At 64.6% G+C, this 57671-nt stretch carries 50 protein-coding genes, 1 pseudogene and 1 riboswitch (1 of these 52 only partly in view); of the genes and pseudogenes, 20 read left to right on the top strand and 31 right to left on the bottom strand.

Translation table 11 applies throughout. From position 1 onward, the window contains the following. Positions 1-46: 46 nt before the first annotated feature. From ACOQFP_RS26385 to ACOQFP_RS26350, 8 genes are all read right to left on the bottom strand, one after another. On the bottom strand, positions 47-715 hold the full coding sequence (locus ACOQFP_RS26385) for an urease accessory protein UreD (RefSeq protein ID WP_421585988.1): 669 nt from the start codon (positions 713-715) through the stop codon (positions 47-49). Positions 716-721: 6 nt separating this feature from the next. Further along, the gene (gene ureG / locus ACOQFP_RS26380; protein ID WP_206487686.1) at positions 722-1426 is read right to left on the bottom strand and encodes an urease accessory protein UreG; all 705 of its coding nucleotides are present in this window, start codon (positions 1424-1426) and stop codon (positions 722-724) included. A gap of 53 nt (positions 1427-1479) precedes the next feature. Next, entirely contained in the window at positions 1480-2166 is a 687-nt protein-coding gene (locus ACOQFP_RS26375; protein WP_421585987.1) for an urease accessory protein UreF, read from the bottom strand. Continuing rightward, positions 2166-3887, bottom strand: coding sequence for an urease subunit alpha (locus tag ACOQFP_RS26370; RefSeq protein ID WP_206487689.1), 1722 nt, complete (start codon positions 3885-3887; stop codon positions 2166-2168). Before ACOQFP_RS26370 ends, ACOQFP_RS26375 begins: the two co-directional genes overlap by 1 nt. Continuing rightward, positions 3887-4519: an urease subunit gamma gene (locus ACOQFP_RS26365; protein WP_206487691.1), complete on the bottom strand. Its 633-nt coding sequence runs from the start codon at positions 4517-4519 to the stop codon at positions 3887-3889. Before ACOQFP_RS26365 ends, ACOQFP_RS26370 begins: the two co-directional genes overlap by 1 nt. 85 nt (positions 4520-4604) lie before the next feature. Beyond that, positions 4605-5885, bottom strand: coding sequence for a DUF6986 family protein (locus ACOQFP_RS26360; protein ID WP_206487693.1), 1281 nt, complete (start codon positions 5883-5885; stop codon positions 4605-4607). Between the two features lie 5 nt (positions 5886-5890). Next, entirely contained in the window at positions 5891-6352 is a 462-nt protein-coding gene (locus tag ACOQFP_RS26355) for a PaaI family thioesterase (RefSeq protein WP_206487695.1), read from the bottom strand. A gap of 191 nt (positions 6353-6543) precedes the next feature. Further along, on the bottom strand, positions 6544-7242 hold the full coding sequence (locus tag ACOQFP_RS26350) for a hypothetical protein (RefSeq protein WP_241256366.1): 699 nt from the start codon (positions 7240-7242) through the stop codon (positions 6544-6546). 274 nt (positions 7243-7516) lie between these two features. Between ACOQFP_RS26350 and ACOQFP_RS26345 the strand changes: the two genes are divergently transcribed. Genes ACOQFP_RS26345 through ACOQFP_RS26335 form a run of 3 tightly spaced genes read left to right on the top strand, consistent with a single transcriptional unit; the run spans position 7517 to position 10952 of the window. Beyond that, positions 7517-8992 carry an iron chelate uptake ABC transporter family permease subunit gene (locus ACOQFP_RS26345; protein WP_421585986.1) on the top strand — a complete coding sequence of 492 codons (1476 nt, stop codon included), beginning with the start codon at positions 7517-7519 and terminating at the stop codon, positions 8990-8992. Continuing rightward, the gene (locus ACOQFP_RS26340) at positions 8989-10086 is read left to right on the top strand and encodes a FecCD family ABC transporter permease (protein WP_421585985.1); all 1098 of its coding nucleotides are present in this window, start codon (positions 8989-8991) and stop codon (positions 10084-10086) included. The genes ACOQFP_RS26345 and ACOQFP_RS26340 overlap by 4 nt, the downstream gene beginning before the upstream one ends. After that, positions 10083-10952, top strand: coding sequence for an ABC transporter ATP-binding protein (locus ACOQFP_RS26335; protein WP_206487699.1), 870 nt, complete (start codon positions 10083-10085; stop codon positions 10950-10952). Before ACOQFP_RS26340 ends, ACOQFP_RS26335 begins: the two co-directional genes overlap by 4 nt. 9 nt (positions 10953-10961) lie before the next feature. Here the strand turns inward: ACOQFP_RS26335 and ACOQFP_RS26330 are convergent, their stop codons facing one another. Together ACOQFP_RS26330 and ACOQFP_RS26325 are read right to left on the bottom strand one after the other, a co-directional pair. After that, the gene (locus ACOQFP_RS26330) at positions 10962-13484 is read right to left on the bottom strand and encodes a bifunctional lysylphosphatidylglycerol flippase/synthetase MprF (protein WP_241256367.1); all 2523 of its coding nucleotides are present in this window, start codon (positions 13482-13484) and stop codon (positions 10962-10964) included. A 119-nt stretch (positions 13485-13603) separates the two neighbouring features. Continuing rightward, positions 13604-14905 (bottom strand): alpha/beta hydrolase, encoded by a 1302-nt coding sequence (locus tag ACOQFP_RS26325; protein ID WP_206487703.1) that lies wholly within the window; start codon positions 14903-14905, stop codon positions 13604-13606. 200 nt (positions 14906-15105) lie between these two features. Here ACOQFP_RS26325 and ACOQFP_RS26320 point away from each other — a divergent pair, with 200 nt between their 5' ends. The 4 genes from ACOQFP_RS26320 to gndA all read left to right on the top strand — a co-directional run bounded on the left by ACOQFP_RS26320 (position 15106) and on the right by gndA (position 20105). Then, entirely contained in the window at positions 15106-15534 is a 429-nt protein-coding gene (locus ACOQFP_RS26320; RefSeq protein ID WP_421585984.1) for a BlaI/MecI/CopY family transcriptional regulator, read from the top strand. An 11-nt stretch (positions 15535-15545) separates the two neighbouring features. Further along, positions 15546-16502: a M56 family metallopeptidase gene (locus tag ACOQFP_RS26315; protein ID WP_206487707.1), complete on the top strand. Its 957-nt coding sequence runs from the start codon at positions 15546-15548 to the stop codon at positions 16500-16502. Between the two features lie 274 nt (positions 16503-16776). Then, positions 16777-18468, top strand: coding sequence for a DEAD/DEAH box helicase (locus ACOQFP_RS26310; RefSeq protein ID WP_421585983.1), 1692 nt, complete (start codon positions 16777-16779; stop codon positions 18466-18468). Between the two features lie 185 nt (positions 18469-18653). Further along, entirely contained in the window at positions 18654-20105 is a 1452-nt protein-coding gene (gene gndA / locus ACOQFP_RS26305; RefSeq protein WP_206487709.1) for an NADP-dependent phosphogluconate dehydrogenase, read from the top strand. Between the two features lie 70 nt (positions 20106-20175). Here gndA and ACOQFP_RS26300 read toward each other — a convergent pair whose 3' ends face one another. Beyond that, complete coding sequence (locus ACOQFP_RS26300) at positions 20176-20637, bottom strand: DUF4262 domain-containing protein (protein ID WP_421585982.1); 462 nt, start codon at positions 20635-20637, stop codon at positions 20176-20178. A 153-nt stretch (positions 20638-20790) separates the two neighbouring features. On the opposite strand from ACOQFP_RS26300, the gene ACOQFP_RS26295 reads away from it, so the two are divergent. The 3 genes from ACOQFP_RS26295 to ACOQFP_RS26285 are packed head-to-tail and all read left to right on the top strand — an operon-like array spanning position 20791 to position 24454. Then, a complete protein-coding gene (locus tag ACOQFP_RS26295; protein ID WP_421585981.1) occupies positions 20791-22110 on the top strand; it encodes a DEAD/DEAH box helicase in 1320 nt (439 codons plus the stop codon). Next, positions 22107-23006, top strand: a complete 900-nt coding sequence (locus ACOQFP_RS26290; RefSeq protein WP_421585980.1) for a DMT family transporter — start codon at positions 22107-22109, stop codon at positions 23004-23006. Before ACOQFP_RS26295 ends, ACOQFP_RS26290 begins: the two co-directional genes overlap by 4 nt. A gap of 11 nt (positions 23007-23017) precedes the next feature. Next, entirely contained in the window at positions 23018-24454 is a 1437-nt protein-coding gene (locus ACOQFP_RS26285; protein ID WP_206487715.1) for a GuaB1 family IMP dehydrogenase-related protein, read from the top strand. 137 nt (positions 24455-24591) lie between these two features. Here the strand turns inward: ACOQFP_RS26285 and ACOQFP_RS26280 are convergent, their stop codons facing one another. Further along, entirely contained in the window at positions 24592-24798 is a 207-nt protein-coding gene (locus tag ACOQFP_RS26280; RefSeq protein WP_421585979.1) for a hypothetical protein, read from the bottom strand. Between ACOQFP_RS26280 and ACOQFP_RS26275 the strand changes: the two genes are divergently transcribed. The 6 genes from ACOQFP_RS26275 to ACOQFP_RS26250 all read left to right on the top strand — a co-directional run bounded on the left by ACOQFP_RS26275 (position 24791) and on the right by ACOQFP_RS26250 (position 33337). Further along, positions 24791-26170 (top strand): hemolysin family protein, encoded by a 1380-nt coding sequence (locus tag ACOQFP_RS26275; protein WP_206487719.1) that lies wholly within the window; start codon positions 24791-24793, stop codon positions 26168-26170. The two genes, ACOQFP_RS26280 and ACOQFP_RS26275, sit on opposite strands and share 8 nt — an antisense overlap. Continuing rightward, positions 26163-27305, top strand: a complete 1143-nt coding sequence (locus ACOQFP_RS26270; RefSeq protein WP_421585978.1) for a hemolysin family protein — start codon at positions 26163-26165, stop codon at positions 27303-27305. The genes ACOQFP_RS26275 and ACOQFP_RS26270 overlap by 8 nt, the downstream gene beginning before the upstream one ends. Further along, positions 27306-28220: a 3-methyladenine DNA glycosylase gene (locus tag ACOQFP_RS26265; protein WP_421585977.1), complete on the top strand. Its 915-nt coding sequence runs from the start codon at positions 27306-27308 to the stop codon at positions 28218-28220. It abuts the gene before it with no gap. 64 nt (positions 28221-28284) lie between these two features. Then, positions 28285-30459, top strand: a complete 2175-nt coding sequence (locus tag ACOQFP_RS26260; protein WP_206487725.1) for a malate synthase G — start codon at positions 28285-28287, stop codon at positions 30457-30459. Between the two features lie 16 nt (positions 30460-30475). After that, positions 30476-32194 (top strand): substrate-binding domain-containing protein, encoded by a 1719-nt coding sequence (locus ACOQFP_RS26255; RefSeq protein WP_421585976.1) that lies wholly within the window; start codon positions 30476-30478, stop codon positions 32192-32194. Between the two features lie 3 nt (positions 32195-32197). After that, positions 32198-33337: a metallophosphoesterase gene (locus tag ACOQFP_RS26250; protein ID WP_421585975.1), complete on the top strand. Its 1140-nt coding sequence runs from the start codon at positions 32198-32200 to the stop codon at positions 33335-33337. Between the two features lie 63 nt (positions 33338-33400). Here the strand turns inward: ACOQFP_RS26250 and gcvP are convergent, their stop codons facing one another. The 12 genes from gcvP to idi all read right to left on the bottom strand — a co-directional run bounded on the left by gcvP (position 33401) and on the right by idi (position 43949). Beyond that, positions 33401-36253, bottom strand: a complete 2853-nt coding sequence (gcvP, locus tag ACOQFP_RS26245; protein ID WP_421585974.1) for an aminomethyl-transferring glycine dehydrogenase — start codon at positions 36251-36253, stop codon at positions 33401-33403. Positions 36254-36447: 194 nt separating this feature from the next. Continuing rightward, positions 36448-36545, bottom strand: a riboswitch (glycine riboswitch). A gap of 12 nt (positions 36546-36557) precedes the next feature. After that, positions 36558-37238 carry a MerR family transcriptional regulator gene (locus ACOQFP_RS26240; protein ID WP_206487733.1) on the bottom strand — a complete coding sequence of 227 codons (681 nt, stop codon included), beginning with the start codon at positions 37236-37238 and terminating at the stop codon, positions 36558-36560. Positions 37239-37511: 273 nt separating this feature from the next. Beyond that, positions 37512-37985, bottom strand: a complete 474-nt coding sequence (locus tag ACOQFP_RS26235; protein ID WP_008716091.1) for a bifunctional nuclease family protein — start codon at positions 37983-37985, stop codon at positions 37512-37514. Positions 37986-38082: 97 nt separating this feature from the next. Beyond that, positions 38083-38820, bottom strand: a complete 738-nt coding sequence (locus ACOQFP_RS26230; RefSeq protein ID WP_206487735.1) for a MerR family transcriptional regulator — start codon at positions 38818-38820, stop codon at positions 38083-38085. Beyond that, positions 38817-39314: an oxoglutarate dehydrogenase inhibitor Odhl gene (odhI, locus tag ACOQFP_RS26225; protein WP_206487737.1), complete on the bottom strand. Its 498-nt coding sequence runs from the start codon at positions 39312-39314 to the stop codon at positions 38817-38819. Before odhI ends, ACOQFP_RS26230 begins: the two co-directional genes overlap by 4 nt. 207 nt (positions 39315-39521) lie before the next feature. Next, the gene (gene gcvH, locus ACOQFP_RS26220) at positions 39522-39926 is read right to left on the bottom strand and encodes a glycine cleavage system protein GcvH (RefSeq protein ID WP_206487739.1); all 405 of its coding nucleotides are present in this window, start codon (positions 39924-39926) and stop codon (positions 39522-39524) included. A gap of 40 nt (positions 39927-39966) precedes the next feature. Beyond that, positions 39967-40716: a DUF881 domain-containing protein gene (locus ACOQFP_RS26215; RefSeq protein WP_421585973.1), complete on the bottom strand. Its 750-nt coding sequence runs from the start codon at positions 40714-40716 to the stop codon at positions 39967-39969. A 3-nt stretch (positions 40717-40719) separates the two neighbouring features. Further along, positions 40720-41148, bottom strand: a complete 429-nt coding sequence (locus ACOQFP_RS26210; RefSeq protein ID WP_421585972.1) for a small basic family protein — start codon at positions 41146-41148, stop codon at positions 40720-40722. After that, positions 41145-41948, bottom strand: a complete 804-nt coding sequence (locus ACOQFP_RS26205; RefSeq protein ID WP_421585971.1) for a DUF881 domain-containing protein — start codon at positions 41946-41948, stop codon at positions 41145-41147. Before ACOQFP_RS26205 ends, ACOQFP_RS26210 begins: the two co-directional genes overlap by 4 nt. A gap of 56 nt (positions 41949-42004) precedes the next feature. Then, positions 42005-42607, bottom strand: a complete 603-nt coding sequence (locus ACOQFP_RS26200; RefSeq protein WP_206487747.1) for a CDP-alcohol phosphatidyltransferase family protein — start codon at positions 42605-42607, stop codon at positions 42005-42007. A 70-nt stretch (positions 42608-42677) separates the two neighbouring features. Beyond that, complete coding sequence (locus tag ACOQFP_RS26195) at positions 42678-43313, bottom strand: NUDIX hydrolase (protein ID WP_206487749.1); 636 nt, start codon at positions 43311-43313, stop codon at positions 42678-42680. Between the two features lie 27 nt (positions 43314-43340). Further along, a complete protein-coding gene (idi, locus tag ACOQFP_RS26190; RefSeq protein ID WP_421585970.1) occupies positions 43341-43949 on the bottom strand; it encodes an isopentenyl-diphosphate Delta-isomerase in 609 nt (202 codons plus the stop codon). 182 nt (positions 43950-44131) lie between these two features. Here idi and ACOQFP_RS26185 point away from each other — a divergent pair. Then, positions 44132-44314, top strand: a pseudogene (locus ACOQFP_RS26185) (BatC protein); the annotation flags it as partial. Continuing rightward, a complete protein-coding gene (locus ACOQFP_RS26180; RefSeq protein ID WP_421585969.1) occupies positions 44314-45576 on the top strand; it encodes a cupin domain-containing protein in 1263 nt (420 codons plus the stop codon). The pseudogene ACOQFP_RS26185 and the gene ACOQFP_RS26180, both read left to right, overlap by 1 nt. A 6-nt stretch (positions 45577-45582) precedes the next feature. Here ACOQFP_RS26180 and ACOQFP_RS26175 read toward each other — a convergent pair whose 3' ends face one another. Together ACOQFP_RS26175 and ACOQFP_RS26170 are read right to left on the bottom strand one after the other, a co-directional pair. Beyond that, entirely contained in the window at positions 45583-46344 is a 762-nt protein-coding gene (locus tag ACOQFP_RS26175; RefSeq protein ID WP_206487756.1) for an SDR family NAD(P)-dependent oxidoreductase, read from the bottom strand. 27 nt (positions 46345-46371) lie between these two features. Beyond that, entirely contained in the window at positions 46372-48168 is a 1797-nt protein-coding gene (locus ACOQFP_RS26170; protein WP_206487758.1) for an acyl-CoA dehydrogenase, read from the bottom strand. A gap of 276 nt (positions 48169-48444) precedes the next feature. Here ACOQFP_RS26170 and car point away from each other — a divergent pair, with 276 nt between their 5' ends. Continuing rightward, positions 48445-51972, top strand: coding sequence for a carboxylic acid reductase (car, locus tag ACOQFP_RS26165; RefSeq protein ID WP_421585968.1), 3528 nt, complete (start codon positions 48445-48447; stop codon positions 51970-51972). A gap of 58 nt (positions 51973-52030) precedes the next feature. On the opposite strand, the gene ACOQFP_RS26160 is transcribed toward car, so the two are convergent. From ACOQFP_RS26160 to ACOQFP_RS26145, 4 genes are read right to left on the bottom strand one after another with little or no spacing between them, the layout of a single operon-like run. Next, positions 52031-53614, bottom strand: a complete 1584-nt coding sequence (locus ACOQFP_RS26160; RefSeq protein WP_206487760.1) for a regulator — start codon at positions 53612-53614, stop codon at positions 52031-52033. 9 nt (positions 53615-53623) lie between these two features. Continuing rightward, the gene (locus ACOQFP_RS26155) at positions 53624-54337 is read right to left on the bottom strand and encodes a cysteine hydrolase family protein (RefSeq protein WP_421585967.1); all 714 of its coding nucleotides are present in this window, start codon (positions 54335-54337) and stop codon (positions 53624-53626) included. Further along, positions 54334-56166, bottom strand: a complete 1833-nt coding sequence (atzF, locus tag ACOQFP_RS26150; protein WP_421585966.1) for an allophanate hydrolase — start codon at positions 56164-56166, stop codon at positions 54334-54336. Before atzF ends, ACOQFP_RS26155 begins: the two co-directional genes overlap by 4 nt. 57 nt (positions 56167-56223) lie before the next feature. Beyond that, positions 56224-56898: a GntR family transcriptional regulator gene (locus ACOQFP_RS26145; RefSeq protein WP_206487766.1), complete on the bottom strand. Its 675-nt coding sequence runs from the start codon at positions 56896-56898 to the stop codon at positions 56224-56226. 103 nt (positions 56899-57001) lie between these two features. On the opposite strand from ACOQFP_RS26145, the gene ACOQFP_RS26140 reads away from it, so the two are divergent. Further along, the gene (locus ACOQFP_RS26140) at positions 57002-57298 is read left to right on the top strand and encodes a DUF503 domain-containing protein (RefSeq protein WP_206487768.1); all 297 of its coding nucleotides are present in this window, start codon (positions 57002-57004) and stop codon (positions 57296-57298) included. Between the two features lie 22 nt (positions 57299-57320). Here ACOQFP_RS26140 and ACOQFP_RS26135 read toward each other — a convergent pair whose 3' ends face one another. Next, positions 57321-57671 carry the 3' portion of a dihydrofolate reductase family protein gene (locus ACOQFP_RS26135; protein WP_206487770.1) on the bottom strand. It continues 213 nt past the right edge of the window, so only the last 351 of its 564 coding nucleotides appear in the window; its start codon lies off the right edge, out of view; it ends in the stop codon at positions 57321-57323.

Genomic DNA, 57671 nt, shown 5'->3' with positions numbered 1-57671 from the left:
GTACGCAAAAGGCGCACGACGAAGCGCAGCGAGTCGACTGGCGTTCTCACCCACCTGATCCGGCGGGCACCAGACGACGTCCCACCGATGTACTCAGCGACCCGCCTCCGGCCAGGGCCAATCGCATCGACCCGTCGGATAGATCCACCTCGGACGGCCGACTATCGGGATACTGCAACGTGCTCGACATCGACAGTGGTGCCGACAACATGTCGTGAGCAACCGATCCCTCACCCAGTTCCACTCGATGGCGCAGCAACGGGCTGCCTCCCACGTCACATCGCATCGAACTGCTCCAGCTTCCCGACGCCTCCTCGAACCGTCCGATCTGCGTCCTCTCACGCAACCACAGTGCCGAATCCTCGTGCACTACCACTGTATTGACCACCGAATGCGAGGCGTCGGAAACGACGACCATCGGCTCGGGGTCGAAGACCAGGGACGCGCCTTCCCCGACCTCGAAATACCATTGCGCCGACGAATGACGATTCAGCGCGCCGGGCATCGCCAACGATGCCGCCACGCTGCGCACCTCCAGACGCGCTCCCGCGGCCACGGAAATTCTGACCACGATGGTGTCACCGCCCAGTGGAGTTGCGGCGGTGCCGATCAGGTGGACGGTATCCGGTCCCGTCTGTCGGCCGGCGAGCCCGCCCACCGAGGTGATGCGTGGGCTGCGATCGCGGCTCGCATCGATGCAGAGCTCGGTGTGCATCGACGCTCAGTGCGTATGGGTATGCGCGTCGGCGTCGGCAACGAGCGCGAGCTGCTTACGCACCCACGCGAGAACCGTACTCGCCGTCGGATCGTCGGTGAGCGAGATCAGCGCAGTCGGCCGGTCCTCACGCACCTGAGCGGCATCGCGCTCCATGACGCCGAGATCGGCACCCACATACGGTGCCAGGTCCGTCTTGTTGACGACGAGCAGATCGGAGAACGTGACGCCGGGGCCACCCTTGCGCGGAACTTTGTCTCCGCCTGCGACATCGACGACGAATATCTGCACATCGATCAGACCGGACGAGAACGTGGCGGTGAGGTTGTCTCCGCCCGACTCGACGAGAATCAGATCCAACGGTGGGTTGTTCTCGATCAGGTCGTCGATGGCATCCAAGTTGGCTGTGATGTCGTCGCGAATCGCGGTGTGCGGACATCCGCCGGTCTGCACCGCAGTGATGCGCTCGTCCGGCAGCACAGCGTGTCGCCGCAGGAAGTCCGCATCCTCGGTGGTGTAGATGTCGTTGGTGAGAACCGCCAGCGACAGCTCGTCTCGCAACTGGCGACACAGTGCTGCCACCAGAGCGGTCTTACCGGAACCAACGGGCCCGCCGATTCCCACCCGCAGCGCCTCGCCTGGCACCCGCGCGCGCTTGGGCCGATCCAGCCCGTGGTCGTGGGGCTCACCGTCGATCAGGTGCGGGGGCATGACATCTCCTAGTCGGTCGAGAACAGTCGATCACAGAACAGAGGATCGGTATTTCAGGATACGAACAGCGGACGCTCACGAACGGAGTGGGCTTCGGCGAACATGTCCAGCAGCGGGTCCGACAATTCCATCAACTCGGGCAGGGAGCGACACACGGCGGCGGTGACGTCATCGCAGAGACCACCCAAGCGGATGGTGCATGCAGCGACCTCGGCCGGGTCGAGCGCCAACAGACGTTGCGCCGCGATCGCCGAGCCCGTCATGGTGATGTAGACCTGAACGGCCGCGATGTCTCCGACCGACAGGCCAGCGGCCAGCCCGACGTGCCCGGCAGCGACGGCCAAGTGCGGCTTCCGGCCGATCGACGTCCAATCATGCCCAGGCCACGTCGATTTGGCCAGACGGAGCAGCCCGCGGCCCTGCGAACGGGAGGCGGCTCTGGCAGCCGGGGACGGAGTTCGTGCGTCGCATTCGGCGTTGGCCTCGGCCGCGCAGAGCGAACCGCCGACGAGCGCTGCTGCCACCGACGCCGTCATGGCTCCGGAGGTCCGAATACGGCGTCGCAGGAACGACTCGAGGGTCGCGATATCGCGAACGAAACCCGAAGCGATCGCTTCCTCCACCCCGCCGGAATGCACGTGCCCGCCGGTAGGAAGACGTGAATCGGCAAGTGAGAGAACCGTTGTCACCTGGAGACGGGCAGACGAGGTGTCCGCGGCCGGAAGTGGAACAGCCGCCATCAGAAGAGAAAGTATCGCTGCGCCATCGGCAATTCGGTCGCCGGCTGCTCTTTCCACACGTCGCCGTCGATGCGCACGGTGAACGTATCCGGATCCACTTCTATGCTGGGCAGAGCGTCGTTGAGGGCCATATCGGCCTTCCTGATTCCGCGCACGTTCTTGACCGGAACCAACCGTCGATCGCAGTTCAAACGCCCCGCAAGCCCGTCCTCGATGGCCTGAGGGGCCACGAAGTGCAGCGATGTCGCTGCCGCCGCTTTGGGTGAGGCGCCGAACATCGGGCGCGGAAGTTCCGGTTGCGGAGTCGGAATGGAGGCGTTGGCATCGCCCATCGCTGCCCACGCGATCATGCCTCCCTTGATGACCATGTGGGGTCGGACGCCGAAGAAGGCCGGGTCCCACAACACCAGATCGGCAAGCTTGCCCGGCTCGATCGAGCCGATCTCGTCATCCAAACCGTGAGCAACCGCGGGGCAGATCGTGTACTTGGCGACGTAGCGCATGACGCGGTTGTTGTCTGCGCCATCGTCTCCGGCCAGGAAGCCACGACGAGCCTTCATCACGTGCGCCGTCTGCCAGGTGCGCAGTACGACCTCGCCGATACGCCCCATTGCCTGCGAATCGCTGCCGATCATCGAGATCGCGCCCATATCGTGCAAGAGATCCTCGGCTGCGATCGTCGACGGCCGGATGCGACTCTCGGCGAAGGCCAGATCCTCCGGGATCGAAGGACTGAGGTGATGGCACACCATGAGCATGTCGAGATGCTCGTCCAGAGTGTTGACGGTGTGCGGACGCGTCGGGTTGGTCGAACTGGGCAGCACGTGCCCCTGGGCCGCGACGGTGATGATGTCGGGTGCGTGCCCGCCGCCTGCCCCCTCGGTGTGATAGGCGTGAATTCCGCGGCCCTTGATGGCACCGAGGGTGGTCTCGACGAATCCGGCCTCGTTCAGGGTGTCCGAATGCAACGCGGCTTGCACCCCGGCGTCCTCGCACACTCGCAGACACGCATCGATGGCGGCAGGGGTGGAACCCCAGTCCTCGTGCAGCTTGAAACCCGATGCGCCCGCTCGCAGTTGCTCCCACATTGCTGCGGGATTGACCGTGTTGCCCTTTCCGAGCAGCACGATGTTCATCGGCCAGTCGTCGAGAGACTCGAGCATCCTGGACAGGTGCCATGCACCCGGGGTGACGGTGGTGGCCTTACTGCCTTCGGCGGGGCCGGTGCCGCCTGCGATCACGGTGGTGATGCCGCCACCGAGCGCTTCCTCCTTGATCTGCGGACAGATCAAGTGGACGTGACAGTCGATGCCACCAGCGGTGACGATCTTCCCGTTGCCCGCGATGATCTCGGTCGACGGGCCGATGACCAGATCCGGGTGCACGCCGGTCATGGTGTCCGGGTTGCCTGCCTTGCCCAGCGCAACGATTCGGCCGTCGCGAATTCCGATATCGGCCTTGATGATCCCCCAGTAGTCGACAACGACGACCCCGGTGATCACCGTGTCCGGAGCACCGTCCGCTCGGGACGCCCGCGATTGCCCCATCGATTCACGAATCACCTTGCCGCCGCCGAACACCGCTTCTTCGCCTGCGTTTCCCGGTCCACCACTACGGTCCTCGGTGACCTCGATCAGAAGATCGGTGTCTGCCAGGCGAATTCGATCACCGGTAGTGGGTCCGAACAACTGGGCGTATCGACTGCGACTCATCCGTGCCATCAGCTGTCCAACTTTCCGGGAGGCGTCATGCTCAATCCGTGGACCTCGCGCGTGCCGCCGAGAGGCACGAGCCGAACCACCTGTTCTATGCCGGGCTCGAATCGCACGGCCGTTCCCGCCGGAATATCGAGGCGATGGCCGTGCGCGCGCTCGCGATCGAATTGCAGGGCATCGTTGGACTGCGGAAAATGCACGTGAGATCCCACCTGGACCGGCCTGTCCCCGGCGTTCACGACGGTGACGCTGATCGATTCCGAACCCTCGTTGATCTCGATATCGCCTGCGACGGTGATGATCTCCCCCGGAATCAGGTGGCCGTCATCCCGCTTCGGTGAAATCGGCTCGTGCACGGTGATCAGCTTGGTGCCGTCGGGAAAAGTCGCTTCGACCATCACCTCGGGAAGTAGCTCGGCAACGCCGTCGAGGACGTCATCGGCGCTCAAGACCTCGCGACCGGAGGCCATCAGGTCAGCAACAGATCTCCCGTCGCGGGCTCCCTCGAGGAGGTGGTCGGTGATGACGGCGATCGCCTCGGGATGATTGAGCCGGAGGCCGCGAGCCTGGCGACGCCGCGCGAGTTCGGCGGCATAGCTGACGAGCAGTCGATCCTGCTCGTGGGGAGACAACCGCATTGGAGGACTCCGTCCCGATCGGTGATGGTGCTCGGCAATTCTGACACGGCGACGACAGCGTGGCAGCGGAGCGCGCCGCCGCGCCTCATCCGAGAGGCACCGTGACCGATCGATCGAGCAATCCGCGCAGAACAGTTCGATCGACAGCGGAGGCCACCTCTTGCAGCTCAGCGATGCCGAATGCGCCCGAGTCCAGTCCTCGAACCAGAACACCTGCCAGCGCCTGAGCCGTGGCGGGCTCGTCCATCACCGCACCGCCCTGCCGCTCGAGGTAGCTACCCAGCCGAGCCGCCGCGACGGGCATCGCGCGGCGGAAGAATCCGAAGGTGGCCAACCATCGCGTCACCAGGTGTCCGGGGTGCATGTCCCAGCCCTGATAGAAGCCGCGTTCGAGCGACCTCGTCACCAGATCTGCATGCCGCCGCGCAGAAGCCGCCACCTGCTCGGCGTCGCCGGTCGGCACCACCTGGGTAGAGCCGTCGCACACCCATACTCCGGTCTGCGCAGCGGCGACCAGCATGACGTTCTTGGCGTGGTCCGCCACGGGATGAGCCAGCGACTGCTGCGCCGAGGTGATCCCGCATGCAGCGCTGTAGTCGTAGGTTCCGTAATGCAGGGACGTGCAGCGGCCGTCGGCTTCGGTGATCGCCCGCGCGAGCGTCGTCGTCCCGTCGGCCCCGATCACGGCTTGGGGGCTTTCGATCTGCAACTCGAATCGCAGTGCATGGTCGGCGAGGCCGTGGGCCCGCTCGAGTTCCTCGCACAGGGCGACCACCGCGGCCACCTGCGAGGCGGCGCGCAGCTTGGGGACGGTGAAGACGAAACCGTCGGGCACTCCCCCTGCACCGTCCAGAACGAGCTCGAGCGTTCGAATACCGCGTCGACGCTCGTGTGCTGCCAACCCCTTGGCGCGAATGCCGAGCCAGGTCGGGCCGGCGGAGTCCCGCGCCAACGCCGACAGCGCTTCGCCCGCTGCGATCGCGTGGCGGTCCTCTACTGCGTCCGAACGCCACCCGTAGCCGTCCTCGAAATCGAACCGAAGGTCCTGGACGGGAGCACTGATCAGTCGCTCACGCACCAGCGGAAGAACGTTCGAGGTGTCGAGTTCGGCGAATGCTTCGGGGTGTGCATCCAGAATCGCCGTCGCGGCAGCGCCCCATTCGGCCGGCACATCCGATGATGCCTCCGAGGCCGAGACGTAGACGGTGTGCGAGGGCTGCCCGCCGATCCGGTCACCCGGGTAGTGCCGCGCGAGATCTTCGTCGATCGGAGCGAAGAGCGACTCGAGTCGATCGAGTGCGTCGGGGGTCAGCGCCGTGCCCCTGGATCCGAAAGCAGATTCGGCGCTGTCGCTGTGTCCGGTCATAGGCATCACTGTCCCAGATGAGCGGTGTTTTCGATATTTGCCAGCCGGACCTTCCCCTGGGCAACCAGGCGTCCGCTGTCGTCGGTGATATCGACCTGCCACAGCTGCTGCGTGCGTCCACGGTGAATCGGATGTCCCAGTGCGGTCAGGGTTCCCGAGCGCGTGGCGCGGAGAAAATCGGTGCTGTTGTTGACTCCGACGACGTGACCACGAGATCCGAACCAGGCCGATCCGGCGATGCTGGCCACCGATTCCACCACTGCACACAGCACGCCGCCGTGCATGATTCCGGCCGGTTGATGCAGTTGCGGGGTCACGTCCCACTCGGCGCGAACGACGTCTGCGGTCACTTCCTTGTACGTCAGTCCGACCACACCATCGAAGCCACGGCCGCAGAGTTCGGTCAGTTGCTCCGGGGTGAGGGTCTCGAAGGAAGTCGCTTCGGTGGTTCCGCTCGAATCGGTCATGTGCTCCGCTTCCGGGTCGCGTGTGTCGAGGATTCTCGTCGACCGTCGTCGACTCATCACCAGGAATACACGACTGTCGACCCGAGAAAATCGGTGGGCCTGTCGTTCGAGACGAACGACAGGCCCACCGCGGCAAGGACCGGGAGTCACTGCAGCCCTCAGGACTCCGGCTCGGTCCGGTTGTCAGAAACTTAGCATAGGCATGCCTTACTGCCAAGGAATGGTGCTCGAGAAACTCGCAGCCGCTGCCGGTCCGACCCGACACGCGACCGCACCGGCAACCCGACAGCAACCATGGCGTCGAGCAACAACTGACCCCGACGAGCGCTGTCGGACGCGTTCGCACCCGCAAGGATCGGTACATACGTGGAGGCACCGAGAATCGCATCGCCGACCAGCGCCCAGAACAGTCGATCATCGAGCGGAGCGTGCTCCGACATCGCCGTCAACACCAGCTCCAAGGACGTGATGCACCGGTGCGCCGTCCATACCAGCAGCGCCTCTTCACATGGCAGGGTGACGGAACCTGACGCACCCGAGGCGGGATCCTGCGGTAACACTCTCAGAATCGGCGATGCGACGCCGGCCCAGTCGATTCCGCCGTCGCTGTCCATATGTATCCACAGATTCTCGACACCCGGATCCCAGGCACGGGCTTGCACGGCGAGCAGCGCGGTAACTCGCCCGACGACGGCGTGAATCAGGGCAGTCGCCACCTGAACTGCTGCAGCCTCCGGCACACGGAGATCCTCGAGCGACCGGCGGTACATCTGCTCGAAGCGTCCCGATGTCGGTCCGGAACCCAACTGCCACCAACGCCGTTTGCTCTCGTTGGCCATGGCGGCCACGGCGTACATCCGCGGGTATTCGGGATTGAGCGCTCTCAGCATGGCGCACGAGTCGTCGAGCACTGCCGTTCCGCCGACTCGGCCCGAGAATCGATACACATCCGGCCAACCTGTGGATCTCGAAGTTACCGCTGACACCTGAACGCTCCTTCTTTCAGAGACCGGGCGAACCAGTCGTGCTGTCCGTCGATAGTAGGTTAGCCTAACCAGAGTATCAGTCACTCAGGTACCGCTACCCTTACCTCGCCGCACATCCGAGGAAAGGGTTCCGTAACCTAAGACCCGCCCTTCGATACAGCGAGGAGTCACCACCACAGTGACCACACGTCCGCTACTCGGCCGCCACGACGCTCGCCGACCCGACGGAGAACGGTGCGGGGTCGAGAACGTTCCCGTTGCGCCGCCGCAGCGGAGTTCGCGTATGGCCGCTGCGGCCATCGACGCCCTGATCGTTCTGATTCCGCTCTTCATCGGTTGGTCGATCGTCGACGCTCTCGGTGACGACAACGGCGGCGGCCAGGCAGACCGATTCGTGTTCGGAACGATTGCCGTGCTCGTCTCGTCGGCACTGTTCGTCTGGAATCGGGGATACCGCGACGGCAACGAGGGGCAGAGCACCGGTCGACGCTGGCTCGGGCTGACACTGCGAGACAGTCACACCCGTGGACCCGTCGGCGCGCGCCGCGCCCTGTGCCGTCATGTCGGGATCGGCACTGCATCAGCCGAGGTAGTTCGGGTAAAGCGGGCTGCCGCTGAGGGATTCGAGCCGATCCCCCAAGACGGCTCGGTCGCAGCCATTCGACGGCGAAGGTTGCTCGGCCTGGCCGTGTTGGTCGTCGCACTCGTGGCCGGCGTCCTCGCCAGCGTCGCCATCGGCGCGCGGCCGATGACCTTCGCCGAGATCGCCCACGCCCTCATCGACTCGACGGGCACCGACACCGACATCATCGTCCGCACATTGCGTGTACCTCGTACGGTCCTCGCGCTCGTCGTCGGTATCGCACTGGGCATCGCAGGTGCCCTGATCCAAGGACACACTCGAAACCCGCTGGCCGACGCCAGTTTGCTCGGGCTCAACTCCGGAGCAGCGTTCTTCGTCGTGATGGCTATCTACCTGTTCCGATTCACCTCACCGAGCCAATACCTGTGGTTCGCGTTCGCCGGTTCGGCGGCAGCGAGCATCGTCGTGTTCGGCCTGTCGTCGATCGGCTCAGGCAGATCCAGCCCGATCAATCTGGCGTTGGCGGGCGCGGGCGTCGCATTCTTCCTGTCGGCGATGACCAACGCTGTCGTGCTCCTCGATCAGACGAGCCTCGACGGCTACCGCTTCTGGGTGGTCGGATCCGTCGCTGGTCGTGGACTCGACGTGCTGTGGCAGGTACTTCCCTTCCTGGTGATCGGGGTCCTCATCGCGCTCGCGAGTACCCCCGGATTGAACGTCATGAGCCTGGGCGAGGACGTCGCCCGCTCGCTCGGGACCAATATCGCACTCACCCGCACCGTCGGCATTATCGCGATCACGCTGCTGACCGGTGCCGCGACCGCCGCGTGCGGGCCCATTGCCTTCGTCGGCCTCGTCGTTCCGCATATCGCCCGCGCGGTGACCGGGCCCGACTACCGCTGGCTCGTTCCCTATGCAGGCCTCATGGGTGGTGTGATGCTGATGGTCGCCGACGTCATCGGCCGCGTCGTCGTGCGCCCTGGCGAGTTGCAGGTCGGCATTGTTCTCGCCCTCGTCGGTGCGCCGTTCTTCATTGCGCTCGTACGCCGGAGAAAGCTGGCGAGCCTGTGACCGCCGGCCTCGGATCCCCCACACCGTCGACATCGAGACCCGGTGCCGTCCCCGCACGGCCGGCAGTGCGCGTGGGCCGCGTGTCCCTCGTCCGGCGTCCACTCATGGTCGTCACCACCGTGTTGTTGGCCGCCGCACTGGTTCTCATCATGTGCGTGAACATCGGCCGCGGCGATTTTCCGCTCTCTATCGCGCAGGTGCTCGACGTACTTCTCGGCGGCGGCTCGAGGATCGAGCGGTTCATCGTGATGGACCTACGCCTCCCGCGATCGCTGACCGGTCTGCTCGTGGGTGCGGCGCTCGGCATCTCCGGTGCGATCACGCAGTCGATCTCGCGCAACTCGCTGGCCAGCCCTGACATCCTGGGCATCACCGCCGGTTCCAGTGCAGCAGCTGTCGCGTTGATCGTCCTCGGCGGCGGCATCGGCGGAATGCTCGCCACCGTGGGGCTTCCCATTGCGGCGCTGATCGGCGGCGTCCTCACCGCGATCGCGATCTACACCTTGGCGTGGCGCAAAGGCGTGGACGGGTTCCGCCTCATTCTGGTGGGCATCGCTGTCAACGCCATGCTCACCGCAGTGATCGGCTGGTTGCTGGTCAGTGCCGACATCAACGATGTCTCGCGGGCGCAGGTCTGGCTCAACGGCTCGCTCAACGGCGCCAACTGGTCCACGGTCTGGCCAGTCGCGATCGCCGTCGTTCTCGTCGGCGGCGGCACCGTCGTCGCGACGTTCACGCTGGGCGCGCTACGCCTGGGTGACGACAACGCACGATCACTCGGCGTACGCCTCCAACACAGCCAGGCAATGATGCTCTTGGCTGCCGTCGGCCTCGCCGCCATCGCCACCGCCGCTGCAGGTCCCATCGGATTCGTTGCGCTCGCAGCGCCACAGATCGCACTTCGAATCCTGCGAACGCCCGGTCCGCCGATCATCGGGTCGGCGCTGACCGGCGGTGTGTTGGTGGTGTCGAGCGATCTGATCGCTCGCACGATTCTGCCGGTGGAGCTACCGGTGGGCATCGTCACCTCGGCGCTCGGTGGACCGTTCCTTCTGTACCTTCTCGTGCGCAGTAATCGAAAGGCCTCCGTATGACAATCAGCCATGCCTCTCGCTTGGTCGCAGACGATCTCACCCTCGGGTACGGCGATCGAACGATCGTCGAAAACCTCGATCTGGCGATTCACACCGGGTTGATCACCACCGTCATCGGCCCGAACGGCTGCGGGAAGTCCACCCTGCTGCGTTCTCTCGGACGCTTGCTCAAGCCCAAAGCCGGAGGTGTGCTGCTCGACGGCCGTGCGATTTCGTCGATGAAGACGAAAGAGGTTGCCAAAACCCTCGGCATGCTGCCGCAGGCACCGACGGCTCCGGAGGGATTGACCGTCGCGGACCTGGTCTCTCGTGGTCGTCATCCGCATCAGTCGTGGATCCGACAGTGGAGCTCGGACGACGAGTCGGAGGTGGCGAACGCACTCGAACTCACCGGCGTGGGTGACCTCGCCGACCGCCCCGTCGACGAGCTCTCCGGTGGCCAAAGGCAACGCGCGTGGATCTCGATGGCGTTGGCGCAGGGCACCGACATCCTGCTTCTGGACGAGCCGACCACCTACCTCGACCTGGCCCATTCCGTGGAAGTGCTCGATCTCGTCGATCGACTGCATGCCGAACTGGGCCGCACGATCGTCATGGTGCTGCACGATCTCAACCTCGCACTGCGGTACAGCGACCAGTTGATCGTCATGAAGGACGGACGCATCGTCACGTCCGGTCGCCCTCAGGACGTCATTTCCCAGGAACTGCTGCTCGACGTCTTCGGCCTCGAAGCCGCCGTGATCGAGGATCCGATGTCGGATCGTCCCCTCGTCGTCCCGATCGGTACCCGGCACGTCTACGGATCGGTGGGCGGTCCGGTGAAGTCCGAAAAGCATGGCGCGGCACCGGATTCTCGGGCTGTGTGACCCGATCCTTCACCTCTCGATCATGGTGCGGACAAGTTTGAACCCCTGGCCGATGGAGACATCGGGCAGGTAGGCCCTACCGATCGCGTTTCCGATACTGGGTAATGCGGCCGGGTCCGCGAAGGTCATGTGCATCGATTCGTATCGAGGCTGGAACTTGGATTTGAACGCCAGCAGCGAACGGAACCCGTAGACCGGTTCCAGAGTGCGTCCGAGCACGTCGAGCAAGCGGTCGAGTAGACCGGACAACGTCGACTGCTCGGCACTGGACACATGCTCGGGCTGCTTCTCGTCGACTTTGGCCAAGGGCGCGCCCGAGAGACTGAGGAACCGGGCACCCTCCTGCTCGAGAAGCAGGGCGGCCGAGGCGATCAGGAATTCCATGGTCGGTCGGAAACCCTCCGAGCGCCGACGCATGAAGTCGAGCGTCCACCCGACGATGACACCCTCCTCGTAGACGGGCATCCACGAGGTCACACCGTGCACGGTTCGATGCTCGTCGACGGCGATCAGACACCGCACGTTCTCGTCGTCCACCTCTTCGAGCCCGCCGAGAGTGAAGCCCATCTCCGGCATTCCCTTGTCGGCAACCCACTCCTCGGAGATCGCCGTTATCTGATCGGTGATAGCGAGAGGAGCTGTCGGGAACCGGATCCACTCGGCCACGACGCCCGCCTTCTTGGCACGGTTGAGTGCCGTTCGGACATCCTGGAATCGCTTGCCGGTGAAGGCAATTTGTTCCAAGTCCAGGACCGTCTCCTCGCCGACCTGAATGCCGCCCCAGCCGAGCGAGTCGGTGATCCGGCGAACATCGGGGGTGACGGAGTAGAAGCACGGGACCCAGCCGTTTTTCGATGCGAACTCCGCAAAATCGACGACGTTGTCTCGCAACGACTCTCGCGGACCGACCGGATCTCCGGTGGTGAGCGCAACGCCGGAGATGACACGGTAGGCGACGTAACTTCGCCCGTCCGGACCGAACCAGTACTTGTTTCCGCGCCATGTCGTCATCCACGACAGAGCCGATCCACTGCTCGCCATCAACAGCCCTCGTGCCCGTTCGGTGGCATCTGTCTCGGTTCCGTACACCGGGGTGAGGAAGGTGCCTGCGGCGAGCACGCAGACCAACACCCAGAACGCCACTCCGGTCCACTCGAACAACAAGGTGGTGGGGACGCTCTGCGGCAGCAGGGCGGGCTCGAGCCACTGCAGATAGACCGGCGGCACCAAGCGCTGCGGAAAGTCGGTCAGTAGTCCGCCGAACGAGGGTGAATCGGCGAAACCGCCTCGCGCCAGGTACCCACCGATCGAGTAAACCAGCGCCAGTGCAGCGCCGACGCCGACCACCGAGGCCGCCCACCGCCTGTAAGTACCGGCCGGAGCCGACACATCGAAGAATCGACGGGTGACGATCAGGACCACCAAGACGATCAGGGGCAGTAGAAACGGCGCGATGGTGCGGTATGCGGTCGGTGATTCCAGTCCGTAGAACATCGACTCGTCGTCACCGGACTCCAAGAACCGAATCCCGAAGTTGGCCAACGAGAGTCCGAGCAGAACCACCTGAGAGACGACCGCCATCGCCCACGCAAACCGTCTCCCCCGGCGCAGTCCGTCGCTGACCACAAGCAAAAACAGGGACGGCATGATGCTCAAGATGGTGGGGCCCACTCCCCCCAGCCTCAGATCGAGCAGGCCGCGGCGACATTCCGCCGGATCGGTCGTCGCATCGGCACAGATTTCACGCACCTCCGCGGCCGTGTACGGAACTCCACGCACCACATCTCGAAGTACCGCGAACGGACCGACTGCATTGGGGCTCAATGCCGCCAGTACCGGCCCGAGGGCACTCGCGGCGACGATCAACGCAACCAAGACGCGTCCTTCTCGTTGGGTGCCCGCCAGTCGCGGTCCGCGGGCCGAACGGCCGACGATCCACGGGCCCGCCACCAGACCGATGACGGCGGCAGCAAGCCGGATCACATCCTGCAAGTGGCCACCGAAGAGGGCCAACGTCACGAGCAGGGCCAGAATTCCGACGCGAAGCCGCCTGCGCCACAACGTATCCATGCGCGAAGTGGCCACCAACACCACGCCGAAGATCCAGGTCGTCGGACCGACAGCCGTCCCGACGTGCAACCGGAAGCCCCAGTCGGCGTCGAACGTCTTGGCCAGGGCCGCCAGACCGAGACCGAGCAGCGAACCGGCCACCTGAGTGACGAACGCAGCGACGGCGAAACGAGCCGACCCGATCCGACGTTCGATGGGCGCGGCGGCGAGGAGAACCGCAATCGTCGCCACGACACACCCGGCGATGTTCGGGGCCACCAATCCCGAGGTCAGTGGGGTCCACAGGTGCCAGCGCTCGAATGGCATGATCCCGACCGCGAAGTACCTGTCCAGCTGGCCGCGGTCATCGATGACGGCAGCGGCGATGCCGGTGGCCCACACGACGGCGAGCAAGACGAAACCGACCGGGGCTCCGACGGCTCCGAAGAGAACAAGTGACCAGACGCGCCGCAACTGCCGCATCACTGCAGATGCAAGCGCCGCGAGGGACGTCCTCCGCTTCGACATCCACGTCGGCCCCACCGAATCGTGTGTCTCGGCGCCAGACGTCGCTGCCGTCGACTGCTCGGGATCGGTCGCGCTCACGAAATCAACCCTGTTCTCGTTGCCAGCCAAGGAAGTTCACGTCGTAAGCCTTCCGCCCAGACCTCGAAGCTGTGGCCGCCCGGTACCTCCACGTACTGCACATCCATTCCGGCGGCCTTCGCCGCGTCGTACATCTCTTGCTGTCCCGGTTTGAAGTCCTTGTCATCGGTACCCACGACGAAAATACCGGCCGAGTCCGGGTACCGACGCGATTTCAGCAGGTCGAGCGGGTTGACAGCAGTGAACGCTGCAGCGTCTCCGCCGAAAGCCTGCTGCACAGTGCGATTTCGATCGCCGAGGGTCGGCTCGCGCTGGCCGGACAGGTCGAGGAACGTGGGGTACACGTCGGGATGATTGGTCGCCATCTGAATCGAGCAGGTTCCGCCGTAGGACAATCCGCCGATGGCCCAGTGCGCACGATTTTCATCGATTTGCAGTGCACTGTCGATCCAGTCGGGAACGTCGCGGGACAGATAGGTGTCGACGTTGCCGAGGGGCGAATCGACACAGAGCGGATTGGCTATCGACGATCCCGTGCCGTCGGCAACGACCACCACCGGTGCCAGACCGGCGTGCTCACGTGCGAAATTATCCATGGTCAGCGCCAGCCTTCCGCCGTTGAGCCAGTCCTCGGGCGCACCCGGCTGACCAGCGAGCAATACCAGAACCGGCAGCAGTGGGCGAGGATCTGCGAAGTAGGCGGGCGGCAGATAGATCTCTGCGTCTCGGGCGGAGAAACCGGACACGGTACCCGGAATCGCCGCCGAGGTGATCTTCCCTGCCGCCGGCAGATCGGCAGGTGCGGTCCAGACCGAGTCGAGCGGTGTTCCCGTGACGGTCTGCGCGACAGCGGCCGGCACATCCGAGAACGGAATCCGAGCAGCCGACTCCACGCCCAGTGCATTTCCCACAGTGGGATACGCGTCGAATTCGAGGTTCACGTGCAAGGCGGCCGCAGCCACCACCGCGAGCGCAGCGAGCACCGATACGAGCTTGCCCAGCACCCTCCGTGCCGCGAGCAGACGGGGAACCAGCGCGAACAGCGATGCCAGACCTACCCCGATCCATACGTAGATGGAAGTAGCGATCGGATCAGGAAACGGTCGCCATACCTTTTCGACGACGACGTAGCCGATTCCGGTGACGACTATCGCGGTCGTCACCGCGATCGGCAATGCCCGTGCGGTGTAGCTTCTCGATCTCGACACGAGCAGCCACACACCGCCGAGAGCGCCGAGCACGGAGACGATCACCGGAACCGGGCCGTCGATCAACGACAAAGAATCGAACCAGTCCACGCGATGACTCCACTCACTTCTCGAAAGTCGGGCCGCGGGGCGGCACGATCACGAGTGAAGGATATTCGCCTCGAGCCTTCTGCGGTCGCGACCCGCCTATTCGAGCCGATGGGAGCTATGACGGAACACACACCGCCCGAACTCCGGGTACTACTGCCAGTAGTACGCATGTGCGTCGGACTAGCCGTAGACTCGGTGAAATGGCTGGTCTTGGTGAACTAGAGCGCGCAGTGATGGACCATCTGTGGGAATCCTCGGATCCGCAGACCGTTCGGCAGGTCCACGAGGCGCTGGCGAAACATCGCGAACTCGCCTACACGACGGTGATGACGGTGCTGCAGCGATTGGCGAAGAAGAAGTTGGTCGTTCAGCAGCGTGATGATCGAGCGCACCGCTACGCTCCGCTGCATGGACGCGACGAGTTGGTCGCCAGCCTCATGGTCGACGCGTTGTCACAGGCTCCGGCATCGGGCGGGCGGGCGGCGGCCCTGGTCCATTTCGTCGGGCAGGTGGGGGCAGACGAAGCCGCCGCACTGCGTGAGGCACTTGCCGCTCTCGAAGTGGCACAATCGAGCGGAGAATCGCCTTCGGCCGAAGAAGGCCGTCCAACGGATCGACGCACGCCGTAGTAAGTGAGGACATGAACTCGACGACTGCGCTGGCCTTCGCGGTGCTCGCGCTTGTTTTGGCGGGGCCGATCCCAGCGGTGCTCGCTCGCGCCCGCTGGCCTTACCGGTCTCCGCGTGCAGCGCTCGTGCTGTGGCAGGCAATCGCACTCGCCGCTGTGCTGTCGGCGTTCAGTTCCGGCCTCGCGATCGGCGGCCTGCTCCTTGTTCCCGGTGCAGACGGTCGCCCGACAACGGCACCCACCGACGAGATCGACGCACTCGGTCTTCCCCTCTGGATCTTCTACGTCGCCGTCTTGGCGATCACGCTCGGAATCGGCGCCAAGCTGATGTTCTCCGTCGTCCAGGTAGCCGTGAGAACCCGACGCCGACGTTCCCGTCACCGCATGCTGGTCGATCTGCTCGACCGAAACAGTTCGATCGAGAATGCCTTTCGCGGTCTTCGCGATGCAGACATCCGTGTGCTCGACGCGGCCGAGCCGATCGCGTACTGCCTCCCTGGCCTGCGCCAGAGAGTAGTACTGAGCCGAGGAACGCTCGCGGAGCTGTCCGAGGCAGAGGTCACGGCAATACTCAGCCACGAACGTTCGCACCTGCGTGCCCGTCACGACCTGGTTCTCGAGGCATTCACCGCGGTCAACGAAGCCTTCCCCAGAATCGTGCGAAGCAAATCGGCACTCGGCAGCGTGCAACTGCTCGTCGAACTCCTCGCCGACGACTCGGCCGTGAAGGTCACCGGACCCACTCCACTGGCCAGGGCATTGGTCACGTGCGCGGGGTCGACCGCACCGAGGGGTGCGATGGCGGCAGGCGGTCCGCACACGTTGATTCGGGTGCAGCGATTGAGCGGGCCCGGCAGCGATATCCGTATTGCTGCGGTTGCCTACGGGACCGCCGTGGTGATTCTGGTTCTGCCGACGATCTATGTGGCAATGCCCTGGCTGGAAGAACTGAGCAAACTCGTCGGGTGAGTCGGTGTTCGAGCGGGGTCGCGCAGGTCACACCGAATGAGTGTGAACAATGTGCGGCGAGTCCCGTACAGTGGACCTCGGTCGCCATCGCGACTTAGCAATCGAAATGGCACAAACAGCCCCACTTTATGCAGTTCCCTGCGTATCGATGGCCAGGTGACAGTGCCCTGGCTCGTATCAATGTGTTCTGGCTGTTTTTCCGTGTTTCCCGATTTTCGGGTGCTCTCAGCTTCGGGCTTATTGGCGTGCCCGTAATCCGGAGAGGCTTTACTGCGTGACCCACGCTGTTTCCAACACACCCGTTTCCAACACACCGATTTCCACCGCGTCCGACGCCGCGGTCACCGCGGCACCCGTCGCGGCACCGGCGTTCACCTTCGCCGATCTCGGACTGCCCGAGGCCGTTGTCGCCGCCCTGGCACGCAACTCGATCACCGTGCCCTCCCCCATTCAGGAGAAAGCGCTGCCCGACGCCATTGCGGGCAAGAACGTTCTCGGTCGTGCACAGACAGGTTCGGGCAAGACCCTCGCCTTCGGCCTGCCGATTCTGCAGCGTCTGTCGCTGCACACCGATCGACCGGCCGCCAAGCGCCCTCGTTCGCTCGTGCTGGTTCCTACGCGCGAGCTCGCTTTTCAGGTAGTCGAATCTCTCGCGCCCTACGCCAACGCGCAGGGTCTACGAGTCATGCCTGCTGTCGGCGGCACCCCGTTCAACAAGCAGGTCGAACAGCTACGCCGCGGCGTCGATGTCCTCGTCGCCACCCCGGGCCGCCTCGCCGATCATCTGCGCCAGGGCACATGCATCCTCGACGCTATCGAGATCACCGCACTCGACGAGGCCGACCAGATGGCAGACATGGGCTTCCTTCCCGAGGTTCGGGCCGTTCTCGCCGATACTCCTGCGGACGGTCAGCGCATGCTGTTCTCGGCCACCCTCGACCGTGAGGTTCAGTCGCTGGTGCGCCAGTTCCTGCCCGATCACGTCGAGCACTCCACCCAGGACGGCAAGGCCAGCGTCCGAACGATGGACCACTACGTTCTGATGGTCGATCGGGGTCAGAAGGACCTGGTTCTCTCCGAGATCGGTGCACGCGAAGGTGGCCGCACCATCATGTTCGCTCGGACGAAGCTGGGCTGCGACGGCATCACCGATCGCCTGCGGGCGCTCGGCATCGCCGCGGAGTCGTTGCACGGTGGAAAGGCCCAGAACCAGCGCACCCGTGTGCTCGAGCGCTTCAAGAACGGGCGCACGCCCGTCCTCGTCGCCACCGACGTCGCCGCGCGCGGCATCCACGTCGACGGTATCGATCTGGTCGTGCACGTCGATCCGCCTGCCGATCACAAGGATTACCTGCACCGTGCAGGACGGACCGCACGGGCGGGCGAGAAGGGCACAGTCGTCGCGATCGTGCTCCCCAACCAGCGCCGCCAGGTGCTACGCCTGACCGGAATGGCAGGCGTCAAGGCCACGGCCGTCAACGTCTCGCCGGGTTCGACCGAGCTCAACAGCATCACCGGCGCAAAGAAGCCGACCGGCGAGCCGCTGCGCGCCGAGTCCGCGCCCCGTGACCGAAACAGCCGCCCCCGCAGCGGCGGATACCAGGGGTCCAACCCGCGCAGCAGCGGCGGGTACCAGGGTGACCGCCCGCGTACCGGCTACCAGGGATCCAACCCGCGCACCAGCGGTGGATACCAGGGTGACCGCCCGCGTACCGGCTACCAGGGATCCAATCCGCGCACCAGCGGCGGCTACCAGGGATCCAACCCCCGTAGCGAAGGCGGATACCAGGGCGATCGCCCACGTCGCAGCGACTCGAGTGCATACCGCGGCTCGGACAGCCGGGGTTCCGACAACCGCCGCCCGGCATCTACGTCCCGCCAGGAGGAACACCGGTCGGGAGGCTTCCGCAGCCGCACCGAGCGTCGCTCCTACGACGGATTCGACGGTCCGGCTCGCAGCCACTGATCGGTCCCTCGGCGGCCACTGATCGGTTCACCATCGAGCGATCGTGAACCGATCGGCGTACATCCACGACACGAGGTGTCGCATTCTTCGCGAATGCGACACCTCGTGTCTTTGTGCGCGGGCAGGTTTCACATCTGCTCGGGGGTTGGCTCGCGCTCGATCGCTCGGCAAGGAAAGCTGTCTGTATGACCTCAGCAGCAGAACCGACAGAACTGGCTCAGATCGGAGTCACCGGACTCGCCGTCATGGGCTCCAACATCGCACGTAACTTCGCCCATCACGGACACACCGTCGCATTGCACAACCGCAGCATCGCGAAGACCGATGCGCTGATCGACGAGCACGGCACCGAAGGCACGTTCATCCGCACCGAAACCATCGAGGAATTCGTGGCAGCGCTCGCGAAGCCGCGCCGGGTTCTCATCATGGTCAAGGCAGGAGATCCGACCGACGCCGTCATCGAGGAGCTCGCCGACGCGATGGAAGAGGGCGATATCATCATCGACGGTGGTAACGCGCTCTACACCGACACCATCCGCCGAGAGGCTGCGATGAAGGAGCGCGGTCTGCTCTTCGTCGGGGCCGGTATCTCGGGCGGCGAGGAAGGCGCGCTCAACGGCCCTTCCATCATGCCCGGAGGTCCGGCCGAGTCCTACAAGGCGCTCGGCCCGCTGCTGGAATCCATTGCAGCGCAGGTGGACGGCACCCCCTGCTGTACTCACATCGGACCGGACGGCTCCGGTCACTTCGTCAAGATGGTGCACAACGGCATCGAATACGCCGATATGCAGCTCATCGGTGAGGCGTACAACCTCTTCCGCGACGCACTCGGCTACAACCCGGCGCAGATTGCCGACGTGTTCAGCGAGTGGAACAACGGCGATCTGGAGAGCTATCTGGTCGAGATCACCGCCGAGGTGCTCCGCCAGGTCGACGCCAAGACGGGTCAGCCTCTGGTGGACGTGATCGTCGACGCCGCCGAGCAGAAGGGCACCGGACGCTGGACGGTCAAGGCTGCTCTCGACCTCGGAGTTCCCGTCACGGGTATCGCCGAGGCTGTTTTTGCTCGGGCTCTGTCGGGCTCGCGGTCCCAGCGTAAGGCCGCCGTAGGCCTTGCCTCTGGAACTCTGGCCGACAAGCCCACCGACGCAGAGCAGTTCACACACGACATCAGCCGGGCCCTGTACGCGTCCAAGATCGTCGCTTATGCACAGGGTTTCGATCAGATCGCTGCGGGCAGCGCCGAGTACGACTGGAATCTGCATCCCGGCGACCTCGCCACGATCTGGCGCGGTGGTTGCATCATCCGGGCGCGGTTCCTCAACCGGATCAAGGACGCCTACGACGACGACGCCGAACTCCCCAGCTTGATCCTGGCACCGTACTTCCGCGACGCGATCGAGGATGCCATCGACAGCTGGCGTCGGGTCGTGATCACCGCGGCCTCACTGGGCATTCCGGTACCGGCGTTCGCCTCCTCGCTGTCGTACTACGACGCGCTGCGGGCCGAGCGGTTGCCCGCTGCGTTGACGCAGGGCCAGCGTGACTTCTTCGGAGCGCACACGTACGAGCGCACGGATTCCGACGGCAAATTCCACACTCTGTGGAGTGGCGATCGCTCCGAGGTCCAGGCCTGACAAGGCTCGCACTCACGCGGTGGCGCTGACCTCGTCGTCCAGCGCCACCGCAGTGCATGGCGATGCTCTGTCAGTGTGGAATCGGGCCGAAGATCGGCTGCACCACGATCGAGGGGATGCCCTCCCATGGCAACGACCCGTCGAGGTCTCGCCAGACCGTCTGCACGGCACCGAATCGACCGTTTCCGTACACGTCGGAGGCGGCATGGAGAATGTCGGCGCAGTCCGGTACATCGATGGTGAACAACTCGAATCCTGCTGCCGAGCAACCCATCCCGGCCTCGATCTCGAGCATTCCGGAGGCCACGAAGCTACCGAGCGAATTCAGGATGCGCGAGGACTCCTGCGGCCCGCGGCCCGTCACAACGATCTCCGGACTACCCAGATCGGTGAGTCCTACCGTGTAGCAGAAGGCCGGGTGAATTCCATACCGGTCGACCTCCGATTCGACATACTGCAGTGCCCACCCGAATTCGTCGATCGAGCGCTTCAGATCCTGGACGTACTCGTCGGCACTGCGCCCCTGACACATTTTGCACATAGCTCCCCCAACTCGGCATGCAACCGCCCCCTCGGCGATCACGGTCGTGGAACTCACTTCGAACATGCGTTCCAACGGCAGTATTGCGGCGGGTACCGACAAGAAGGGTCCGGGCGTCTTCGACGCAGCGGTAAGGTCACAGCCATGCCGGGTCATTCCGCTCCATCGTTCGCAGACCTCGGCCTGCCGGTAGTTCTCGTGCACGCACTGGACAAGGCGGGTGTACGGACACCGTTTCCGATCCAGATCGCTGCCTTGCCGGATGCGCTCGCCGGCCGCGACATCCTCGGGCGCGCACCGACCGGCTCCGGGAAGACGCTCGCATTCGGACTGCCTCTGCTCGTGCGGCTGGCCGGGCGCCGAAGCGAACCGGGCGCACCGCGCGGGCTCGTGCTGGCTCCGACTCGGGAACTCGCGCTTCAGATCCACGAGGTACTGGACCTACACGGTGCCGTCTTCGGTCTTCGCACGGTCGCGGTCGTGGGAGGAGTGCCACTCGAGCGCAATGTCCGCGACATTCAGCGCGGTATCGACATCGTGGTCGCCACCCCCGGCCGACTCCGAGATCTGCTCGAGCGGCGGTCGATCACGTTGCGCCAGGTCGAGATGACCGTGATCGACGAAGCGGATCGGATGGTGGACATGGGATTTCTGCCCCAGGTCGAAGCCCTGCTCGCCGCGACACCCGCCGACGGCCAGCGGTTGCTGTTCTCGGCCACCCTCGATCAAGACACCGACCGACTGGTCGAGAAGTTCCTGACCGACCCCGCCGAACATTCACTTGCCGAATCGGTGAGTGAGCCCGACATCGTGCACTACGTGTTTCGCGTCGACGCTGCCCGCAAGACCGAAATAGCTGCCGCCGTTGCCAACAGAGACGGTCGCACGCTGCTGTTCGTCCGCACGACTCACGCGGTCGATCGACTCGCCGACGAATGCCGCCGGCTAGGCGTTCCGATATCGTCGTTGCACGGCAACAAGACTCAGGCACACCGCACGCGTGCACTGGCCGAATTCGCTGACGGTAGCTCGCCCGCCCTGATCGCGACAGACGTCGCTGCGCGTGGCGTTCACGTCGATGACGTCACGCTGGTCGTGCACGTCGATCCACCTCTCGATTCCAAGGATTACCAGCATCGAGCAGGCCGCACTGCCCGGGCCGGAGCGAGCGGGACAGTCGTGACGTTGGCCACTGCAGAGCAACTGGATCTCGTGTGCGCTATGGCGGAGGAGGCCGGTGTCCTTCCCATTGTGGTCGACACCGACACCGATTCGACCTCGTGGCGTCAGGCAACCGGTGCGCGAACGCCCTCCGGTCGGCCGACGCTCGCGCCCTCACGAACCTCCGGGGTCGACGGCGGCAATCGCCGATCGCGCGGGTCACGCGGCTCCGCGCCCTCCCGGCACGAGCGAAGCGGGCGCACCGGGGGCAGGCGGGGCGAGCGCCGAGGACGGCGCGGGTGAACTCGCCCTGGTTGTCGATCACGCTCGCGCTGGTCTCGGCGTTCCTGTTCGCCTGTGCGTCGGTAGCGCAGCAGAGCGCCGCGGCCTCCGTGCCGGAAGGCACGTCCCTGGTATCGGCCCTCATCCGTAACCCCAGATGGTGGGTGGGGGTGATCGGAGACGGAGGCGGCTACGCAGTGCAGATCGCGGCGCTCTGGGTCGGTTCGGTGCTGGTCGTTCAGCCGTTGCTGGTCACCGCACTACTGTTCGCACTACCGATGTCGGCGAAGTTGACGGGCCGCGCCCTTCCCGGCTCCACGTGGGCACTCGCGTTCCTGCTGGCGGCGGCGCTGGCCGTGTTCATAGTGGTCGGCGATCCCAGCGAGGGGAACACCGACGCACCCCTGTCCGACTGGATCGTTCCGCTGATCATCGCGGCCGTCGTGATCGGCGGCGCGGTGGCGGGCGGCCTGCTGGCCAGGGCCCCCGGAGCGAGGGCGCTACTTCTCGGGGCGGCAGGAGGATTGCTGTTCGGCCTGGCTGCAGCTCTGACGAAGTTCGTCACCGACCTCGTCGAGACCGAGTTGTTCGGCGCGCTGACAGCCTGGCAGACCTACGCATTGGTCGGCTGCGGGGTTCTGGGGTTCTATCTGCAGCAACGCGCATTCCAGGTCGGCCCGCTGTCGGCATCGATGCCTGCCATCACCATCAGCGAACCTCTCGGGGCTGCATTCATCGGTGTCACGGTGCTGGACGAACGAATCCGAACCGACGGCGGCGCACTGGCGACCATCGCCGTGGCGGTTGCGGTCATGATCGTCACGACGGTTCGATTGTCGCGGGAGCAGGCTTCGGTCGTTCTCGAACCCGAGGTCGCTCGCGGGGCGTCGACCCCACTGCGCCGACCCGACCGGTAGTCTCGATCAACGTGCAGTTTCTCGATGGTCACCGACCGCCCTACGATCTCACCTACGACGACGTCTTCCTCGTCCCCAATCGAACCGACGTCACATCGCGCTTCGATGTCGATCTCAGTACCGTCGACGGGTCAGGAACGACCATCCCGATAGTCGTGTCGAACATGACAGCTGTGTCAGGCCGCCGGATGGCGGAGACCGTCGCGCGGCGCGGAGCCATTGCCGTCATCCCACAGGACTTGCCGACCGAAGTCGTCGCCGACACAGTCGCATTCGTCAAGAGCCGGGACCTGGTCGCGGACACCCCCGTGGTGCTGGACCCCAACGCATCGGTGTCCGACGCATTGGCGCTGGTGCACAAGCGGGCGCACGAAGCCGTCGTGATCGTCGAGCACGGTAAACCCGTCGGGGTCGTGACCGAGGATGCCTGCGCCGATGTCGACCGGTTCGCGCGCGTGAGTTCGGTGGCGTCCACCGACTTCGTGCGAGCGCCTCGGCACGCATCGCCGAAGGAAGTCTTCGAGCTGATGGAGGCGGCGCATGCGCACCTCGCGGTCGTCATCGAGGACGACGGCACCCTCGCAGGCGTGGTGACCAAGACCGGAGCGGTACGCACGGGTATTTACGCGCCTGCGGTCGATGCGTCGGGACGGTTGCGGATTGCAGCGGCCGTCGGCATCAACGGCAACGTCGCCGACAAGGCCACAGCCCTGGTCGAGGCCGGAGCCGATGTGCTCGTCATGGACACCGCACACGGACATCAGCAGAAGATGCTCGAAGCCCTCTCCGCGGTGCGCGCCCTCGATCTCGGGGTTCCCCTTGCCGCCGGCAACGTCGTGTCTGCACAGGGCACCCGCGATCTGGTGCAGGCGGGCGCAGACATCGTCAAGGTCGGTGTCGGTCCCGGCGCGATGTGCACGACACGAATGATGACCGGGGTCGGTCGACCACAATTCTCGGCTGTGGCCGAGTGTTCCGCTGCAGCGGCCGAACTCGGGGCTTCGGTCTGGGCCGACGGCGGCGTGCGTCATCCCCGTGACGTTGCACTCGCATTGGCTGCAGGCGCCGCGAACGTGATGATCGGGTCCTGGTTCGCCGGCACCTACGAGTCGCCGGGCGACCTGCGAGTCGATGCCTCGGGCAACCGCTACAAGGAGAGCTTCGGGATGGCGTCCAAGCGGGCGGTCGCCGCCCGTACCGCCACCGACGGCGCCTTCGACCGGGCCCGCAAGGCATTGTTCGAGGAAGGCATTTCCAGTTCCCGGATGCGACTGGATCCAGACCGTCCCGGCGTCGAGGATCTGATCGATCACATCTGCGCCGGAGTTCGCAGCACCTGCACGTACGCCGGCGCTCGCACTCTGCCGGAATTGGCGCAGCGCGCGGTACTGGGTGTTCAGTCCGCCGCCGGGTTCGCCGAGGGCCGGCCACTGCCCTCCGGGTGGTGACGGGCAGGCACGGTTAGACTCACTCACAGCACACGCACACGTTCGCGCGCCGCTCGTCCGAACTTCGTTCGGACGGGTGGCCGATTTTGTCGGCTTCCCGTAGGGCGGGTCCACAGCGCGAACCAGACAGAAGGGAATCAGGTGCCCGAGGCACCCACTATTTCGGTTGCCGCTCCGGCAACTGCCGAGCAGCACGACGACGGTTCCACGTCGGAGGGCTCCTCTATCGAGCCGGGAGAGAAACCCGGCGACACCTCTTCGAGCAACTCCGCCCACTCCGGTGGCGCGACTTTGTTGTCCCAACTACGACGGCCCCAGCCCAGGCGGCGTTGACACGTGGCCACGTTCCTCACCATCGTCAGCCTGCTCGGATTCGTCGCTCTGACTGCAGGCACCGCCTTGTTCGTCGCGGCCGAATTCTCACTCACGGCGCTCGAACGCAGCGCCGTCGAGTCGCGAGCCGAGAACGGCGATCTACGTTCTCGTCAGGTTCTGCACGCTCACAAGACGCTGTCTTTCCAGCTGTCCGGCGCGCAGCTCGGCATCACGATCACCACCCTGATCACCGGTTATCTTGCCGAACCTGTCCTGGCGGGCTTCATTCGGCCGGTGGCAGGTGCGCTCGGCGCTTCGCAAACACTGGCGTCGGGCATCTCACTTGCGGTGGCGCTGATTCTGGCCACCTCGTTCTCGATGATCTTCGGTGAATTGGTCCCGAAGAACATCGCGATCGCCAAGCCGATGTCGACCGCTCGTGTCACCGCCGGTGCCATGGCCGGTTTCTCGCTGATCTTCAAGTGGGCGATCAACGGACTCAACGGCTCGGCCAACTTGCTCGTCCGCCGGCTCGGGATAGAGCCGGCCGAGGAGCTCAGATCGGCACGGTCACCACAGGAACTGGGCTCACTGGTTCGCACATCGGCCCAACAGGGATCGATCGACGAGAACACTGCCAGATTGGTCGATCGATCGTTGCAGTTCGGCGACCGCACAGCAGAGGAACTGATGACGCCGCGGGTGAAGATCGAAACGCTCGACACCGACGCCACCGTGGCCGATCTGATCGAAACCGCTGCTCGCACCGGCTTCTCCCGGTTTCCTGTGGTCGACGGCGATCTGGACGACACCGTGGGTGTCGTCCACATCAAGCACGCATTCACCGTCGCAGCAGCGCAACGCCGCTCGACGACGGTCGAGTCCTTGGCCCGTGACGTTCCGGTGGTCCCGTCGAGCCTGGACGGCGATGCGGTGATGGAGCGGGTGCGTGCGGACGGTATGCAGGTGGCCCTCGTCGTCGACGAGTACGGCGGTACCGCAGGCATGGTCACGATGGAGGATCTCATCGAGGAGATCGTCGGCGACGTTCGTGACGAGCACGACGAGCCGGAGCTCGACGTCGCTCGATCGGGTGACGGGTGGGACTGCGCCGGTCTGCTGCGAATCGACGAAGTGGCTTCGGCCACGGGATATTCGGCACCCGAAGGCGAGTACGAAACGATCGGCGGACTGGTGTTGACCGAGCTGGGTCGTATCCCGACCGAGGGGGACGCAGTTCTGCTACCGCCCACGTCGAGCGAGGACCCGCACGAGAGCAACGGCGGTTGGATCGCGCGGGTGGTTCGGATGGACGGTCGCCGGATCGACCGGGTGCTGATCTTGCCTGTCGACGCCGCAGCGGTTGCTCGACTACGTTCGGAGGGAGAGGTCGATGGGTGACTTCCTCGGTGTGGGCCTGGCAGTACTGCTGCTGGCGGGCAACGCATTCTTCGTCGGAGCCGAGTTCGCGCTGATCTCCGCCCGACGCGACCGACTCGAAGCACTGCTCGCGCAAGGCAAGAAGCGTGCACAGAGCGTGATCGAGGCCGGTCAGAATCTCTCGCAGATGCTGGCAGCTGCGCAGCTCGGTATCACGATCTGTTCGATCCTTCTCGGCCGTGTGGCCGAGCCCGCGGTGGCGCACCTCATCGAGGTTCCACTCGAGGCGATCGGCATTCCCGATTCGTTCCTGCACCCGATCGCCTTCGCCATCGCATTGACCCTCGTTGTCGTGCTGCACATCCTGGTCGGTGAGATGGTTCCGAAGAACATCGCGATCGCGGGCCCCGAGAGCACCGCCATGGTTCTGGTGCCGATCCATCTGCTGTTCATCAAAGTGGCGCTTCCGCTGATCTCGTTCTACAACTTGTGCGCCAATCTGACCCTTCGGTTGCTGCGAATCGAGCCCAAGGACGAGTTGAGCTCCTCGGTCTCGGCAGTGGAGTTGTCGCAGATGATCGGCGAATCACGATCCGAGGGCTTGATCGACGCCGAAGAGCATCGCAGACTGCGGCAGGCTCTCGACACGTCCGGTCGGACTGTCGGCGAGGTGCTCATTCCCAACCATCAGGTTCGTACCATCGAGTTGTCCGGCCCCGATCACCTTCTCGGACCGACGCTCGGCTCGGTCGAACGTGCTGTCATCGAGACGGGCTTCTCTCGCTACCCCGTACGGGATTCGGCAGGTGCGCTGGTCGGGTACCTACACCTGAAGGACGTGCTCGACGACATGGCCGACGAGTCGGCCGGACCGGACACCGTCATTCCCCGCAGCGACGTTCGGTCACTGCCCGTCGTCTCGGTCGACACGGTGCTCGACGACGCCCTGACCAAATTACGGCGTGCCAGCAGCCACCTCGGGGCTGTTCACGACGCGACGGGTGCCACGGTGGGCATCGTCGCTCTCGAGGACCTGGTCGAGGAATTCGTCGGTACCGTTCGAGACGGAACGCACCGGGTCGCCGGCCCGCGACCGGGTCAATCTACACCCGGTACCGGGCCTGCCTCGTCGACCGCTCCCCCACGGAACCTGTGAATGCTCGGCTCGACATCGCTGAGCGAGGCAGAGTGGACCGGCAGGCGCACCGCCCATGCCGTGCGGATCGAGAACCTCGTCGGTGACTATTTGACCGACCGAGGACATGGCGAGGTCCATCCGGTCCTGGATTTTCTGTTCACCTATTACAGTCATCGGCCGGGCCAGTTGCGGCGGTGGAATCCCGGCCACGGCGTCGTTCTCACCGGCCCTAGTGCCGGTGACTACGCGGACTTCGCGTCCTACGAGCGGGTTGACACGCCCGAGGGCCCGGGTTACCGGGTTCGATCGGATCTCGTGGAGCGTCGGCGATCGAGTATCGAGTTCACTCTCGGACTGCTGACCGCCACCACCGAAAGAGCACCGTTGCTCGGCTGCTTCGGGCTGCACGAGTGGGCCATGGTCTACCGCGGGGGTAGTTCCGCGCAACGGCACGAGCAGGTGCCGCTTCGGCTCGGCCACGAGGGCACGGACGCTGTGGTCGACTCGATGACGTTGCGGTGTACCCACTACGACGCCTTCCGGTTCTTCACCCCCGACGCCGCGCCGCGCAACGCAGTGCCACTGTCGCCGCAATCGCGTCTGACATCCGAGCAGCCCGGCTGCATCCACGCATCGATGGACCTGTACAAGTGGTGCTACAAGCTGGGACCTCTGATCGATTCCGAGTTTCTGACCGACTGCTTCGAGTTGGCTCTGCACGCGCGAACGATCGATATGCGTGCGAGCCCGTACGACCTCAGCGACTACGATCTCGAACCCATTCGTATCGAGACCCCGGTGGGTCGAGCAGAATATGTGCGCGCGCAGGGTGAGCTGTCGGCCGAAGCGGCACCATTGCGCTCGGCGCTCATCGCTCGATGCCAGAATCTACTGATCGGCGGCGAGTTCGGTGTCGGAATTACCGCCGAGTAACATTGGCCTCGTTGTCGTGGGGACACCGTCACGGGTGTCCGTGACCGAAAAGAGTGAGGATTTCATGACCGATCGTGTGCAGGCTGGTGGACTTCAAGTCGCCAAGGTCCTATTCGATTTCGTCGAAAAGGAGGCGCTGCCGGGTACCGATGTAGATTCCGAGGCCTTCTGGACCGGTGCCGCATCGGTGATCGCCGATCTTGCTCCGAAGAACAAGTCACTGCTGGCCGTCCGCGACGAGATCCAAGGCAAGGTCGATGCCTGGCACGGCGAACATGCGGGCCCCGACTACGATCGCGCCGCGTACAAGGCATTCTTGAAGGAAATCGGCTATCTACTCGACGAGCCTGCCGATTTCCAGATCACCACCTCCGGGGTCGATACCGAGATCACCACCACTGCGGGACCTCAGTTGGTGGTGCCGGTGCTCAATGCCCGATTCGCGATCAACGCCTCCAATGCACGATGGGGCTCGCTGTACGACGCCCTGTACGGAACCGACGCCATCCCCGAGACCGACGGTGCCGAAAAGGGGTCGAGCTACAACAAGGTCCGCGGCGACAAGGTCATCGCGTTCGCACGTGACTTCCTGGACGAGGCACTGCCACTGAGCTCCGGCTCGCACGTCGGTACCACCGGATACGTCGTCGACGCAGCATCGCTGACCGTGACGCTGGCAGACGGAAGCACCGTCGGTCTCCAAGACCCGTCGCAGTTGCTCGGCTACCAGGGCACCCCGGACGCACCGTCGGCGATACTGTTCGTGCACAACGGCTTGCACTTCGAGATCCAGATCGATCCCGAGAGCCCGATCGGCAAGACCGACGGTGCCGGAGTCAAGGACGTGCTGCTCGAATCCGCCGTCACGACGATCATGGACTTCGAGGACTCCGTCGCTGCCGTCGATGCCGAGGACAAGGTTCTGGGATATCGCAACTGGCTCGGGCTGATGAAGGGCGATCTCACCGAGGAGGTCTCCAAGGGCGGCAAGACGTTCACTCGCGAGCTCAACAAGGACCGCACCTACACCTCTGTCGAAGGTTCGGAGCTCACGCTGCACGGTCGCTCGCTGCTGTTCGTCCGCAACGTCGGACACCTGATGACATCCGACGCAATTCTCGATGCCGAGGGCAACGAGGTGCCGGAGGGCATTCTCGATGCACTGTTCACCTCCCTCGCCGGGATGCACTCGCTGACCCCGGACCATGTGCTCTCCAACTCGCGCACGGGTTCGCTGTACATCGTCAAGCCGAAGATGCACGGACCGGACGAGGTCGCGTTCACCGCCGAGTTGTTCGGCCGTGTCGAGCAGGTTCTAGGACTGCCGACCAACACGCTCAAAGTCGGAATCATGGACGAGGAACGCCGCACGACCGTCAACCTGAAGGCGTGCATTCAGGCCGCCTCCGAACGGGTCGTGTTCATCAACACGGGCTTCCTCGACCGCACCGGCGACGAGATCCACACCTCGATGGCAGCAGGTCCAGTCGTTCGCAAGGGCGCGATGAAGGGCGAGAAGTGGATCGCCGCGTACGAGGACTTCAACGTCGACACCGGCTTGGCTGCCGGCCTCGAAGGCAAGGCACAGATCGGTAAGGGCATGTGGGCGATGCCGGATCTGATGCACGACATGCTCGAGCAGAAGATCGGCCACCCCAAGGCCGGGGCCAATACCGCGTGGGTTCCCTCCCCCACCGCGGCGACCCTGCATGCCCTGCACTACCACAAGGTCGATGTCTTCGCCCGTCAGCACGAGATCGCGAAAGCCAAGCGCGCCACGGTCGACGACATTCTCGAAATTCCTCTCGCGCCGTCCACGGACTGGACCGACGAGGAGAAGCAGAACGAGCTCGACAACAACTCGCAGTCGATCCTCGGCTACGTGGTGCGGTGGATCGACCATGGCGTCGGATGCTCGAAGGTTCCCGACATCAACGATATTGCTCTCATGGAAGACCGTGCGACGCTTCGTATTTCGAGCCAGTTCATCGCGAATTGGTTGCGTCACGGCATCGTCACCGAAGAGCAGGTCCGTGAGTCGTTGAAGAGAATGGCTCCGGTGGTCGACCGACAGAACGAATCGGATCCGACGTACAAGCCGCTCGCTCCCGACTTCGACACCAACATCGCATTCCAGGCTGCCAGTGATCTGATCTTCCAGGGCACCAGCCAGCCCAACGGCTACACCGAGCCGATCCTGCATCGCCGCCGACGGGAGTACAAGGCCGTCAACGCCTGACGGACTTGTCGACCACGTGGGTGAACATCGGAACACAGGGCGCGGGCGCTCGGTAGCCGCCGGACCGGTGATCGTCGTGATCACGATCGCGGTGGTCGTCGCGGCGGTGTTCGGGTGGTTCGCTCTGCGTGATCGAATTTCCGATCAAGGAGTCGACGCTGCCAATCAATGTGTGGAGGGATCGGCGGTACTCACCGTGGCCGCCGATCCCGACATCTCCGGACCGGTCGAACAGTTGGCCGCTCGTTTCAACGAATCGGCCCCTGTGGTCCGGGATCACTGTGTGACGGTGCAGGTTCGGGCCACCGCCTCGGACACGATTCGGGCGGCCGTGAACTCCGGTATCGACAACTGGGACACCGCGGCGCTCGGCAATCGGCCGGGGCTGTGGATACCGCAGTCCTCTGCCGATGTCGAGGCCGTCACCGATCGCGGAGCCATCGACGGAACACCCCGGGCTGTCGCGTCCAGTCCGGTTGTCCTCGCCGCGCCGCCCACTGTGGCCGATGCCGTGGTCGCGGCCGGCGCGAGCTGGGCGGATCTCGTTCGGTTGCAACGAGACCCGCAAGCCCTCGGTCTGCCGGAATGGGGTGGACTTCGCCTCGCGTTGCCCACCGGCTCCGACACCGGAGCAACTACTCTCGCCGTTGCGGCGATCGCAGCAGGCGTACGCGGAGACCCGAGCTCCGCACTGACCGTCGATCAGGTCTCGTCGAGCCAACTGGTGTCGGCGATATCGGAGCTGGCGGTCACCGACACCCAGGCCGCCGCTGTCTCACCCACCACTACTTACGACGCACTGGCGACGCTCGACAACGCCGCGGGTCCCGGCGATGCCATCCACGCGGTTCCGGTCACCGAACAGCAACTGGCGTCGACCGATTCGTCCACGCTGACCGCCGTTCGACCACTGGGTCCGACGCCTATCGCGGATCACCCCGCAGTCGTACTGTCCGGCGATGAGACGTCCACCCGCGCGGCGGCCAGGTTCGTCGAGTTCATTCGCCAGCCGGACGGTGCACAGACACTGCGCGAGGCAGGGTTCGGCGTCGGTGACGATGACGACGGCAGTACCGTCGCCGCTCCATCCGGCCCGGTATCCGACGCACTCCTGACGGTGCTGCGCAATCCGGTGCTGCCGCGTCGAGCGACGGTTCTACTGGATGTCTCCGAGTCGATGGGTACCACCGAAGGCGGTGCGACAAGGCTCGAGAACACCGTGCGCGCACTGAGTGCACAGTTTCAGCGGGTCCCCGACTCCACCGAGCTCGGCCTGTGGAGCTTCAGCGAGAACCTCGACGGCGGGCGGGCCTATCGGATCGATGTACCGACAGGCCCGATGACAGTTCCGGTAGGCACGACCTCCCGACTCTCCGCCCTCGATTCCGCCGCGGCAAGATCGACTCCGGCGAGTGCGTCGTATTCCTACGTATCGCTGCTGGCGGCCTACCGTGATGCGGTATCCGGGTACGTACCGGGACGCGCCAATTCCGTCGTGTTGATCACCGACGGACCCGACGACGACCCGTCTGTGCCCACAGAAAAGCTACTCACCGACCTGACCTCCGCGTCCGATCCGGCGCGCCCGGTCGCGGTGAACATCCTGCGCATCGGAGACGACTCCGGTTCCTCCGCGTTCGACGAGATCGCCGCCCGCACCGGCGGAACCGTGGAAGCGGTGTCGAGCTCGGATTCACCGGACCTCACCGATCGACTCGGAAAGTTGTTGTACTAGAACATGTCTCGTGTACTTTTTGTCGGCCTTTTTCTCCTCCTGATCTCACTGTTTCTACATTGGCGGTTTCTGTCTGTCACCAGGGCACCGGCCAGATTCGCGCGAACGGCAGATGTGCTGTTGGTAGTGCTGTGGTTGTGCGCCACGATCGGATTCGGCAGCGGTGTGGTGCTCGACCCGTCGTGGGCCCGCGTTCCGGCGTTCGTCGGTCTCACGTGGTTGGCGGTGGTGCTGTACCTGTTCTTGGGAACAGTGCTCGTCGGGTTGGTCTGCACGGTTCTTCGAGTGGCCTCGAGGGCCATGGGCCGCGATTCGGCTGCGCTCCGGTTACGCGTGTCGAGGGTCGGCTCCGCGATGGTCGCAGTGGTCAGCGTCAGCGCTGTCGCGTACGGACTCGTCGAGGCGTCGACCCCGCGCGTGACGAACACGGTCGTAGCGCTGGGCGGGCTGCCACCGGAGTTCGAGGGCCTGCGAGTGGCGTTGGTGTCCGATATTCATGCCGGTCCGACTCGCGGTGCGGGCTTCGTACGCACGGTCGTCGATTCGGTCAACGCCCAGAATCCGGACGTGGTGTTGCTCGACGGCGATCTGATCGACGGCACCGTCGACCTGGTCGGTGCCGACCTCGATCCGCTGCGCGAACTTCGCGCGCCGTCGGGAGTGTTCGCCGTCAGTGGCAATCACGAGTTCTACGCAGGCGACGGCGGCGAATGGCTCGATTTCTGGTCGACCCTCGGTATCGACGTGCTGCGCAACGAACGAACGACGCTCACCCGTGGCGATGGCGCAATCGACATCGCCGGCATCAACGACGCCACTGCGCCCGCCCCGTACGAACCGGACCTCATCGAAGCACTGAACGGGATCGAGACCGATCGATTCGTACTGCTGATGGCACATCAGCCCAAGCAGGCTCTGGAGGCATCGGACCTCGGTGTCGACCTGCAGGTGTCGGGCCACACGCATGCGGGCCAGATCTGGCCCCTGCGCTACCTGGTGCCGCTGCAGCAGCCGAGTGTCGAAGGTCTGGACACGATCGACAACACGACGCTGTACACCACCCGCGGAGCAGGCGCGTGGGGTCCGCCGGTGCGGGTGGCCGCCCCGCCCGAGATTTCGATGCTCGAGCTCACGCGGGGCTGACCACTCGGCTCGCCCGGAAAACCGTGCTCGGCGAATCGGACGAAGGAGGCCAAGCGCCTCGGATCAGGCGAAGGCCTCGATCGGCGGGCACGAGCACACCAGGTTGCGGTCGCCGTGCGCGCCGTCGATCCGTCGTACCGCCGGCCACACCTTCGGACGGTCGTACCCTGCAGGGTAGGCCGCCAGCTCCCGTGAGTACGGGTGATCCCACTCCGCGACAAGACACTGAGCGGTGTGGGGCGCACCTCGAAGCGGATTGTCCTCGACGGTCCACTCGCCCGATCCGACGCGATCGATCTCGCCCCGGATGGCGATCATCGCATCGCAGAATGCGTCGATCTCCTCCAGGTTCTCGCTCTCGGTGGGCTCCACCATGAGTGTTCCCGCAACCGGAAAGCTCATCGTCGGCGCGTGGAATCCGTAGTCGGCCAATCGTTTCGCAACATCGTCGACTGTGACACCGGTGTCCTTGGTCAGGCCCCGTAGATCGAGAATGCACTCGTGGGCAACCATTCCGTTGTCACCGGTGTACAGAACAGGGAAGTACTCGTCGAGGCGTCTGGCGATGTAGTTGGCCGACGCGATCGCCGTCAACGTCGCTTTCCGCAGACCCGTCGCGCCCATCATGGCGATGTAGGCCCAGGTGATGGTCAGAATCGAGGCACTACCATACGGGGCACCGGAGACCGTCGGGCCCGATCCGAGCTGAGGAGCCAGCGGGTGGCCGGGTAGGTAGGGCTGCAGGTGCGAGCGAACTCCGATCGGTCCCACGCCCGGCCCGCCGCCGCCGTGCGGGATGCAGAACGTCTTGTGCAGGTTCAGGTGGCTGACGTCGCCGCCGAAGCGGCCGGGTCGCGCGAGCCCGACGAGAGCATTGAGGTTGGCACCATCGACGTAGACCTGGCCGCCCGCATCGTGGACTGCCGCACATATTTCGGAGATCTCGTGCTCGTAGACGCCGTGCGTCGAGGGGTACGTGATCATGATCGCGGCGAGCGTCTCGCCGTGCTCGGCGATCTTGGCGCGTAGATCATCGACATCGACGTCGCCATTGGTGCGGCACGCGACGACGACCACGCGCATGCCCGCCATCACGGCCGAGGCCGCGTTGGTGCCGTGGGCGCTCGACGGGATCAGGCAGACGACCCGTTGGGCATCGCCGTTGTCGTGGTGATAGCGGCGGATGGCGAGCAGCCCCGCGTACTCGCCCTGGCTTCCTGCATTCGGCTGCAGGCTCACCGCGTCGTAGCCGGTGATGTCGACGAGCCACCGTTCGAGGTCGTCGATCACGCGCAGCAGCCCAGGCACCTGCGACGCCGGCGCGAAGGGGTGTTGACGGGCGAACTGCGGCCAGGTGATGGACTCCATCTCCGCGGTTGCGTTCAGCTTCATCGTGCACGAACCCAGCGGAATCATGCTGCGGTCGAGGGCAATGTCCTTGTCGGACAATGCACGCAGGTAGCGCAGCATGGCAGTCTCGGTGCGGTACCGGGTGAAGGCCGGGTGCGTGAGGTACTCCGAGGTGCGAGTCATGGTCGTCGGCAGCGACTCGGCCCCGCATCCGTCGACCTCGGCACCGAATGCTGCGAGCACGCTCGATATCGTCTCGGGCGTGGTCGCCTCGTCGCACGAGATGGCCACGTGATCGGCGTCCACCAGCCGGAGATTGATCCCACGTTGTTCGGCACTGTCGACGACCGCCTGCGCCCGTCCGGGCACCTTCGCGAGGACGGTATCGAAGAACTCGGCGTGCACCACCTCGATCCCGGCCTTGCACAGTCCCTCCGCAATGGTTCGAGCGTGCGTATTGACGCGAACCGCTATGGCACGCAACCCGTCTGCGCCGTGGTAGCTGGCGTACATCGCAGCCACGATGGCCAGCAGAACCTGAGCCGTACAGATATTGGAGGTCGCCTTCTCCCGACGAATGTGCTGCTCACGGGTCTGCAAGGCCAATCGGTAGGCGCGGTGGCCGTCCGCGTCGAGCGAGACCCCGACCAGTCGTCCGGGAAGCTGACGAGAGTGACCCGACCGCACCGCGAGGTACCCGGCGTGGGGTCCGCCGTAGCCCATCGGAACACCGAATCTCTGGGTGGTGCCGAAACAGACATCTGCGCCGATCTCGCCGGGCGGAGTCACGACGGTGGCGGCCAGCAGGTCGAGCCCGACAGCAACCAACGCGCCGCGCCCGTGCGCCGCCTCGACGGTGGCCGAGTGATCGAACAGGCGTCCGGATGCGCCGGGCAGCTGCATCAACACGCCGAAGAACTCGCCGTCCGGCAGGCCGTCGGCCAGGTCGGCATACACCAGTTCGATACCCAGCGGCTCGGCGCGAGTAGCCAGAAGAGCGGCGGTCTGCGGAAAGACATCGGCGTCCACCAGCAGCCGAGGCGATTTCGATGCCTTGTTCGCGCGTCGCATCAGCGTCATGGATTCTGCCGCCGCAGTGGACTCGTCGAGCATCGATGCATTGGCGACGTCCATGCCGGTGAGGTCCGCGACCATGGTCTGGAAGTTCAGCAACGCCTCGAGCCTGCCCTGGCTGATTTCGGGCTGATACGGCGTGTATGCGGTGTACCAGGCCGGGTTCTCCAGAATTCCGCGGGTCAGCACCGGCGGCGTCAAGGTGTCGTAGTAGCCGAGGCCGATCATGGACGTCGACACGGTGTTCTGGCCCGCGAGTTCGGCGAGCGCTGCGAGCGCTTCGTGCTCACCGAGCGCAGGCGGCAACGTCGCCAGTCCGGTGGGTACGCCGTCCGCCACGGTATCGAGAATCGACGAGGGCACTGCCTTGCGCGCAAGCTCGTCGAGACTGTCGACGCCGATCGAGTCGAGTATGCGGACCAGTTCCGCGGAGTCGGGTCCGATGTGGCGGTCCACGAAAGTGCGTACGGACGAGGCGTTTCGGTCGGTCACGATCTTCTCCCAGGTGCCGGAAAGACGAGGCTTCGGACGACCGAGGCATACGCGTCGGCCGCTCCTCCCCCTCTGTCGTGTGCCCGTTGACCCGAGCGCCTGAGAGATTCGGTCGAACACGCCACGCCGATACGGGCGCGCCGGTACCTTTCCCCTTGGGCGGGTGGGTGCTCCCACCACTTTCCAGAGTTGCCGAAGCCCACACGGTCCGTGTGCCTGAGAGATTGACGGGGAGGTATTGCTCCTTCGGCGTCCGAGACTGGATGCCTCGGAACTCTCCCGCGCGGGCGCGACGGAGGAAAGTCTAGCCGGTCTTGCGGCTCGCGCGATTCTTGCGCCGCGACGCCAGCTCGTCTTCGGGGCTCGGCTGGCTTTCGCCGCCGTCCGCTCGTTCTGCCGGGAAGTCCGCGATAGTGCCGGTGAGCTCGCGCATCGCACCGTTCACGGCGATTCCGAATACGCCCTGACCGCCCTGGAGCAGGTCCACCACTTCTTCGGCGGACGTGCACTCGTAGACGGTTGTGCCATCGGAGAACAGGGTGATGTTGGCGAGGTCACCCACGCCGCGCTGGCGTAGATGGTCGACGGCGACGCGGATGTTCTGCAGCGAGATACCGGTATCGAGCAGCCGCTTGACGATCTTGAGAACGAGCATGTCCTTGAAGGAGTACAGCCGTTGACTCCCCGAGCCTGCGGCACCGCGAATCGACGGTACGACGAGCCCGGTGCGGGCCCAGTAGTCGAGCTGCCGGTAGGTGATACCCGCGATCTGGCAGGCGCTCGGTACGCGGTATCCGACGAGTTCGTCGGGAACGGAGTCGTCGGGGAACAAACCTGGCTGAATGTCCTGCGGTGCATCGAACCGGCCGTTCGACGCCTGGTCGGCGGTGTCGCTCCGAGCATCGGCACCGACGGGCGTGTCCTCGGTCCGGCCTGCGGCGTCGGACTCTCGGCTGCCGTGATGCTGCTGCGGCTGATCTCCCACTGACTGCTCCCTCTCGGATGTCTCACTGCGTTCGGATCGTCGGTACTGCGATCCGCCCCGGGACGTGACTACGGCCCCGGTGTACTCGCGTGAATTCATGCCGTGTACCAGGCCAGACTACGCCTCGACGGGTATCGAAGAGGCGTGAACTGCAACAGATCCAACCAGCGGCGGCGATGAGCTTCACTGACACAGACGTTATGGGGACGATCGCGCAGATTCAATGCAACGCGCCGTAAACCTGAACCTAAAGTTGAGGTTGAGACTATTCCGTTATCCGTCGGTGGCCTTGAAGTCGTCCGGCGATACCGAATCGAGGAACTCCTTGAACTTCTCGACCTCGTCCTCGCGCTCGTCCGGCATGATCAATCCGGCCTCGGCCAGCACAGGTTCCTCGGCGAAGATCGGCACCCCGGCCCGCAGCGCAATCGCCACGGAGTCCGACGGCCGAGCAGAGACACGAACATCCTTGTCGAATACGAGATCGGCGTAGAAGGTGCCCTCCTGCAGGTCCACGATGCGAACTTCTTTGAGCTCGTGGCCCAGAGCCGAAATCAGATTCTTGACGAGATCATGAGTGAGGGGACGAGCAGGTTGCACCCCTTGCTGCTCCAAAGCAATTGCCGCAGCCTCGGTTTGACCGATCCAGATAGGGAGGTACCTGTCGCCGTCCGCTTCACGCAACAACAACACGGGCTGATTCTGCGGCTGTTCGACACGAATACCGACTACACGCATTTCACTCATCGTGTCTACCTCTCACTTCGAGAAATCCGAGCTGCGCTTCACTGTTTCAGCTCGTCGCAGCCGAGTCTATTTGAATTCGTACCGACACGAGCACGGGTCAGCGGTCGAGTGCACCGCGCACCGCGGCCTTGACCAGGCAGGTGTGCAAGGTCAGCGACAGCGCCGCCAACTCCCGAATCATTTCTTCCGCTCGATCACGTGCTCCGGCATCTCGCCCCTTGGCAACCGGCCCGGCGATCTGTGCGACCAGGCCAGCTTCTCGGTCGGCCGCGAGTTTGAACGCTCTCAGGTGACGCACTTCGAGACCGAACTGCAACATTGCATGTGCTGTTCGTGCCAGTGTCACGGCTCCGTCGTCGTAGAAACCGGCCTGTCCCGGAGTGATCAACCCGCTGCGCAACAGCTCGGTCAGGAATGCATCGTCGATACCGGCCTGCGACAGCAGATCGGCCTTGCTGATACGGACCTCTCGATCCGGCAGGAACTCCTCCGGGGACACCTCGCCCACGGCGACGGTCAGCGACCTGGGCCGCTTGACCGACGAGTCCGCTCGCTCGACTGTGGCGACGCCGTGATCGATGGCTTCGAGCTGTTCCTTGATCACCTTCAGCGGGAGGTACTGATCACGCTGGGCGGTCAGGACGAACCGAAGCCGCTCACAGTCCGCGATCGAGAACCGCCGGTACCCGGACGGAGTGCGCTCCGGAGAGATCAGACCCTCGGCTTCGAGGAATCTGATCTTCGAGATGGTCACATCGGGAAAGTCGGGCCGAAGTCGATCCAGGACGGAGCCAATCGACATCCCCCCGTTGGACTGCTGCCCGACGGCGGTCACTGGCTTCCTGCACCCGCAGACGCATCGCCGACCTGAGATCCGTTGCCGCCTCTGGGCCCGGTCAGGAACACCAACCGGAACTTGCCGATCTGCACCTCGTCGCCGTTGGCGAGCACAGCGGAATCGACCGGCTCCCGATTGACGTAGGTGCCGTTCAGGCTGCCGACGTCGACGACCTGGAACTCGTCCTCGTCCTGCCGAAACTCGGCGTGACGGCGGCTGACGGTGACATCGTCGAGGAAGATGTCGCTATCGGGGTGCCGTCCGGCGGAGGTGGTCGGCTGGTCGAGCAGAAATCGCGATCCGGCATTGGGGCCGCGTTTGACGACGAGCAGAGCAGCACCGACAGGCAATCCCTCGACACCCGATACCGGAGCTTCGGTGCTCTGGGCGGCCGCGGAGTTGTCCAGCTCCTGGAGGAAATCAGCGCGGAAGACCGAGGTGGTCTCGGCCGGCGACTCCCCGTAGTTGCTGTCGTTGTCGTTCTGGCTCACCGTTACTCCTTCTCAGTCCGTTCACCCGGGCAGAGAGCGCCGCGGGTAACGCAGTACATGGTCTTCACATCTGGTGTTACTTGGCGTTCGGTGTTGCGTAGTACAGCTTGCTGGACCTGCGCCCCGACAGGGTATTCGCTCGGTGTCGACCGTACCCTGCGCGACAGGGGCCGTGTGGCCGGTTGGCCGGTGTCGACAACTGACCGATCACTCGGCTGTGATGAGAGCATATCCGGCGGCGTCGAGCATCTGCGCCAGTGCCGCTTCCAACTCCTCCGACGAGGAAACCTCGAGGTCGATCAACCAGCCGCCGGAGTACGGGGCAGAGTTCACCTTGTCCGGCTCTCCGTCCAGATCCTGGTTCACGCCAGTCACTTTCGCAGTCAGTGGGCTGAACACGTCGGAGACGCTCTTGGTCGATTCGACTTCGCCCAGAGATTCGCCTGCGGTGACGGCGTCGCCCACCGCAGGTAGCTGCACGAACACCACGTCACCGAGTTGGCCCTGCGCGAAATCGGTGATTCCGATTCGCACCGTCGCGGGCCCGGTGCGCTGCACCCACTCGTGCTCGGGGGTGTAGTACAGATCAGCTGGTGCTTCGATGTCGCTCAACGCGGCATTCCCTTCGATCGTGGCCCGGGCGATCGGGCTGTCAGTTTCCGGGCTGAGCGTATTGACGCGGGCGCGGATCCCGCAAGGCGGAGACCGTGACCTGGTCCGACTGAGTGATGCTCGACGTCGCCCCGTTGCGAGTGACCGTATCGACAACTCCGCCTGGGATGTTCAGTGCCGATGCCAACGTGGGAGGGTCCCCGATGGCTGTGAAAGTGTATGGGGCCTGCAGTTCTCGACCGTCGACCACGATCCGCCCCGCGGGGCCGGCGATCCAGGAGTCGACACCGATCCGGACGGTGCCGCCGCCGCCCTCGATCTGGATTGCTTCGGCACCGGCGGCCCGCAACTCCTGCATCGCGTCGAGCAGCACGGCCGATCCCACACCCGAGTTCGGGTCCTCGATCACCAAGGCCACCCCCGGGCCCTGAGCAGCGACGGTCCCCACTTGAATCGACAACGCCGACAAGCGTTCCTGAGCTTGTGCAACTGCCGCCTCCGAGCCGGACCCGGACTGATTCAGGGTCGCCAACGTGCTCTGAAGTGTGCTGATCTCATCACGGATCGATGCCTCACGGCGGGTCAGCGAATCCAGCAGGATCAGCAGGTCCTCGGGCCGGGAGCTCTCCAGGTTGTCGGCGGTACTCGTCTCACGAACCTGCGTGGCGATACCGATTCCGAGAACGCACAGCAGTGCGAGCGCGAGGAGGCCGAATGTCGTTCCGAGCCTGCGTCGATTCGAGTCGGGGCGGCGGGCACGCCAGCCGTGCCGGTTGCTGCGTTCGGCCATCGTCTACGCACCGAACAGTCGGCGACGCAGAGCGGCAGCATTACCGAAGATCCGAATGCCGAGAACCACGACGATGGCCGTGGACAACTGGGTTCCCACCCCGAGCTGATCACCCAGCCACACGATCAGCGCGGCGACGAGGACGTTGAAGACGAACGAGACGACGAAGACCTTGGCATCGAAGATGCCGTCGAGAAATGCCCGTAGACCACCGAAGACCGCATCGATCGCGGCGACGACGGCAATGGGAAGATACGGCGCGACGACCGTGGGAACCTGCGGGCCTGCGACCGTGCCGATGACAACTCCGGCGATCAAGGCAATGAGCGCGGCGAGGGCGTAGGCACCGTGAGTGGTGGTGATCTGCTTCTCCGCAGGCGACTGCGCGTCGACTTCGGCCGGTACGGCCGTCGTCGGATCGTGCTCCGTCATGGTGGACCGGCCTCCTCTACCTCGAACGACTCTCTCACAACGGCTGGACCGAGTTCGAGATCGGCGGCCGGGCGCACCGAGAACCCGACCCCGTACAGCTGAGCCACCGTACTCATCCGCAGGTAGGCGTCGCTGACGACGAACTGAACCTGCATACGCTGTGGCGGTCCTATCGCGTCGATGTCGTACGGCGAGCCGATCGGGCGATTGTCGACGAGCATGGCGCCACCGGCCTGCCTGATCGTCACGTTCGGGCCGACTCGGATGTCGTTGACGGACACCGCCTCGGCACCGCTGACCCACAACGAGTTGACGATCGATGCGATGTCTCGATCGAGCACAGCGGCACCGGAACCCGTGCGGGCCGACGAACCCCTCTGGCCCGATGGCTCGGTGACGGTGACCGACAGGCCAGGACCGACGACCGTGTCGATTCCTGCGGCAGATTCGACGGCGCTCAAACGGTCCAGGAGGGCATTGCCGGAGGCGTCCGCATGCAGAGCACGATCGCGCTCGACCGATACCCTCTCGGCGAGGTCGTCTCGTGTCGTTTCGAGTTCCGCGCCGCGGTCCTGTGCGGACCGGACAGCGGCCGAGGCATCGGCACCGGCGCGTTCGACGGCGGCCCCGGAAGCCAATTGGGAGAACGCGATGCCGAATATCACCCCGATGACGACGGCCCCGGTCAGCAACCAGAGCGCCGCCGGTATTCGCGGCTCGCGGGTGTGTCTTGCGGTCTGTTCGTCGGCCGCAGCGCGGTATCCCGGATCGAGATGATCGGTCAGCAACGAGGTCAACAACGACGGGACAGGATTTCTCCGTGGACCTTTCGGTGGTCGCTGCGCGGGCTCCGCCGTCACATGCCGGCCTCGGTCGGATCGACTGCCCTGGCGACGGCGATGGCCTTGCCCAGGTACAACACGCCGGTCCAGGTGTACAGCACGGTGCCCCAGATCAGCAGTGCGTAGCCGAGTGGGCCCGCGGCGTCGGCCACCGAACCGGTGCCGGTCGACACCAGCAGCACCGGCAGCGCGATCATGACGACGAACGTCGCGGCCTTTCCGAGGTAGATGACGTCCGGCGGCGGGAGCGAACGACGTCGGTAGACGAACATGGTCAACCCGAGCACGATGTCGCGTCCGATGAGGATCGCGGCAACCCACCACGGGATGATCCCGCGCAGCACGAAGGCAACCAGGGTGCTGACGACGTAGAGCCGGTCGACCAAGGGATCGAGAACCGCACCGAGCTTCGATGCCTGACCCAGTAGTCGCGCGAGTTTGCCGTCGAGCCAGTCGGTTCCGCCGCTGACGAGCAGGATCACCAGAGCCCACCCGTCGGCTTCGGGGCCGAGCAGCAAGTACAGGAACAGGGGAACGCCTGCGAGTCGGATGGCGCTGAGGAGATTGGGAACGGTGGCGATGCGATCGGAGACCTCGAGTTCGCTGCTGCCCGTCATCGATGATCACCTCCTGACGTTGTGCTCGTCGTGCGCACGGGCACCGTCCGCACCCGTGTCTGCGGCTACGTTAGCGCCATGCGAACACGGGCTGCTCGAAGTCCGCGACTCGGGTGTGGCGACCGTGCAACGCAACCTCGCGGAACTGATGAACGATTGCGCCGGTCGGAGCATGGATGGCCCCGGTTCGGTACGGCCACCTGATGACCGGTCGGGGCGACTCCTCGATGGCCACGAATTGGGCGTCCACGTCCAGCTCGTCGACCGTCACCTCGAACACCTCGGCTACCTCGTCTGCACTGGGCCGCATCGAGGACGAGTAGTCCCCCACCCACACGACGAACGGCGTGATGACGTAGCCGGATCGAGTGACGTAGTCGTCCAACCTGCCGAGCACGTCGCCCGTTCCGGCACCGATACCCAACTCCTCGTGCAGTTCGCGCAAGCACGCCTGCACACTCGACTCGCCGGGATCCACTCCGCCGCCGGGGAGGGCGTACTGGCCGGGATGCGCGCGAAGTCGGCTCGGTCTCTTCGTCAGGAGCATTCGCCTGTCCCCCGGTGCCCCGCCGACGGCAACGGCGACCGACGCGGCGCGGAGCCCGTCGACGGCGGCCGTGCGATGGGTGAAGCGCGCGAGCTCGCGCGCGATCGACACTCGATCGAGACGGTCCTGGCCGGGCTCACCCGACGTATCGACACTCACTGCGCGATCACCATGGCCTCGACGTGATCAGCCGGTGACGACACGGCGGGCCGCGGGAGGCAGCAGATCGTCGTCTTCGGTCGGCCAGCAGAGCGGCTCGCCGGCCGAAGCGGACAACTGCTCCACTTGTGTTCGACACCACGGCGATACCTCGATGCTGCCGTCGAGCACCCCGGCAGAGAACTCCGGCCACGAGACCCATCGCGTCTCGTCGACTTCGTCGGGATCGGGATCGAGCGTCGCGTTCTCGCCCACGCGCACGCGGTACACCGGACAGATCTCGTTCTCCACGATGCCGTTGTCCATGACGGCTCGGTACCGAAAATGTGGGAGTACCAGTTCGGCCGAATCAGCGCGCAGACCGAGCTCTTCACCGAGCCTGCGCAGCACCGCATCCGCGAGATTCTCACCCGGTGCCGGGTGGCCACAGCAGCTGTTGGTCAGCACCCCTGGCCACGTTTTCTTGCTCGACGCTCTGCGCGTGAGGAGCACAGCACCGTCGGATCTGACGACGTAGCTGGAAAATGCCAGATGTAGTGGCGTCGAGAGCGTATGGACCTCACTCTTGGCCTGTGTGCCCACTGCGCGGCCGTCGTCGTCGAGCAGCACTACGTGCTGCGCCCGGGATCGCTCCATAGTTCCATCGTCGCACGGCAGACCCGCAAGTCCACGGTCGAACCGTCGGAGCCGAAGGGGACGCGGAGGATGCGTCGGAAAATCTCGATCCCGCGGCTGTTTGAAAAACAGAGTTTGCGTCAATACCCCCGATGTTCTCGCACTGCGCGGGCACACGAACCTCCACGACTGGAAGGACCTCGATGAGCATCAACGACGACGACATCACCACTTCGGGCGGAGCCGCAGGTGAAGGCCCAGCCGACGGCGGATCGAACCCAGGCGGTCACGACGGCGGTGCGGACGGCTCGGCCGGAGCAGGCGAAGGCCCCGCCGACGGCGGATCCAACCCCAACGGACACGACGGCGGTGCGGACGGTACCGCTTGATCACAGGGGCGGGCGGCGAGCGCGGATCGGATCACCGGTCCGCGCTTCGCCGTCTCACCGGCGTCGATCTCGACACTTTTGCCGATCGGTTCTGGGGCGTCGTCCCCAAGCTCACCAGGTCCGCGGATCTGCCCGGATCGTTCGAGGACTTGATGACGGTCGACGCGGTCGACGAGCTCATTGCCGAACGCGGCGTTCGCACCCCGTTCGTACGCATGGCCAAGGACGGCCGCCTGGTGGACCGAGCGAAGTTCACCGCCTCGGGTGGGTTCGGGGCCGAGATCACCGATCAGGTGGACTCCGGTGCCGTACTGGAATCGTTCGCGGCCGGAAATACTCTCGTGCTGCAGGGGCTGCACCGGCTGTGGCCGCCGCTGATCCATTTCGTCGGTGATCTCGTTCGAGAACTCGGCCACCCCGTCCAGGTCAATTCCTACGTCACACCCGCTGCCTCGCAGGGATTCTCACCGCATTACGACGTGCACGACGTATTCGTCGTCCAGATCGCAGGCACCAAGCGGTGGACCGTTCACTCGCCGGTACACATGCATCCGCTCGACGACCAACCCTGGTCGGACCGGCGTTCGGCCGTCGAGGAGCGAGCATCGCAGACCTCCGCACTGGACGTCGTCCTCGAACCCGGCGACGTGCTCTATCTGCCCCGCGGTTGGATTCACTCCGCGCAGGCGCTCGGTGCCACGACCGTTCATCTCACGATCGGCGTCGCGTCGTTCAACGACTACGACATCGCACAGCGCACCCTCGAAGCACTCGCCGATGTGGAAGCTCTGCGCGCGCCGCTTCCGGCCGGGCTGGACCCGACCGATCTCGAGTCCGTCGGTCCCCACGTCCGTCGAGTGCTCGATGCGATGCGCATCGCCCTCGACGATATGGCCCGAGATCCAGAGTCGGTGCGCCGTCTCGCGAACCGACTCGCCGATCGCTACGACGCTCTCGTTCGCCCGGAACCGGTGCGCCCACTACGCAGTGTCACCGCGATGGAAGCACTCGGCGGCGAGGACTCCATCCGGCTGCGACCCGGCGTCTTCGCGCGCATCTCGCGCGGAACCGAAGGGGTCTCGCTTGTACTTCGGAACAAGACCGTGACGATGCCACTTCAGTGCGCCGACGCCCTCGAGCACCTACTGGCCGGTTCGCCGTGCCGACTCGACCTGTTGCCCGGGCTGGACACCGACGACGCGGTGGTGGTCGCACGCAGGCTGATACGCGAGGGCATCGCCGTGTCGGTAGCCCACTGACGACCGTCAGGTGATGGTGACACCGCCGTCGACGACGATCGTTTGACCGGTCACGTATCCCCCGGCTGGGGAGGCGAGCCAGATCGCCGAGGCTGCCAGTTCCTCGGGGTCGCCGGTGCGCCCGAGGATCATTCGCGGGGACAGTGAATCGAGGTACCCAGGTCGATAGGAGTCCGTCATCTCGCTCTGGAAGAAGCCGGGCGCAATAGCATTGACCCTGATTCCCTTTCGCGCTCCCCATTGCTGAGCGAGGTCGCGGGTGAGACCGATGATCGCGGCCTTGCTGGCACTGTAGGCCGCTTGGGGTAGGCCCGCGGTGGTCAGCCCGAGCACGCTCGAGATGTTGATGATCGAGCTGCCCGGTTCCATCACCCGGCCGCACGCCTGCGCCGCCCAGTACGATCCGTTCACGTTGATGTCGATGACCGAGCGAAACTGCTCGGGCGTCTCCCGAGTGGCGGGATACGCGGTGCCCACTCCGGCGTTGTTGATCAGCACGTCGACCTTGCCGAACTCTGCCATGGCCGCGTCGACCATCGCTGTGCACTGGTTCGGATCGACCACGTCGGTCGCCACGGAGATCGACCGACCGCCGACGCTGTCGATCAACTGTGCGGTCTGCGCCAGCTTGTCCACTCGCCGCGCGGCAAGCACCACATCGGCACCGGCCTCGGCTGCTGCTTTCGCGAACGCCACACCGAGTCCTGAGGACGCTCCGGTGACGATGACGACTCGCCCGTCCAGGCGAAATTTGTCCAGAACAGACATCTGCATCGATCTCCTTGTCGGATGTTCTCAGAACCAGGCGGGTGACATATCCAGGGTGGTCCGGTCCAATGCCGCCAGCAGGTCGAGCTGAACCGCTACCTTCGGCAGCTCGTACACGTAGAAGTACCTGGCCGCGGAACGCTTTCCGTCGTAGAAGTCTCCGGTTTCGTCGCTGACGGCCAGCAACTGCTCCAGCCACATCCAGGCGACGACGATGTGCCCCATCGCTTCGAGATAGGCCGTCGAATTCGCCAGGGCCACAGCCGCATCGCCGGTCCCCCACACGGCCGCGGTGACCTCGACGATTCTGTTGAACTGGGCCTGCAACTCGAGGCCGTATCGGGCTGCGTCGCCACCGGCGGTGTGCGCCCGGCCCACCGTCTCCGCGATCTTCTCGCCGAGCAGCGCCAATCCCGCGCCGTTCTGCATGACGACTTTGCGGCCGAGCAGGTCCAACCCCTGAATACCGTGCGTACCTTCGTGAATCGGATTGAGACGGTTGTCGCGGTAATGCTGTTCGACGTCGTAGTCGCGGGTGTAGCCGTACCCGCCGTGCACCTGAACAGCCAGACTGTTTGCTTCGAGGCACCACTGCGATGGCCAGCTCTTGGCGATCGGCGTCAGAACGTCGAGCAGCAGTGTCCAACGCGCTGCATCTGCGTCGTCGGCGGCCGTGGCCTGATAGTCGACCAGACGCGAGCAGTAGAGTCCGAGCGCCAGCGCACCCTCCACATAAGCCTTCTGTGCCAACAACATTCGGCGCACATCGGCATGCTCGATCAACGCCACCGGGGGCGCTGCAGGGTCTTTCGCGCCGAGCGGCCGTCCCTGAGTGCGTGTCTTCGCATATTCGACCGATTTCAGGTAGCCGACGTAGCCGAGCGAAATGGCCAGGAACCCAACTCCGATGCGGGCTTCGTTCATCATGTGGAACATGTACGACAGTCCGCGGTTCTCGTCGGCGACCAGGAATCCGACAGCCCCGGGTCGACCAGCGGGACCATGAGTTCCGTCACCGAACGCCAACAGTGTGTTGGTGGTACCACGGTTGCCCATCTTGTGATTGAGGCCGGTCAGCACGATGTCGTTGCGCTCGCCCACACCGCCGTCACCGTCGGGGAGGAACTTCGGCACGATGAACAGCGAGATTCCCTTGACCCCTGGCGGTCCACCGGGGGTTTTGGCGAGAACCAGATGGACGATGTTCTCGGTGAGTTCGTGATCGCCACCGGAGATCCACATTTTGGTACCGGTGATACGGAAACTGCCGTCGTCCTGCGGTACTGCTTTCGTGGTGATGTCGGCCAACGACGATCCCGCCTGCGGCTCCGACAGACACATGGTTCCGAACCAGCGTCCGTCGAGCATCGGCCGGACGTAGTCACGTATCTGATCGGGTGTGCCGTAGGTCGCGATCAGATTGGCATTCGCCATGGTGAGGAACGGATAGGACGATGTCCCGGCGTTCGCGGCCTGGAAGAACGCCATCGCCGCCCGAGCTACGGTCGCAGGCAATTGCATACCGCCGATCGACTCGTCGAACTGTCCGGCAATCAGACCTGCCGATGCATAGACGTCGAGAGCCTCCTTGACCTCGGGTATCAACTCGACAGTGCCGTCCGACTTCATGGTCGGCTCCTGCGCGTCTGCTTTCTTGTTGTGCGGTGCGAAGTGCTTGCGCGCGATGTCCGCACTGAGGTCGAGCACGGCATCGAAGGTCTCGCGCGAGTGTTCCGCGAAGCGTGGACGGTTGGTCAGACCCGCCACGTCCAGCCATTCGTACAGCATGAAATCCAGGTCGCGGCGCGAAAGACCTTCCGACATCTTCATTCTCCGATCGCGAGGGCGCGCCAGCACATCAGTGTTCGCTGTGACGCAGGTGACTACGCCATCACCATACAAGTCGGGATTCGAGCACGTCCCGAGCCTCGACCCCGGTCCTGCCAGTCCACGGACGACGCATCGGAGACCACATCGCCTATGAGGAGCGTCACGATTGAAACTGCACAACCGTGCATATACTTACCTTGGGTAACGATATGATCGGATGATCGCGATGCCGAAAACAGGTTCGGCGCGCATCGTCGGAGGGAGTCGAGCATGACGCACACACTGACCATCGACAGCGACCATGAGCGAATCAGCAGACTACACAGCCGATTTCAGGAGCTCCACGACAACGATCACGCGTTTCGAGCCGCCGAGCCCGACAGCGCGGTAGCCGACGCCGCGCAGGAACTGGCTCCGAGCCTCGCCCGCGTGATCGCCGAGATCATGGACCGCTACGCACAGCGGCCTGCACTCGCCCGCCGCGCACGAGAAATCGTATCCAGCGGTGGTGAACGCACTCGCCGGCTGCTCCCGCGGTTCGAGACCATCACCTACGGCGAGGCCTGGAACGACGCGGGTGCGCTCGCATCGGCACTGACACACGACGATGTCGGTATCGCGCCAGGAGACTTCTTCGCAACACTGGGATTCGCCGGTGTCGATTACGTGATCGCGGAGTTGGCCACGATCAGGCTCGGTGCGATCGCCGTTCCACTGCAGGCCGGAGCCACCGCCGGTCAGCTGTCGGCCATCGCGGACGAGGTCGAACCCGTCGTACTGGCTGCGGATGTCGACAATCTGCCCGTAGCAGTTCGGGTTGCCACGCACTGCCGATCCATCCGCAGGATCATCGTGCTCGATTACGACGGCGCGATCGATGCACACACGCGAGCCCTGACCGCTGCCCGCGAAGACGCTCACGGGGTGGGACTGGTCGTGCGTCCCCTGAACGAGATGGTCGACGACGGCGCACAGCTTCCCGAGGTTCCGCTGCCCGACGGTGAGGATCCCACCCGGCTCGCGACGCTGATCTACACCTCGGGTAGCACCGGTACCCCCAAGGGAGCGATGCACACCGAACAGATCGTGTGCGGGGCATGGACCGGTGCCCTGCACCGCACAGGGACATCGAGCGAAGCCGCCGACCGGCAGGCCTTTCCGGTCATCACCCTCGACTACCTTCCGATGAGTCACCTGGCCGGCCGCGGACTCGTCTTCACGACGCTCGCCGCGGGTGGGACCGTGCACTTCACCGCAGCCAGCGATCTGTCGACCCTGTTCGAGGATTTCGCACTTGCTCGACCGACGTTGGCACTGCTGATTCCCCGTGTGTGCGAGATGATTCGACACACCGTGCTCGCCGAGATCGACCGGGAACTCCAACGTTCCACGGAAAAGGACGAGGAGCAGACGCGTCGGGCAGTGTTGGAGCGCAACAGAGTCGAGCAGTTCGGCGGGCGGGTTCTGGCGGCGATGGTCGGCACCGCACCGATCGCCCCCGAGGTCAAGGACTTCGTCACAGAACTGCTCGATGTGCATGTCGCGGACAACTACGGCTCGACCGAAGCCGGAACGGTATCGCTCGACGGCGTCGTCGCACGCCCCCCGGTGCTGGAATACAAGCTGTGCGATGTACCGGAGCTCGGATATTTCTCCACCGACACACCACATCCACGCGGCGAGCTACTGCTCAAGACTGCATCGATCATCCCCGGGTACTACAAGCGTCCGGACGTCACTGCCGAGGTCTTCGACGCCGAGGGCTTCTACCGCACCGGTGACGTCGTCGCCGAGATCGGGCCGGACCGGCTCGCATACGTCGACCGGCGCAAGAACGTTCTCAAGCTTGCGCAGGGCGAATTCGTGGCGCTGGCACGCCTCGAAGCGCTCTTCGGTACCAGCGAGCTGGTCGATCAGATCTTCGTGTACGGAAACAGCCAACGCTCCTACCTTCTGGCTGTCGTCGTTCCGTCCCGGCCGGATACCACCGCGGCTGCGATCGTCGAATCACTGCAGGACATCGCACGTACCGAATCGCTGAATTCGTACGAGATTCCCCGCGAGGTAGTGATCGAGAGCCGTGCGTTCACTCAGGAGAACGGGCTGCTGTCCGGTGCAGGCAAGCAATTGCGCCCCAAGCTCGTCGAGCGATACGGTGCCGACCTCGAGCGCCGCTACGCCGAAATGGAGTCGGGTCAGAACGAACGTTTGCGCGAGCTTCGACGCAGCGGTGCCGACGCCCCCGTCTCCACCACGGTCGGTGACGCAGCTCGAGCAGTGCTCGGATGCGAGGGCTCCGAGATCCGTCCCGACGCCCACTTCAGCGATCTCGGCGGAGATTCGTTGTCGGCGTTGACGTTCTCGACCCTGCTGCGTGACATCTACGGTGTCGACGTCCCCGTGGGCGTGATCACCGGTCCTGCGATGGACCTGTCGGCACTGGCCGAGTACATCTCGTCCGCTCGGGACAGCGAGTGCGACACCGCAACATTCGCATCGGTTCATGGTCGCGACGCCGTCGTCGCCCATGCATCCGACCTGCGCCTGTCTGCTTTTCTCGACGATGGACTACTCGATGCCGCCCTCGGTGTTCCGGGCCCGAGAAACAGAACCGATACCGTTCTGTTGACCGGTGCCAACGGATATCTGGGCCGGTTCCTGTGCCTGGAATGGCTCGAGCGAATGGCAGAGGTCGGCGGCACGGTGATCTGCCTGGTACGTGGACGCTCCGATGCCGATGCACGCGCTCGACTCGATGCCGCGTTCGACAGTGGCGACGCCGAGCTGATCGATCGCTACCGGACTTTGGCGAAGGCCGTTCTCGAAGTAGTTGCGGGTGATCTCGGCACGCCTCGCTTCGGCATGGACGAGGATGCCTTCGCGGCGCTGGCCGATCGAGTCGATCGCATCGTCCACCCCGCAGCGCTGGTCAACCATGCACTCCCCTACGAGCACCTGTTCGGCCCCAACGTGGTCGGAACCGCCGAGGTGATCCGGCTGGCGCTCACCCACCATCTCAAGCCTGTCACCTATCTGTCGACGGTCGCGGTTGCCGTGGGCGTCGACAATTTCCGGGAGAACGGCGACATCCGCATCGACAGCCCGTCGCGCGCAGTCGACGATTCGTACGCCAACGGTTACGGCAATTCCAAGTGGGCCGGTGAAGTGTTGTTGCGCAATGCCTTCGACGAGTTCGGCCTGCCGGTGTCGGTTTTCCGCTCCGATATGATCCTGGCGCACAGCACGTGGTCGGGTCAGCTCAACGTTCCGGATGTGTTCACCCGCCTGATCCTGTCGGTGGTGGCCACCGGCTTGGCACCACGGACGTTCTACGCCCTCGACACCGGGGCACCGACCGACGAGCAGGGCCGACCATGTGCCCATTACGACGGACTCCCTGCAGATTTCAGTGCAACTGCCATCACGTCCATTGCCGGTGAAGATCTGTCCGGCTACCGAACCTTCGACATTCTCAACCCACACGACGACAACATCTCACTGGACACGTTCGTCGACTGGCTTCGTGAAGCCGGTCGCGATATCGAGATCGTCGAGAACTACGACGAGTGGTTCCGCCGTTTCAGCGACGCGGTCGAGGATCTTCCGGATAAGCAGCGATCCCACTCACTGCTCCCCCTGATCGACTCGTACGCGCGGCCGCAACCGCCTTCCTCCGGGGCGATGCTGCCTGCGGACGAGTTCGCGGCTGCTGTCGTTGATATTCCGCATCTCGGGCGCGAACTCATCGAGAAGTACTTGGCCGATCTCGTCGCGCTCGATCTGGTGAGCGAACGCTAGAGCGGTTCCCGATGCGGGTCGTGCGACCCGCATCGGGTACCTCTGCGCCGCAGGCTCGCTAGTGCACCGGCTCGGGTTCCGGTTCGTCCGTGGACCGTGGAGCCGGAATCAGCCTCGAGTACGCCAGACACACCAACCCGAACAACAGATATCCAAGGGCAACTTGGGGGTTGGCTGCCCATCCCACTTCGTGCGAGTGGATCAAGCCGACCCACGCCAATGCTGCGGCTACCCCACCCGCCACTGCGGCGGCGAGAAAACGTTTGTCCAGAACGAACGTGACGATAGTGCCGAGCATGAGCCCGGCAAGCACCGCACCGGATCCGAACATCTTCAGACCCTCGTATACGACACCCGCCTGGCCGAGCGCCTCACTACCGACCTCGGAAGCCGACGTACCCGCCGCACTGAGCGCATTGTCTATCAATCCGACTGCCCACTCTGCAAGGTTGGGCAGCAGCGCCACCACCACAGCGATGGCGTGCAGCCTCGGTACCGTTTGGAATGCTTGGGCACCGATCAGTAGGCCGATGTAGAGCAGAATCGGGACGATCGCCGGAATGGGCAGAAGTGTTGCCAGCAGTCCGAACAGCCCGAGGAAGCACATCAGCCCGATCGCAATGCCCGACACCAGTGAGTACCCGGTTCGGCCTCCGGCGTCCTTCCAGCCCGGATGGCCGATGTAGACCGCGGGCGGGAAGGGCGATCCGAAGGCAGAGCCGATGATCGCACCGAGTCCGTCCGCGAGCAGCACGCTGCGCAGGTTGTAGTTGTCCCCCGCAGCAGACGCGCTTTCGACGTTGCTCATCGCTTCGGTGAAGTTGTAGACCCCCAACGGAATTGCGGTGGCCAGCAGTGGCGCAAGATTGCCGAGACCATCGAGGAGTAGATCGAGCCGCAGATCGGGCAGGCCGAGTGCAATGTTGCCGGCGGCCTCGGTCACGTCCGGAACGGACATGTATCCGCCGATCCAGCCGATCGCGGTACCCACCAGGAGCGCAGCGAGACCGACCGGAATATTGCCCGGTAGCTTCACATCGGTGAAGAAGCCGATCAGAATGATTGCGAGAACGGGCAATCCGATCCAGGCCGCCTCCCACATCTGAGCGGCAGGTCGCATGGCGATGAAGGTGATGGAGATGCCGGCGAGCGTGCCCAGCATCGCTGCCCGCGGAGTGATCCTGCGAATGTAGGGTCCGACGAACGCCCCGATCATGACGATGATGCCGATCATGAATGCCCAGGCCAGCCCCGCCGCCCACGCCTGCAGCGGGTCACCCGTCGACAGGTAGACCGGCAGCATCACCACGAAGACCACGATGAACATGTGCGGAACACTCGGCCCGTAGGGCAGGGCCGTCACGTCGGTTCGATTCTCGCGCTTGGCCAATCGACGGGCGAGAACCATGTAGTACAGGTTTCCGAGAATCAAGGCGATGCCGAGGGCAGGCAGCAACGTGCCGAGAACATCGCTCCCCGGAATCGCGACCACCGCGATACTCAGGGTCGTCAGGGTGAGCACATTGACGAGTATGTTGAAGCCGAGTCCGAAGAACGCGTTGGTGTCTCCCTTGGTCCACCACGAGAGGCTGAAGGAAGACGGCGGGCCGGCCGTAGTCGAATTCTTGACGTCCGTGGTCATCGCTGGGTCCTATCGAGTGGCCGAAGTGGGGACGGTGGCTGACAACGCGCTCACGACGTCGTCCGAGGGGGCGGTCCACCCGAAGATGCCGCCCTGAGCCGAGATCATCTCGAGGCCGACACGGTGGAATTCCGGGAAATACGAACCGACACAGTCCGTCACCACCAGGCACTCGTATCCGCGATCGTTGGCTTCCCGAACGGTGGTGTGCACACACACCTCGGTCGTCACACCGGTGACGAGCAGCGTGGTGATTCCTGCGCCCGCAAGAATGTCGGAGAGTTCGGTTGCGTAGAACGCCCCCTTTCCGGGTTTGTCGATGACCGTCTCGCCTTCGATCGGTTTCAACTCGTCGATGATGTCGTGACCGAACTCGCCGCGAACGAGGATGCGGCCGAACGCTCCCGGATCTCCTATTCGTTGCGATGGGGTCCCGCGTCGCAGCTTGGCCGGTGGACAGTCCGACAGGTCCGGAAGGTGGCCCTCTCGAGTATGGATCACGGGAATCCCAGCATCCCGTGCGACCGACACGAGTGCTGCGAGGGGTTCGATCACGCATCGAAGCAGGCCGACGTCGTTGCCGAGACTCTCACCGAACCCTCCGGGCAGCAAGAAGTCACGCTGCATGTCGATGACGAGTAGTGCGGTCGTTTCGGGATCGAAAGTGAATTCCGACGGCGATGCCGACGGAATCCTCGCCTCCCGAACTTGTGTTGAGGTCATGAGATCTCCTGTGCTGCAGTGGAAATATCGGGTATGGATTTGATCGCCCGGGAATATGCCCGCCAGCCACCGAACTCGCTGATGTCGTCGACGGTGTGACGGTCCGCCCCGGTCTGCACAGTCGCGTCGCAGACGTAGCCGAGAACGTCGGACCCGTCGGCCAGCTGCACTCGTCCCAGAGCGAGCACCGCCGGCAGTCTGCCCGCGAGTACAGCAAGAGAGGCGACGGGCAGACGCCACCTCTCCACGTCTATTGCGCTGCCGCCGAAAGGAACTCGCAGCAGGCCGGGCGTCGGATCGGAGGTTCCGATCCGAAGCAGGGTGTACGTCGGTGCGGTGGTCGTCGCCTCCACCAGAGATCCGCCCAGATCGAGCAGCTGAGGATTGGCCCGCTCACCCGACAGGTGGTGCCCGGCAACGACGATGTCGAGGGTCTCGACTGCCGATTCTGCGGCCGCACTCGGTGTCGAGACGACTCGTCGCTCTCCGAGCAATTCGGCCGCAACCGCGAGAACGGTGTCGTCGGCCAGCGCAGGCCCGATCACCATGAGGCTGACCGGTCGACCGTCCTCGGTCAGCCCGACGGGAACGGCCACCGCCGTCAGGTCGAGCAGGTTTCCGAAGTGGGTGTAGTGACCGAGCGCTGTATTGCATGCGATGGGATCCGCCAATACCTCCGTGACGGTGAAGGTGGTTCCGATGGTCGGCACGACCATCACATCCATCGTGGTCCACAATTGCTCCACCCGTGCACGGAGCTGCTGAAGCGTCTGCAATGCCCGAAAAGCATCGACGGCCGTATAGGCCCGTCCGCCCAGGAAGATGTCGCGGACGACGGGCACGATCGAGTCCGGGTGCTCGGTGAGGAAATCATCGAACTCGACCAGGCGCTCGGCCACCCACGGTCCCTGATACAGCAGCGATCCGGCGTCGAGGAAGGGAGTGAGATCGACTGCTGTGGTTCGGAATCCGTGCTCGGGTAGCGAACTGCGCGCGGCCGAGTGCGCGTCGGCCATGGCCGTGTCACCGAAGAACTCCAGCTGTCCTGGGTCCGGCAGTCCGACGGTGATGTCGTGGCCGTCGTATCGGCTACCTCGCGGACGTGACCAACCATCAGCCGGATCCTCACCACATACGACGTCGAAGACGAGATCCAGATCCTCGACGGTGGACGCCATCAGGGTGATGCAATCGAGCGACTTGCATGCGGGTACGAGTCCGGTGGTACTGATCAGGCCACGCGAGGGCTTCCAGCCCACGATTCCGTTGAGCGCAGCAGGCACTCGACCGGACCCGGCGGTGTCGGTGGCGACGCAGAACGGCACCTGCCCCAGAGCGACCGCCAGTGCCGATCCGGAACTCGAGCCGCCCGAGATCATGTCGTTGCCGTAGACACTGCGCGGGATGGTGTGCGGCGTGCGGGTGCCGTTCAGGCCGGTGGCGAACTGATCGAGGCTCGTCTTGCCGACGAATATCGCTCCCGCGTCGAGCAGTGCTTGAACTGCCGGCGCCGTCGAATCGGGTGTGTAGGCATAGTCGGGGCAGGCCAGCGTGGTCGGGTACCCGGCTACATCGATGCTGTCTTTCACGCCGAATGGAATTCCGTACAGGGGCAGAGAACGCGCATCGGGTCGAGCATCTATCGCTGCTGCCGCAGCGAGCAGATCCGTACGAGATACGACGGTGATCCACGTTCCGTCGTCACCGCGTGTGGCGACGGCTGCCGAGAACTCGTCGACGACGTCGACGAGAGTGACCTCGCCGCGGCGGTACGCGTCGAGCATCGCGGCGATGGTCGGCCTAGGCCCCGGAACCTGATCTGAATTCATACCGTCGATTGTCGACAGTTTTCTGTTACCGCAGGTTGATGCCGTGTTTCGAGTCTGTTAGGAAATGCTCTCGAGGTGCAGGTACGTCAGTTCACCGTGTTGCCGCAGTGCGGCGAGCGCAACCGAGACGTCGTTCGATTCGATCGCATCCAGCAAGCATTCATGGCGCCGGATCCCGTCGACCGGATTCGCGACCCTCGCTTCCTCCCTGAGGTTGCGCGCCATCGGAAGCTGCAACTTCAGCAGGATGGGCGCATACGCCACATCCAACTGTCGACTGCCGGCCAACGCCACGATGGCTTCATGGAATCGGCGATGCGCGTCGTCCTTCTCCAGGGTGTCCCCTCGAGCATCGGCCTCACGCATCTCGTCGAGTGCTGCCCGCACCGACCCGAATGCTCTCTCGGGCGGCGATTCGAGTGGGAGCGCACGCGTGATCGCGTGCTGTTCGAGCACTTGGCGCAGCTCGAACAGTTCGAGAATATCCTCTGCGGACCAGACCGTCACCCGAAATCCCCGCCGCGGGAGATGTTCTACGAGGCCCTGCTGAGCAAGCAGCCGCAGCGCCTCGCGCACCGGCGCTCTGCTGATGCCGAGGCGTGCGCAGAGCGTTTCCTCCACCACCCGAGAGCCGGGCTCGAGTGCCCCACTGAGCACCTCGGAACGCACCTGTCGGGTCGCCATTTCGACAAGGCTCGGCGGTAGGGGTCCCTGTCCTACCGGTGCGGTCATGTCGCCAGTGTACGAACCCGCGGGCCTGATGGCGTGTATCCACCCGTATCGCCGAGTCGAGTGTGCAGCGTCGGTCGCCCCTCAGCGGTACGCTGACGAGCATATGTGGATTGGATGGATCGAATTCGACTTTCTCCTCGGCGACGTGCACTCTCTCAAAGAGAAGCGTTCGGTGATCCGGCCGGTGATTTCGGAAATGCACCGAAAGTTCGCTGTCTCGGTCGCAGAGACCGATCATCGCGAACTTCACCGCCGAGCAGGCGTGGGCGCATCGGTCGTAGCGGGAGACCTCGAACACGTCGTCGATGTTCTCGACCGACTCGAACGCGTCGCGGCCTCGCGGCCCGAACTTCAACTGGTGTCGGTCCGGCGGCGCACCATTCGAAGCGACGACGTCTGACCTGATGTCACCGTGTTGTGCGTCAGTGGCGAACGTCGAATACCTGCTTCTGAATTCCGTTGCCGTACACCTGATGTTCGATCAGTTCGAGATGTGTGGTGTCCTTGTCGGCTGAACTGAACAGCCGCTTTCCCGCGCCGAGCAGGAGCGGAAAGACGAGTAGGTGGTATCGATCGACGAGGCCCGCATCGGCCAGTGATCGGCCGAGGGTGGCACTGCCGTGTACCGAAATGGGCCCGCCATCGGAGTCCCTGAGCTCGGCGACATCATCGATAGAACGCAGAACGGTTGCAGGCCAGCGCGAGTCGTCCTGCTCGAGCGTCGTCGACACCACGTACCGTGGCATCGCGTTGTACCCGGCGAAATCGTCCAT

Source organism: Rhodococcus sp. MALMAid1271 (assembly GCF_049195265.1).
In the GTDB taxonomy this organism is placed as follows: Bacteria; Actinomycetota; Actinomycetes; order Mycobacteriales; family Mycobacteriaceae; genus Rhodococcoides.
This window is presented reverse-complemented; position numbering and strand designations above follow the sequence as displayed.

Coding starts and splice junctions, on each gene's coding strand:
- ACOQFP_RS26350 (WP_241256366.1), bottom strand. CDS start 7,242: ATGCTGAGAGCGCTCAATCCCGAATACCCGCGGATGTACGCCGTGGCC.
- ACOQFP_RS26375 (WP_421585987.1), bottom strand. CDS start 2,166: ATGGCGGCTGTTCCACTTCCGGCCGCGGACACCTCGTCTGCCCGTCTC.
- atzF (WP_421585966.1), bottom strand. CDS start 56,166: ATGAATTCAGATCAGGTTCCGGGGCCTAGGCCGACCATCGCCGCGATG.
- gndA (WP_206487709.1), top strand. CDS start 18,654: ATGACCTCAGCAGCAGAACCGACAGAACTGGCTCAGATCGGAGTCACC.
- ACOQFP_RS26355 (WP_206487695.1), bottom strand. CDS start 6,352: ATGACCGATTCGAGCGGAACCACCGAAGCGACTTCCTTCGAGACCCTC.
- ACOQFP_RS26210 (WP_421585972.1), bottom strand. CDS start 41,148: ATGACGGAGCACGATCCGACGACGGCCGTACCGGCCGAAGTCGACGCG.
- ureG (WP_206487686.1), bottom strand. CDS start 1,426: ATGCCCCCGCACCTGATCGACGGTGAGCCCCACGACCACGGGCTGGAT.
- ACOQFP_RS26360 (WP_206487693.1), bottom strand. CDS start 5,885: ATGACCGGACACAGCGACAGCGCCGAATCTGCTTTCGGATCCAGGGGC.
- ACOQFP_RS26270 (WP_421585978.1), top strand. CDS start 26,163: ATGGGTGACTTCCTCGGTGTGGGCCTGGCAGTACTGCTGCTGGCGGGC.
- ACOQFP_RS26155 (WP_421585967.1), bottom strand. CDS start 54,337: ATGACCTCAACACAAGTTCGGGAGGCGAGGATTCCGTCGGCATCGCCG.
- ACOQFP_RS26295 (WP_421585981.1), top strand. CDS start 20,791: ATGCCGGGTCATTCCGCTCCATCGTTCGCAGACCTCGGCCTGCCGGTA.
- ACOQFP_RS26170 (WP_206487758.1), bottom strand. CDS start 48,168: ATGTCGGAAGGTCTTTCGCGCCGCGACCTGGATTTCATGCTGTACGAA.
- ACOQFP_RS26330 (WP_241256367.1), bottom strand. CDS start 13,484: ATGCGGCAGTTGCGGCGCGTCTGGTCACTTGTTCTCTTCGGAGCCGTC.
- car (WP_421585968.1), top strand. CDS start 48,445: ATGACGCACACACTGACCATCGACAGCGACCATGAGCGAATCAGCAGA.
- ACOQFP_RS26320 (WP_421585984.1), top strand. CDS start 15,106: ATGGCTGGTCTTGGTGAACTAGAGCGCGCAGTGATGGACCATCTGTGG.
- ACOQFP_RS26175 (WP_206487756.1), bottom strand. CDS start 46,344: ATGTCTGTTCTGGACAAATTTCGCCTGGACGGGCGAGTCGTCATCGTC.
- ACOQFP_RS26335 (WP_206487699.1), top strand. CDS start 10,083: ATGACAATCAGCCATGCCTCTCGCTTGGTCGCAGACGATCTCACCCTC.
- ACOQFP_RS26370 (WP_206487689.1), bottom strand. CDS start 3,887: ATGGCACGGATGAGTCGCAGTCGATACGCCCAGTTGTTCGGACCCACT.
- idi (WP_421585970.1), bottom strand. CDS start 43,949: ATGGAGCGATCCCGGGCGCAGCACGTAGTGCTGCTCGACGACGACGGC.
- ACOQFP_RS26265 (WP_421585977.1), top strand. CDS start 27,306: ATGCTCGGCTCGACATCGCTGAGCGAGGCAGAGTGGACCGGCAGGCGC.
- ACOQFP_RS26385 (WP_421585988.1), bottom strand. CDS start 715: ATGCACACCGAGCTCTGCATCGATGCGAGCCGCGATCGCAGCCCACGC.
- ACOQFP_RS26200 (WP_206487747.1), bottom strand. CDS start 42,607: ATGACGGGCAGCAGCGAACTCGAGGTCTCCGATCGCATCGCCACCGTT.
- ACOQFP_RS26145 (WP_206487766.1), bottom strand. CDS start 56,898: ATGACCGCACCGGTAGGACAGGGACCCCTACCGCCGAGCCTTGTCGAA.
- ACOQFP_RS26300 (WP_421585982.1), bottom strand. CDS start 20,637: ATGTGTCAGGGGCGCAGTGCCGACGAGTACGTCCAGGATCTGAAGCGC.
- ACOQFP_RS26260 (WP_206487725.1), top strand. CDS start 28,285: ATGACCGATCGTGTGCAGGCTGGTGGACTTCAAGTCGCCAAGGTCCTA.
- ACOQFP_RS26160 (WP_206487760.1), bottom strand. CDS start 53,614: ATGACCACGGACGTCAAGAATTCGACTACGGCCGGCCCGCCGTCTTCC.
- ACOQFP_RS26315 (WP_206487707.1), top strand. CDS start 15,546: ATGAACTCGACGACTGCGCTGGCCTTCGCGGTGCTCGCGCTTGTTTTG.
- ACOQFP_RS26250 (WP_421585975.1), top strand. CDS start 32,198: ATGTCTCGTGTACTTTTTGTCGGCCTTTTTCTCCTCCTGATCTCACTG.
- ACOQFP_RS26140 (WP_206487768.1), top strand. CDS start 57,002: ATGTGGATTGGATGGATCGAATTCGACTTTCTCCTCGGCGACGTGCAC.
- ACOQFP_RS26235 (WP_008716091.1), bottom strand. CDS start 37,985: ATGAGTGAAATGCGTGTAGTCGGTATTCGTGTCGAACAGCCGCAGAAT.
- ACOQFP_RS26365 (WP_206487691.1), bottom strand. CDS start 4,519: ATGCGGTTGTCTCCCCACGAGCAGGATCGACTGCTCGTCAGCTATGCC.
- ACOQFP_RS26215 (WP_421585973.1), bottom strand. CDS start 40,716: ATGGCCGAACGCAGCAACCGGCACGGCTGGCGTGCCCGCCGCCCCGAC.